Annotated in this window: 51 protein-coding genes (2 of these 51 cut by a window edge); 28 read left to right on the top strand and 23 right to left on the bottom strand. The window is 45.3% G+C overall.

The features are described 5' to 3' along the window. A protein-coding gene (locus AC27G9_RS03965; protein ID WP_487071249.1) for a D-amino acid aminotransferase crosses the window boundary here: on the top strand, positions 1–745 show its 3' portion. Its footprint begins 122 nt before the window's first position; the window shows 745 of its 867 coding nt (coding positions 123–867); the start codon falls outside the window, past its left edge; it ends in the stop codon at positions 743–745. A 28-nt stretch (positions 746–773) separates the two neighbouring features. Here AC27G9_RS03965 and fur read toward each other — a convergent pair whose 3' ends face one another. Next, entirely contained in the window at positions 774–1,199 is a 426-nt protein-coding gene (fur, locus tag AC27G9_RS03960) for a ferric iron uptake transcriptional regulator (RefSeq protein ID WP_487071247.1), read from the bottom strand. Positions 1,200–1,563: 364 nt separating this feature from the next. Between fur and AC27G9_RS03955 the strand changes: the two genes are divergently transcribed. After that, the gene (locus tag AC27G9_RS03955) at positions 1,564–3,570 is read left to right on the top strand and encodes a methyl-accepting chemotaxis protein (RefSeq protein WP_487071245.1); all 2,007 of its coding nucleotides are present in this window, start codon (positions 1,564–1,566) and stop codon (positions 3,568–3,570) included. A 64-nt stretch (positions 3,571–3,634) separates the two neighbouring features. On the opposite strand, the gene fldA is transcribed toward AC27G9_RS03955, so the two are convergent. From fldA to AC27G9_RS03930, 5 genes are all read right to left on the bottom strand, one after another. Then, positions 3,635–4,159, bottom strand: coding sequence for a flavodoxin FldA (gene fldA, locus AC27G9_RS03950; RefSeq protein ID WP_487071243.1), 525 nt, complete (start codon positions 4,157–4,159; stop codon positions 3,635–3,637). Positions 4,160–4,195: 36 nt separating this feature from the next. Beyond that, on the bottom strand, positions 4,196–4,417 hold the full coding sequence (locus tag AC27G9_RS03945) for a DUF2788 domain-containing protein (RefSeq protein WP_487071241.1): 222 nt from the start codon (positions 4,415–4,417) through the stop codon (positions 4,196–4,198). 137 nt (positions 4,418–4,554) lie between these two features. Next, complete coding sequence (locus AC27G9_RS03940) at positions 4,555–5,337, bottom strand: alpha/beta fold hydrolase (protein ID WP_487071239.1); 783 nt, start codon at positions 5,335–5,337, stop codon at positions 4,555–4,557. A gap of 52 nt (positions 5,338–5,389) precedes the next feature. Continuing rightward, positions 5,390–5,785 (bottom strand): H-NS histone family protein, encoded by a 396-nt coding sequence (locus tag AC27G9_RS03935; RefSeq protein WP_487071237.1) that lies wholly within the window; start codon positions 5,783–5,785, stop codon positions 5,390–5,392. 104 nt (positions 5,786–5,889) lie between these two features. Continuing rightward, complete coding sequence (locus AC27G9_RS03930; RefSeq protein WP_487071235.1) at positions 5,890–7,542, bottom strand: electron transfer flavoprotein-ubiquinone oxidoreductase; 1,653 nt, start codon at positions 7,540–7,542, stop codon at positions 5,890–5,892. A 356-nt stretch (positions 7,543–7,898) separates the two neighbouring features. Here AC27G9_RS03930 and AC27G9_RS03925 point away from each other — a divergent pair, with 356 nt between their 5' ends. Together AC27G9_RS03925 and AC27G9_RS03920 are read left to right on the top strand one after the other, a co-directional pair. Beyond that, positions 7,899–8,651, top strand: a complete 753-nt coding sequence (locus AC27G9_RS03925) for an electron transfer flavoprotein subunit beta/FixA family protein (protein WP_487071233.1) — start codon at positions 7,899–7,901, stop codon at positions 8,649–8,651. Beyond that, complete coding sequence (locus tag AC27G9_RS03920; RefSeq protein ID WP_487071231.1) at positions 8,648–9,574, top strand: electron transfer flavoprotein subunit alpha/FixB family protein; 927 nt, start codon at positions 8,648–8,650, stop codon at positions 9,572–9,574. The genes AC27G9_RS03925 and AC27G9_RS03920 overlap by 4 nt, the downstream gene beginning before the upstream one ends. 55 nt (positions 9,575–9,629) lie before the next feature. Here AC27G9_RS03920 and AC27G9_RS03915 read toward each other — a convergent pair whose 3' ends face one another. Next, positions 9,630–9,938 (bottom strand): isoamylase early set domain-containing protein, encoded by a 309-nt coding sequence (locus AC27G9_RS03915; protein WP_487071229.1) that lies wholly within the window; start codon positions 9,936–9,938, stop codon positions 9,630–9,632. 346 nt (positions 9,939–10,284) lie between these two features. On the opposite strand from AC27G9_RS03915, the gene AC27G9_RS03910 reads away from it, so the two are divergent. From AC27G9_RS03910 to AC27G9_RS03900, 3 genes are all read left to right on the top strand, one after another. Next, positions 10,285–11,514: an efflux RND transporter periplasmic adaptor subunit gene (locus AC27G9_RS03910; protein WP_487071227.1), complete on the top strand. Its 1,230-nt coding sequence runs from the start codon at positions 10,285–10,287 to the stop codon at positions 11,512–11,514. After that, positions 11,514–14,663, top strand: a complete 3,150-nt coding sequence (locus AC27G9_RS03905; protein ID WP_487071225.1) for an efflux RND transporter permease subunit — start codon at positions 11,514–11,516, stop codon at positions 14,661–14,663. The genes AC27G9_RS03910 and AC27G9_RS03905 overlap by 1 nt, the downstream gene beginning before the upstream one ends. Before the next feature lie 114 nt (positions 14,664–14,777). Next, on the top strand, positions 14,778–15,143 hold the full coding sequence (locus AC27G9_RS03900) for a hypothetical protein (protein WP_487071223.1): 366 nt from the start codon (positions 14,778–14,780) through the stop codon (positions 15,141–15,143). Positions 15,144–15,197: 54 nt separating this feature from the next. On the opposite strand, the gene AC27G9_RS03895 is transcribed toward AC27G9_RS03900, so the two are convergent. Both AC27G9_RS03895 and AC27G9_RS03890 read right to left on the bottom strand, forming a co-directional pair. After that, positions 15,198–17,516, bottom strand: a complete 2,319-nt coding sequence (locus tag AC27G9_RS03895; RefSeq protein WP_487071221.1) for a TonB-dependent receptor — start codon at positions 17,514–17,516, stop codon at positions 15,198–15,200. A 277-nt stretch (positions 17,517–17,793) separates the two neighbouring features. Beyond that, positions 17,794–18,786, bottom strand: coding sequence for a GlxA family transcriptional regulator (locus tag AC27G9_RS03890; RefSeq protein WP_487071219.1), 993 nt, complete (start codon positions 18,784–18,786; stop codon positions 17,794–17,796). 129 nt (positions 18,787–18,915) lie between these two features. Between AC27G9_RS03890 and AC27G9_RS03885 the strand changes: the two genes are divergently transcribed. The 6 genes from AC27G9_RS03885 to AC27G9_RS03860 all read left to right on the top strand — a co-directional run bounded on the left by AC27G9_RS03885 (position 18,916) and on the right by AC27G9_RS03860 (position 25,077). Further along, entirely contained in the window at positions 18,916–20,721 is a 1,806-nt protein-coding gene (locus tag AC27G9_RS03885) for an acyl-CoA dehydrogenase (protein ID WP_487071217.1), read from the top strand. A gap of 13 nt (positions 20,722–20,734) precedes the next feature. Next, positions 20,735–21,742 carry an NADP-dependent oxidoreductase gene (locus AC27G9_RS03880; RefSeq protein ID WP_487071215.1) on the top strand — a complete coding sequence of 336 codons (1,008 nt, stop codon included), beginning with the start codon at positions 20,735–20,737 and terminating at the stop codon, positions 21,740–21,742. Then, positions 21,715–22,503 carry an SDR family NAD(P)-dependent oxidoreductase gene (locus AC27G9_RS03875; RefSeq protein WP_487071213.1) on the top strand — a complete coding sequence of 263 codons (789 nt, stop codon included), beginning with the start codon at positions 21,715–21,717 and terminating at the stop codon, positions 22,501–22,503. The genes AC27G9_RS03880 and AC27G9_RS03875 overlap by 28 nt, the downstream gene beginning before the upstream one ends. Before the next feature lie 12 nt (positions 22,504–22,515). Continuing rightward, positions 22,516–23,277, top strand: a complete 762-nt coding sequence (locus AC27G9_RS03870) for an SDR family oxidoreductase (protein ID WP_487071211.1) — start codon at positions 22,516–22,518, stop codon at positions 23,275–23,277. 57 nt (positions 23,278–23,334) lie between these two features. Then, on the top strand, positions 23,335–23,778 hold the full coding sequence (locus AC27G9_RS03865) for a YaiI/YqxD family protein (RefSeq protein ID WP_487071209.1): 444 nt from the start codon (positions 23,335–23,337) through the stop codon (positions 23,776–23,778). 156 nt (positions 23,779–23,934) lie between these two features. Then, a complete protein-coding gene (locus tag AC27G9_RS03860; RefSeq protein WP_487071207.1) occupies positions 23,935–25,077 on the top strand; it encodes a response regulator in 1,143 nt (380 codons plus the stop codon). A gap of 75 nt (positions 25,078–25,152) precedes the next feature. On the opposite strand, the gene AC27G9_RS03855 is transcribed toward AC27G9_RS03860, so the two are convergent. Together AC27G9_RS03855 and AC27G9_RS03850 are read right to left on the bottom strand one after the other, a co-directional pair. Next, positions 25,153–26,343 carry an amino acid aminotransferase gene (locus tag AC27G9_RS03855; RefSeq protein WP_487071205.1) on the bottom strand — a complete coding sequence of 397 codons (1,191 nt, stop codon included), beginning with the start codon at positions 26,341–26,343 and terminating at the stop codon, positions 25,153–25,155. 261 nt (positions 26,344–26,604) lie between these two features. Further along, the gene (locus AC27G9_RS03850; protein ID WP_487071203.1) at positions 26,605–27,372 is read right to left on the bottom strand and encodes an NRDE family protein; all 768 of its coding nucleotides are present in this window, start codon (positions 27,370–27,372) and stop codon (positions 26,605–26,607) included. A 229-nt stretch (positions 27,373–27,601) separates the two neighbouring features. Here AC27G9_RS03850 and AC27G9_RS03845 point away from each other — a divergent pair, with 229 nt between their 5' ends. Then, positions 27,602–28,840: a cystathionine gamma-synthase family protein gene (locus tag AC27G9_RS03845; RefSeq protein ID WP_487071201.1), complete on the top strand. Its 1,239-nt coding sequence runs from the start codon at positions 27,602–27,604 to the stop codon at positions 28,838–28,840. Positions 28,841–29,000: 160 nt separating this feature from the next. After that, positions 29,001–29,606 (top strand): FMN-dependent NADH-azoreductase, encoded by a 606-nt coding sequence (locus AC27G9_RS03840; protein ID WP_487071199.1) that lies wholly within the window; start codon positions 29,001–29,003, stop codon positions 29,604–29,606. Positions 29,607–29,706: 100 nt separating this feature from the next. Here the strand turns inward: AC27G9_RS03840 and AC27G9_RS03835 are convergent, their stop codons facing one another. After that, the gene (locus AC27G9_RS03835; RefSeq protein WP_487071197.1) at positions 29,707–30,252 is read right to left on the bottom strand and encodes a glutathione peroxidase; all 546 of its coding nucleotides are present in this window, start codon (positions 30,250–30,252) and stop codon (positions 29,707–29,709) included. Positions 30,253–30,562: 310 nt separating this feature from the next. Here AC27G9_RS03835 and AC27G9_RS03830 point away from each other — a divergent pair, with 310 nt between their 5' ends. The 3 genes from AC27G9_RS03830 to AC27G9_RS03820 all read left to right on the top strand — a co-directional run bounded on the left by AC27G9_RS03830 (position 30,563) and on the right by AC27G9_RS03820 (position 36,275). Further along, positions 30,563–33,058 carry a S9 family peptidase gene (locus tag AC27G9_RS03830; protein WP_487071195.1) on the top strand — a complete coding sequence of 832 codons (2,496 nt, stop codon included), beginning with the start codon at positions 30,563–30,565 and terminating at the stop codon, positions 33,056–33,058. Between the two features lie 193 nt (positions 33,059–33,251). Continuing rightward, a complete protein-coding gene (locus AC27G9_RS03825) occupies positions 33,252–34,382 on the top strand; it encodes an FIST signal transduction protein (protein ID WP_487071193.1) in 1,131 nt (376 codons plus the stop codon). A 6-nt stretch (positions 34,383–34,388) separates the two neighbouring features. After that, a complete protein-coding gene (locus AC27G9_RS03820) occupies positions 34,389–36,275 on the top strand; it encodes a putative bifunctional diguanylate cyclase/phosphodiesterase (RefSeq protein WP_487071191.1) in 1,887 nt (628 codons plus the stop codon). Here the strand turns inward: AC27G9_RS03820 and rrtA are convergent. Next, positions 36,272–36,868 (bottom strand): rhombosortase, encoded by a 597-nt coding sequence (gene rrtA / locus AC27G9_RS03815; RefSeq protein ID WP_487071189.1) that lies wholly within the window; start codon positions 36,866–36,868, stop codon positions 36,272–36,274. The genes AC27G9_RS03820 and rrtA overlap by 4 nt on opposite strands. Positions 36,869–37,020: 152 nt before the next feature. Between rrtA and AC27G9_RS03810 the strand changes: the two genes are divergently transcribed. Both AC27G9_RS03810 and ggt read left to right on the top strand, forming a co-directional pair. Further along, on the top strand, positions 37,021–37,785 hold the full coding sequence (locus tag AC27G9_RS03810; protein ID WP_487071187.1) for an enoyl-CoA hydratase: 765 nt from the start codon (positions 37,021–37,023) through the stop codon (positions 37,783–37,785). A gap of 13 nt (positions 37,786–37,798) precedes the next feature. Continuing rightward, entirely contained in the window at positions 37,799–39,559 is a 1,761-nt protein-coding gene (ggt, locus tag AC27G9_RS03805; protein ID WP_487071185.1) for a gamma-glutamyltransferase, read from the top strand. 32 nt (positions 39,560–39,591) lie between these two features. Here the strand turns inward: ggt and AC27G9_RS03800 are convergent, their stop codons facing one another. Together AC27G9_RS03800 and cysK are read right to left on the bottom strand one after the other, a co-directional pair. Further along, entirely contained in the window at positions 39,592–40,056 is a 465-nt protein-coding gene (locus AC27G9_RS03800) for a nuclear transport factor 2 family protein (RefSeq protein ID WP_487071183.1), read from the bottom strand. Positions 40,057–40,223: 167 nt separating this feature from the next. Next, entirely contained in the window at positions 40,224–41,189 is a 966-nt protein-coding gene (cysK, locus tag AC27G9_RS03795; RefSeq protein WP_487071181.1) for a cysteine synthase A, read from the bottom strand. 195 nt (positions 41,190–41,384) lie between these two features. Between cysK and AC27G9_RS03790 the strand changes: the two genes are divergently transcribed. The 6 genes from AC27G9_RS03790 to AC27G9_RS03765 all read left to right on the top strand — a co-directional run bounded on the left by AC27G9_RS03790 (position 41,385) and on the right by AC27G9_RS03765 (position 47,185). Next, on the top strand, positions 41,385–42,221 hold the full coding sequence (locus AC27G9_RS03790) for an AAA family ATPase (protein ID WP_487071179.1): 837 nt from the start codon (positions 41,385–41,387) through the stop codon (positions 42,219–42,221). After that, on the top strand, positions 42,221–43,402 hold the full coding sequence (locus AC27G9_RS03785; RefSeq protein WP_487071177.1) for a vWA domain-containing protein: 1,182 nt from the start codon (positions 42,221–42,223) through the stop codon (positions 43,400–43,402). Before AC27G9_RS03790 ends, AC27G9_RS03785 begins: the two co-directional genes overlap by 1 nt. Before the next feature lie 271 nt (positions 43,403–43,673). Further along, positions 43,674–44,798, top strand: coding sequence for an RDD family protein (locus tag AC27G9_RS03780; RefSeq protein ID WP_487071175.1), 1,125 nt, complete (start codon positions 43,674–43,676; stop codon positions 44,796–44,798). A 25-nt stretch (positions 44,799–44,823) separates the two neighbouring features. Beyond that, positions 44,824–45,810, top strand: a complete 987-nt coding sequence (locus AC27G9_RS03775; RefSeq protein WP_487071173.1) for an XdhC family protein — start codon at positions 44,824–44,826, stop codon at positions 45,808–45,810. Positions 45,811–45,813: 3 nt separating this feature from the next. Continuing rightward, positions 45,814–46,425, top strand: a complete 612-nt coding sequence (locus AC27G9_RS03770; protein ID WP_487071171.1) for a nucleotidyltransferase family protein — start codon at positions 45,814–45,816, stop codon at positions 46,423–46,425. Positions 46,426–46,507: 82 nt separating this feature from the next. Beyond that, positions 46,508–47,185 (top strand): rhomboid family intramembrane serine protease, encoded by a 678-nt coding sequence (locus AC27G9_RS03765; protein WP_487071169.1) that lies wholly within the window; start codon positions 46,508–46,510, stop codon positions 47,183–47,185. On the opposite strand, the gene AC27G9_RS03760 is transcribed toward AC27G9_RS03765, so the two are convergent. The 8 genes from AC27G9_RS03760 to cmoA form a co-directional block, all read right to left on the bottom strand. Continuing rightward, complete coding sequence (locus AC27G9_RS03760) at positions 47,161–48,504, bottom strand: MATE family efflux transporter (protein ID WP_487072051.1); 1,344 nt, start codon at positions 48,502–48,504, stop codon at positions 47,161–47,163. The genes AC27G9_RS03765 and AC27G9_RS03760 overlap by 25 nt on opposite strands. A gap of 39 nt (positions 48,505–48,543) precedes the next feature. Next, a complete protein-coding gene (gene moeA / locus AC27G9_RS03755) occupies positions 48,544–49,773 on the bottom strand; it encodes a molybdopterin molybdotransferase MoeA (protein ID WP_487071167.1) in 1,230 nt (409 codons plus the stop codon). A gap of 134 nt (positions 49,774–49,907) precedes the next feature. Further along, positions 49,908–51,668 (bottom strand): sugar phosphorylase, encoded by a 1,761-nt coding sequence (locus AC27G9_RS03750; RefSeq protein ID WP_487071165.1) that lies wholly within the window; start codon positions 51,666–51,668, stop codon positions 49,908–49,910. Next, complete coding sequence (locus tag AC27G9_RS03745; protein ID WP_487071163.1) at positions 51,665–52,894, bottom strand: glycosyltransferase family protein; 1,230 nt, start codon at positions 52,892–52,894, stop codon at positions 51,665–51,667. Before AC27G9_RS03745 ends, AC27G9_RS03750 begins: the two co-directional genes overlap by 4 nt. Positions 52,895–52,902: 8 nt before the next feature. Next, a complete protein-coding gene (locus tag AC27G9_RS03740; RefSeq protein WP_487071161.1) occupies positions 52,903–53,721 on the bottom strand; it encodes an HAD-IIB family hydrolase in 819 nt (272 codons plus the stop codon). Then, complete coding sequence (locus AC27G9_RS03735) at positions 53,721–54,593, bottom strand: kinase (RefSeq protein WP_487071159.1); 873 nt, start codon at positions 54,591–54,593, stop codon at positions 53,721–53,723. The genes AC27G9_RS03740 and AC27G9_RS03735 overlap by 1 nt, the downstream gene beginning before the upstream one ends. 148 nt (positions 54,594–54,741) lie before the next feature. Continuing rightward, positions 54,742–55,737, bottom strand: coding sequence for a tRNA 5-methoxyuridine(34)/uridine 5-oxyacetic acid(34) synthase CmoB (cmoB, locus tag AC27G9_RS03730; protein WP_487071157.1), 996 nt, complete (start codon positions 55,735–55,737; stop codon positions 54,742–54,744). A gap of 9 nt (positions 55,738–55,746) precedes the next feature. Beyond that, positions 55,747–56,481, bottom strand: coding sequence for a carboxy-S-adenosyl-L-methionine synthase CmoA (gene cmoA, locus AC27G9_RS03725; protein ID WP_487071155.1), 735 nt, complete (start codon positions 56,479–56,481; stop codon positions 55,747–55,749). A 173-nt stretch (positions 56,482–56,654) separates the two neighbouring features. Between cmoA and AC27G9_RS03720 the strand changes: the two genes are divergently transcribed. Together AC27G9_RS03720 and add are read left to right on the top strand one after the other, a co-directional pair. Beyond that, the gene (locus AC27G9_RS03720; protein ID WP_487071153.1) at positions 56,655–57,290 is read left to right on the top strand and encodes a LuxR C-terminal-related transcriptional regulator; all 636 of its coding nucleotides are present in this window, start codon (positions 56,655–56,657) and stop codon (positions 57,288–57,290) included. A 23-nt stretch (positions 57,291–57,313) separates the two neighbouring features. After that, a protein-coding gene (gene add, locus AC27G9_RS03715) for an adenosine deaminase (RefSeq protein ID WP_487071151.1) crosses the window boundary here: on the top strand, positions 57,314–57,671 show its beginning. It continues 641 nt past the right edge of the window; only the first 358 of its 999 coding nucleotides appear in the window; it begins with the start codon at positions 57,314–57,316; its stop codon lies off the right edge, out of view.

Below are 57,671 nucleotides of genomic sequence, written 5' to 3'. Positions count from 1 at the left end.
GGCGGTCGGTCTGAAAGAGCACCTCGAGCGTTTAGAAAGTGGGTTGAACGCCATTGGTATACCAGTACCTTATTCAAACCAAGAGTGGTGTTCGATAATCGACGCATTAATTGAAAAAAATCGCGCGCTGACGGGTGCTGAAAACTTAGGAATTTATATTCAGATTAGTCGCGGTGCTGATACCAAGCGTAACCATGCGTTTCCCGATGGCGTAAAGCCAACATGTTTTTCTTACACCATGGATATTCCCAGTCCTCCGGTTGCGGATCGAACTCGCGCTAAGGGGTTTAAAGTCGCGTTGCAGCAGGACAAGCGATGGCAGCTATGCCACATCAAATCCACGTCTTTACTCGGTAATGTGATTCATTACCAAGAAGGGAAAGCAAGTGGATTGGATGAGACCATCTTGTTCAATGAAGATAAGTTGATCACAGAAGCCAGTTCTTCAAACGTCTTCATGGTAAAGAATGGTGAAGTCACGACGCCGCCACTCGACAATCAAATATTACCGGGTATCACAAGAAGGTTAGTTATCCGAAGCCTCGAGAAAGAGGGGATAGCTATCACTAAGCGGCATTTTACGATTGAAGAGTTACTCAGTGCTGATGAGGTATGGTTAACAAGCTCAAGCAAAGAAATAGCGCCAGTGGTGGAAATTGATGGGAATGTGATTGGTAATGGTGAAATAGGCGCTGTCTGGGAAAACGCGCTGACTATTTTTAATAAATATAAATTCGAGCACTAGGCATAGACTAGTGCTCGCTTAACAACGATTAGTTGTTGTTTTCACAGTCAGTATCGTTGCACTCACCATACAAATAGAGGCTATGGTGAGTTAGCTTCATATTGTTTTGCTTTGCAATTTCTTCCTGTCGGCGTTCAATAAGTTCGTCTTCAAACTCAATGACTTTGCCACACTTTAAGCATACCAAGTGGTCGTGATGTTGCTTGTGGCTGATTTCAAATACCGACTTACCACCTTCGAAGTGATGGCGATTAAGAATACCGGCATCATCGAACTGGTTGAGTACTCTGTATACCGTTGCCAAACCAATTTCTTCACCCTGATCGATCAGCAATTTGTAAACGTCTTCTGCGCTAATATGCTGGTTTTCAGGTTCTTGTAAGATTTCAAGAATCTTGAGGCGAGGCAGCGTGACTTTTAGTCCAGCTTTTTTAAGTTCTTTATTCTGATCCATGGATTACCAAGTGTTAGCGCAATTGTTAGTGACGTTATTATAGGTAACTTCTCGCAATTTGGAACCTATTGTTCCAATGAATAGGAATCGATTGAACAATTTATTGGCTAAATGACCTTGTTTATTCAATGGGTATTTAGATTTAGCTCAGCAAATTCCGATTTTGGGCGATACCTATTTAGGCGTGTTGTTCTTTAGTCTAAAGAAATGCGGTATTCATATGAATTACGACTAATATATAGCTTGGTGAATGGATTGTTATAAAATTGTTTATTCACATTACTGGTACGATTACTTAATATATTCAGTGAAAAGACAGAGATCTTGCGCTGTATAAATAAATAAAATAAGAGTGACAATCACAATGCCATCAAAAGTCGTTCATAAAATCATTTTGGGATTCAGTGCCTTCGGAGCACTACTAATACTTACCAGTGGATTTTCATTTTTTGGACTCAATGACATAAAAACGTCTGCTGTAGATGTTGTTGAGAATAAAATGCCGATTCAAACGGATATGATGGGGGTAAAAACACGAATCCTATCGCTCTCTACTATGACAGCAAATGGTTATTACAAAACTACATTGGACAGTCTTGAAGAAAACAAAGAAGAGTTTGATAGTGTATCTCTAGAATTTCAAAAACAGATTGAAGCGCTCGCTCGAAAGTTGGGCAGTGAGAAAGGGGCCAGCGATGCTGTGTCTCTGAGTTTGGCCTATATCAGCCACAGTCAAGCGATGTATGAAGCGTTGCAGTCTCGTTTACACGTCGAAAATCAAATACAAACGGCATCAGACGAGGCTTTGCTCTTTGCTGATGAGGCCAGTGCGCTGATGTTGGACCTTAGTTATCTGGAGTCGAATGATTCTCAGCTTGCGACATTGATTGGTGCTGGTAATGCCATTGACAACAAGCTGCTAACGCTGAGCAACACCATCAGAGAGCTAATCGAAGCAAAAGATGCCGATGCGAGTTTAGGTATATACGATGATTTGGAGTATCAACTCAGTAATATTTTAGTCGACAAAGACTACATCAACCGGCTTAGCCAAGATGTCGATGACGGGGGAATTGTCGCGAGCTTCAATGAACAACATCAGCTACTCGTAGAGAAACTTGATGCGGACGAAGGCTTGGTCAGTCTTCACAAAGAAAAATTGGCATTAATATCAGATACTGACAAGTTTAGAGATGAAGCCAATGTCGCGCTAAAAGGCGCACTATTAAACATCAACACCTTATTTGAATCTGTGACTAAATCTACCCTAGAAGGGCAAAATGCTATTTTAGATACGGTGGAGCGCAACCAGTATAAGAACGGAATCGTTTTAGTTATTGGCGTAGTAGCTGCCTTTATTTTGGCAACCTGGGTTACCAAAAGCATTGCCATACCGCTGGCAAGAATTAACAAAGGCTTGAGCAAACTGAGTCAAGGTGATTTATCACCGAAATTGAACGATACAGGCAAAGACGAGTTCTCTGCACTCGCTAGCAAGGTGAACTCTTTGACGGCGAGCCTCAGAGACTTGGTGGGCAATATTTTGCAACAAGAGCAGCATTTGGATGAAGCGACTAAAAATAGTATTGCGATGGGAGATAAGAGTTTGCAGCTCGTTGACGAACAGAGAGCGCAAATTGGCATTACGTCTGAACACACGCAATACATTCAACAAGCGAGTCAAAGCAACCTCGCCCAAATCAAAACGGCAATGCAATCGTTAAACGAAGTCGCCGAGCAAAGTCAGCAGATAACATCTTTGGTTGCTGCCAACCGCAAGCAAGTGCAGGGGCAAGCAGAACAAGCCGATGCATCGGCACAAGTGATACATCGCTTGGATGAAAATAGTCGCAACATTGGCAGCATATTAGATGTCATCAAGACGATAGCAGAACAGACTAATTTGTTGGCATTGAATGCCGCGATTGAAGCTGCAAGAGCGGGCGAGCAGGGGAGAGGCTTTGCCGTTGTTGCAGATGAAGTGAGAACCCTCGCCAACAGAACGCACAACTCTACTGAAGAGATTGAAGCGATGATTGGCAACTTGCAAAAAGATGCGGAGCAAGCCGTTAGCGCCATTAATGTAGGCCGAGAACAAGCGAAAGTCGGCGTGTCTTTGACTGAGCAAGTCAGCGAACAAGTTACCTCAATTAGTTTGATCATTGAGAAACTGACTAACATTAATTCTGAAATCGTCGCAGAGACGCAAAATCAAGATGATTTACTAAGAGATGTTGCTATCAACCTCAACAAAATTGTCGAATTGGCAGAGGCTAGCGCTCACAGTACACAAGCGTCCAATGATGCGACCGCAGATGTTGATAAGGGAATGGAACAACTGCATTTAGCGGTACAGCGGTTCAGTTTGTAAGGACTGCCAACCTCTACAAAAAAAGGCCCACTTATGGGCCTTTTTTTATCAGTAGCTTTTACTTTTATGCCAACTCGGCAAGAGATAGTTCTTCGTTAAGTTGTTGACACCAAGCTTTCACACGCTCTTCTGTAAGCTCGGGTTGGCGGTCTTCGTCGATACCTAAACCAACGAAGTGGTTGTCATCTGCCATGCCCTTAGAGGCTTCGAAGTCATACCCTTCTGTTGACCATTGGCCAACAAGAATCGCTCCTTTAGGTTCGACAATGTCTCGAACCATACCCATGGCGTCTAGGAAGTATTCCGCATAGTCTTCTTGGTCACCACAGCCAAAAATTGCGACAAGCTTGTCGTTAAAGTCAATCTCTTCCAGCTCGGGGAAGAAGTCGTCCCAATCGCACTGCGCTTCACCGTAGTACCAAGTTGGGATACCAAAAATCAAAAGATCGAATTCAGCAATGTCTTCCTTACTGCTTTTTGCAATATCTTTGACATCAATGAGTTGCTTACCTAACTCTTTCTGAATCATTTTTGCGACATGTTCTGTGTTACCAGTATCGCTGCCAAAAAATAGGCCAACAATCGCCATATTTAACCTCTAAATACTAAATTAAACTTTGTGGGCTTAGCCAACGCCGTTGCTTTGCCAGAATATTTGTATGATGCCCTTAGCCACAAAACCCGCCGCGCCGAGAAGCAGCACGCCGTAGGCTACAAACCGACCAATTTTTGGCACGTTGTTCTTACTAAGGACGTCGTGAATTGCATATCCCATCAAACCAAACAAGACCACTAGACCAAAATTGAGCATTACTGCTTCGATTAATTCGTAATTTTCCGCAAGCATAACAAATCGTTCAGGAAAAAAGTGGGCGCTACTATACCACACCTGTTGGCCCACGCGCATGAATTCAACGAAAATAACTTTAATTCAGATCAATGTTATCGTGGGTTGTTGTTATTTCGATTTTCGCGTACGCCAAATCAATTTTTAGACGCGACCGATAAGGCGTTTTCTACGATGCGGTTAAAAACCGTGGGCTTCTCTGCGTGGAGCCAATGTCCGGTACCATTGATAATTTTTGCTTTTGCGTTAGGAAACCATTTTGCTATCGCAGGCCTATGAGATTCAGTGATGTAATCCGAGTTTGCCCCTTTAATAAATAGACAGTCACCTTCATAGGTACCTTCTGGTGCTGGCCAAGAGATAATGGTTGGATAACTCTCTATCAATCCGCTTAAATTGAAGCGCCAGCCCCAGTGCCCGTCCTCTTGATATAGGCTTTTGAGAAGGAATTGTTTGGTACCAGGTTCAACGATATGTGCAGACATTTGTTGTTCTGCATCCTTTCTACTGGTCAGTGCGTGTAAATCTACGGCTGATAGCCCTGAAAATACGGCCTGATGGCGAGGCGTATAGTCGACAGGCGAGATGTCTGCAACGATAAGTGATCGCACACGTTGTGGCGCTCGCAGTGCTAATAACATTGCCACTTTTCCGCCCAGAGAGTGACCTAAGACAGAAGCTGATACGATGTTGTTTTCATCGAGAATGTTCAGCACACCTTGGGTGGCGTCTTCGAAACGAAATCCTTTAGACCAAGGCGAACGACCGTGATTCGGTAGATCCACGCTGATAATGTTATGTGTGCTGGCAAGATGCCTTTTGACTACTGCCAAGTTATCTAGGCTGCCAAATAAACCGTGAATCAGTACGAGCCAAGGTGCATCAGTATTGACGGTATCAAGTTGGTAAAACAAATTCATAAGTTTCTTTCTAGAGGGGAGTGAATGCGCAGTGAAAACTGCGCATGACTTGCTAAATTGCGAAGCTTTCCAGTGTTTTGCCATTTGCTAACGCATCGGCATACACTCTAGGCATACGGCCAATACCTGTCCAAGGGTGAACTTTACCATCACTGTCGGTGAGGTGGTATTTGACAGGTCTTTTCTGCCCCGTTTTCCGTTTTGGTTTATCGTCGCTTAGCTGTAAATCAGCTACGTCCAATCCTGCCTCTTCCATTTGCTTTCTTATTTCCGCAATTTTGGCATTTTTTTCTTCTTCAGCTTGTTGTTGTTCGAGAATACGTTGATTACGTTTCTCAATTATGCCTTCTAATTTTTCAACAACAGTGCCTAATTCTTCTATGCTTAAATCCTTTACCGCACCTTGCAAGCGTCTTCCATGAGTCAATATTTCAATAAAATCTGACATTTTAAACCTTACTGTGATTCGATAATTTCGTCCAAAGAATAGTAGTTGATTAATGGATAAAAAAAAAGCGACGATACCGCCGCTTTTTAAATTAAATCGTGTTTTTACATATTCGGGTAATTAGGCCCGCCAGCACCTTCAGGTACCATCCAACGAATATTTTGTGAAGGGTCTTTGATGTCGCATGTTTTGCAGTGGATACAATTTTGACCGTTAATTTGAAGTTGCTTGTTATTGTCATCATCTTCGACAATTTCATAAACCCCCGCAGGGCAATAACGCTGGGCGGGTTCGTCATACTTGGCTAAATTAACTTCAATTGGAATAGACTTATCCAAAATTTGCAGATGGCAAGGCTGATCTTCTTCATGATTCGTATTAGATAGAAATACGGATGACAATTTATCGAAGCTCAAATTTCCATCAGGTTTTGGATAGTCGATAGATTTAAATTCGCTGGCTAGTCCGATTTGCGCATAATCATAGTGATTATCGCTCAGGGTAAATCCTAAACTGCCACCAAAAAAGTTTTGTTCGAGGGTATTGAACGCGCCACCCCAAAAATTACCAAATTTATGGATTGCTGGCCCAAAGTTTCTTGAGCGATATAATTCATCGTACAGCCAAGAAGCTTTGTATTTCTCTGTAAATGACGTTAATTCTTTACCCGCTGATTCCGCATTGGCACTGAGTTCTTCGAATACAGCCTCAGCCGCGATCATGCCAGACTTCATTGCAGTGTGATTGCCTTTGATCTTTGCAAAGTTCAATGTGCCCGCATCACAACCAACCAGCAAACCGCCCGGGAACGTCATTTTTGGAACAGAATTGAATCCACCTTTTGCAATTGCCCTAGCACCGTAACTTACTCGTTTACCACCCTCGAGGTATTGCTTCATTACAGGATGGTGTTTAAGTCTCTGAAACTCATCAAATGGGCTTAAATGAGGATTTTCGTAATTGAGGTCAACAATTAGGCCGACAAACACTTGGTTATCTTCAGCGTGGTAAAGGTAGCTGCCACCTGTGGCATCATTTAATGGCCAACCCGCGGTGTGAACAACCAACCCAGGTTGATGTTTGGCAGGGTCGATATCCCAAATTTCTTTGAAACCGATGGCATAATGTTGAGGCGAAGCGTCTTTATCCAGCGAAAATTGCTTGATGAGTTCTTTGCCCAAATGGCCTCGGCAACCTTCGGCAAACACCGTGTATTTTGCACGAAGTTCCATACCCGGCATATAACTGTCTTTTTGCTCACCGTTTTCGCCAATACCCATATCACCCGTAATGACACCGCCGACACTGCCGTCGTCATTGTAGATAACTTCGGCAGCTGCAAAACCGGGGAATACTTCTACGCCAAGCTGTTCTGCTTGCTCTGCTAGCCAACGGCACATATTACCCATCGACGCAATATAATTACCTTCATTGTGCATGGTTTTGGGCGTGGCAAATGCGGGTAGTCTTTTGGCTTTATTTTCGCTATTGAGAAGATAAATGTGGTCTTCAGTGACAGGGGTGTTTAAAGGGGCCCCTTTCTCTTTCCAATCGGGAAAGAGTTCGTTCAATGCGCGAGGTTCGAAAACCGCGCCCGACAATATATGAGCACCGACTTCTGAACCTTTTTCTACGACACATATCATCAGCTCTTGTTCTTTTTCCTGAGCAAGTTGCATTAGACGACACGCTGTTGATAGGCCTGCTGGACCTGCGCCAACGATGACGACGTCAAACTCCATCGATTCACGTTCCACGGGCGGCTCCTTTTAAGTTGATTTTTATAGTGCACTATTGATTAAACAAATAATGCGTTACGTCAAAAAGATGTAAATTACATTGTGACCGAAAGGTAAAGCAGGTTGACGTTTACGTCAACAGTAAGTACATTTCGGTGTGTTTATAATAACTAAACTTTAACATTTCGGGTTTGAGGCCTACGCTTTATTAGCTGCTCAAGCGCCGTATTAAGTTAGTTTATTGTATTTACTTACAGGCAGTTCTTCGAATCACTATTAATTTGAAATGTCCATAAGTGAAAGCAACACATGTGTAAACCAAGTATATGTGCTTGGTCGGTTTACGCCATCAAAGCTCAACATTTGAGGTAACTATGAAAATACTCGTTCCGGTAAAACGAGCCATTGACTACAACGTAAAAGTTCGCGTGAAAGCGGATAACTCTGGTGTCGATCTTACCAATGCCAAAATGGCAATTAACCCTTTCTGTGAAATTGCGGTCGAAGAAGCTGTGCGACTGAAAGAAAAAGGTGTAGCAACAGAAATTGTTGTCGTATCTATCGGTGACAAAGCTTGCCAAGAGCAATTAAGAACAGCATTGGCACTGGGTGCAGACCGTGCAATTCAAATCGATACCGATCAAAATTTAGATTCACTACAAGTCGCAAAATTGCTTGCTAAAGTGGTGGAAGAAGAATCGCCTCAACTTGTTATTTTGGGCAAACAGGCGATTGATTCTGACAACAATCAAACGGGCCAAATGCTCGCAGCACTAACAGGTATGCCACAAGGCACATTTGCGTCAGAAGTTGTTGTAGAAGGTGATAGTGTTAACGTTACTCGCGAAATTGATGGCGGGCTACAAACGGTAGCGCTATCGTTACCAGCCGTTGTTACCACTGATTTGCGTCTCAATGAACCTCGTTACGCATCACTGCCAAATATTATGAAAGCGAAACGCAAACCGCTTGACGTCAAGCCTGCGGCTGACTTCGGCATTGACCTTGTATCAAAAGTCAGTGTGGTAAAAGTCACTCCTCCTCCACAGCGTGAAGGTGGAATCAAAGTTGAATCTGTGGCTGAACTCGTAGAAAAATTGAAAAACGAAGCGAAGGTGATTTCATGAGCGTACTAATTTATGCAGAGCACGATAATGCGCAATTGAAGCCAGAAACTGGCAAACTAGTTTTTGCAGCGCAACAAATGGGTGGAAGCATTCACGTGTTAGTTGCGGGCGAGGGCAGCCAAGCCGTAGCTGATGCAGCTGCACAGCTCGACGGTGTTGAAAAGGTCATCCATGCCGACAATGCCGTGTATAAAGATCAATTGGCTGAAAATGTTGCTGATCTTGTGTTGTCAATCGCAAGCGGTTACACCCACATTCTAGCCGCTGCCACTACAACAGGTAAGAATTTCATGCCTCGAGTAGCGGCCTTACTTGATGTCGCTCAAATCTCCGACATTATTGCAGTTGAAGGCGCCGATACATTCGTACGTCCAATTTACGCAGGCAACGCGATTGCCACGGTAAAAAGTGAAGATAGCGTGAAAGTGATTACTGTTCGTGCCGCATCATTTGACTCGGTTGCTAGTGGTAACAATGCAGCAGTCGAATCACTGGACAGTGCAATTGCCTCTGAAAAATCTTCTTTTGTATCTGCTGAGTTGACTGAATCAGAGCGCCCAGAACTGACCGCTGCGGAAGTGGTTATTTCAGGTGGTCGTGGTATGCAAAACGGTGACAACTTTGCATTACTCAACGGCATTGCTGACAAATTGGGTGCAGCTATCGGCGCTTCTCGTGCTGCCGTCGATGCGGGCTTTGTGCCAAATGATATGCAAGTTGGCCAGACCGGTAAGATTGTTGCTCCACAGCTTTACATCGCTGTTGGTATTTCAGGCGCAATACAACACCTTGCTGGTATGAAAGATTCAAAGGTTATCGTGGCAATCAACAAAGATGAAGAAGCACCGATTTTCCAAGTCGCAGACTACGGCTTGGTGGGTGATTTGTTTGAAGTGTTGCCAGAGCTAGAAGGGGCGTTGTAACGCTCTGTATTGACGAGAGTAAAAGGCTGCCTTGAAGCAGCCTTTTTTGATCGCCTTAAACCACAACGACAGAATTGTCGTCAAAGCTTACTGGAGAGGTCTTATATGCGTCCGCCTGCCAGTCATTTTCCCATGAAGCATCGTCAACTAAATAACGGAATTGGTATTCGTTATCCGCGTCAAGACTTACGGTTTGTGTAAAGTCACCATTTTTGAGTTTCTTCATTGGCGCTGCAGTTTTGTCCCAGGCATTGAAATCACCCACTAGTCTGACATTCTCTGCATTCCCTGCTTCGTTAGCCGCTAGTCGAAAAGTCACTTTGCACACCGGTTTAGATTTTAAGTACTGTTTCTTTAAGCTCATGCTCACTCTCTTCCAATATTAACGAATGTAATTTTATTACAGAATAAGGCGAAAAAAACATCTGATCAACCACTTAATCTACAGATTTTGTAAAATAATTACATTGCGTTGGCTACTAAAACTTTTTTCTCTCGATTGCGTAATAACAACTCAAAGTTAAAGACTAGATATGAGTGCTTGTAGTACTTTTTAACAAAGTACTACAAGCACTTGTCATAAAAACCCATTACACTATGAGTTGTATAATTAAAATAGTCATAAAAATGAGCAACGTAAAGCGACAAGTTATACTTTCGTATAGCGCATTTTCGTATGCTCAACACTAAGGCCTAATAAAGGGAAAGGAATGAAGAAGTCCGTATTTTTGAAGAGCGTTGTTCCTCTGATCATCATAATCGGTGCATTGATTATTGCCAAAGTTATGATTTCGTCGAAAAAGCCGCCAGAGCAGACTCCGATTGAGGAAAAAGCGTTTTTGGTTGATGCTCAACCAATCTACCGTCAAAGCGTTGAATTTACGGTGTCTTCACAAGGTAATGTGCAGCCGAAGCACAAAACCCAAATCAGCTCACAAGTGAGCGGCCGTATTGTGGCCATGTCTGACGCATTTGTTGTTGGTGGAATGTTCGAAAAAGGGGACGTGTTGCTGACAATTGAGCAGGATGATTTTATTACAGATGTGCAGCTTGCCGAAGCGGAACTCGCGAGGGCAGAAGCGGCGCTTCAAGAGGAAATTGCTAGAGGTAAAGTCGCGGAGCAAGAATGGCGTTCAGTTAATTCTGTTGTGCCGCCAGAACTAGGTTTAAGAAAACCTCAACTCGCACGAGAGCAGGCTAACGTGAAAGCAGCGAAAGCGTCGCTCGCTAGAGCACAGCGCAACCTCAATCGTACGCAAGTTATTGCCCCTTATAATGGAATCGTGACTCAACGTAATGTTGACCTCGGTCAATTCTTACCCGTTGGCAGTAATATTGGCGAAGTATTTTCAACGGATGAGGCGGAAGTCAGGCTGTCTATTCCAGACAGAGATTTGAGTTACATTAATCTTACTCAGGGTGTTCAAGCACAAAACAACGTGAGATTAAGTGCGGTTGTGGCAGGTAAGCAACGCTTTTGGGATGCAAAGCTCAAACGAACTGAAGGGGTGTTAGACCAAGGAAACCGAGTGGTCTACGTTGTAGCGGAAGTAACAGACCCATATCAACGTGAAAGCATTAACCCAGAAACTGACATTCTTCGCTTTGGGCAATTTGTGCAGGCTGAAATCAGTGGTACAGAATCTGACGATTTGTATGTTTTACCCCGTAACACACTGCGTTTAGACAACACCATAATTGTTGTGACTCAAGACCGAGAAATTCAAATCAAGCCCGTTTCCGTTGTTCGTTCTGACACGCGTGCTGTGTATATTGCCGAAGGGTTAGAGCCAGGTGATCTGGTTGCTCGAACGGCCGTACCCAACCCTTTCAATGGGATGAAAGTGAGATTGCCAGGTGACGAACCAGAAATTGAAGAACCATCTAAGAACGATAAGCCGGATGACGAAGAATCAATTGCTCAAAGCGAGGGTGAGTAATGAGTCGTATTGATACACAAAGTGGCGTCATAGCCTGGTTTGCTCGCAACAGTGTTGCGGCAAACTTATTGATGTGGATATTGGTTGTTGGCGGGCTTTTTGGCGCATTTGCGATTCAAAAACAAGTCTTTCCAACGTTTGAAATAAAAATCGTATCTGTCCGCGTACCGTACAATGGTGCTGCTCCTCAAGAGGTTGAAGAAGGTGTCATCCTCAAGGTAGAGGAAGCAGTAAAAGACATTGAAGGGATTAAAAAAATAACCTCAACGGCCGCAGAGGGAATGGGAACAGTCAGTATCGAGGTTGAAGAGGACTACGATGTTCAGATTGTGCTTGATGAAGTCAAAGCGCAAGTTGATGCTATCCCAAGTTTCCCTGCAAACACTGAGAACCCCGTTGTATATCGACAGAAATTTCCACAAGACGTGCTGTGGTTATCAGTTTTTGGTGATGCGAGTGAGCGTGAGTTAAAAGAGTTTGCAAAAGAAGTACGCGACGACATCGCAAACTTACCTGGCGTATCGGATGTTCAAGTGGTTGGCGATAGGGAGTACGAGATCTCTATCGAGCTCTCTGAACAGGCGTTGCAAAAATATGGTCTGACGTTCACGGAAGTCGTGAACATGGTGCGGGCGACTTCCATGGATATGCCTGGAGGTTCTATTCGGACTGAAAACGGCGACATTTTACTGCGCACAATCGGCCAAGCCTATAATGGTTGGGATTTTGAGCAAATAGTACTGCTAACGAATGCCGATGGCACCCGCTTGAAGCTCAGTGATATTGCAACAGTGAACGATGGTTTTGTCGAAGTTAATCAGTTTTCATTGTTCGATGGTAAGCCCGCAATGAGTATTCGCGTGCGTGCGGTGGGTGACCAAAATGCCTTAGAAATATCAAAAGTTGTTAACCAATACATTGCGGATAATGTGGATGATTTCCCCGCCCATATTACGGCCGCGACATGGGGAGACAGTTCATTTTACCTAGCCGATCGTTTGAACATGATGATAGAAAACATGTTCTTCGGGGCTTTATTGGTGTTCATCGTTCTCTCTTTGTTTCTGAAAATAAAACTGGCGTTTTGGGTTATCGTTGGGTTGCCGGTTTGTTTCCTTGGCACCTTGCTGTTCATGCCGTTGGACATGTTTGGTGTGTCGATAAACATGCTGAGCCTTTTCGCTTTTATTTTGGTGCTGGGTATTGTTGTTGATGATGCCATTATCATGGGCGAATCAGCGTATTCAGAGATCGATAAAAAAGGGCACAGCCCCGAGAATGTCATTGTTGGTGTGAAGAAAGTCGCAATGCCTGCGACATTTGGGGTACTGACCACAATAGCGGCGTTCTCCCCGATGTTGATGGTGTCTGGGCCGTTCGGTGTGATATGGAAAACAATAGGCTTGGTTGTCATCATTTGCTTGGCGTTCTCCTTGGTTGAATCCAAGCTTATCTTGCCTGCCCATTTGGTCCATATGAAACTAAAACCTTATGAGCCTGAGAAGGCAAACGCGTTTCAGCGATTCCGAGACATCTTCAGCGAGGGAATTAAATCCTTTATTCAAAACAAATATGCGCCGTTTTTGAAAAAGGCTATTGAATATCGGTACACCACACTCGCTGCGTTTTTGGCCATGCTAGTTCTCACCATTGGGCTATTTGGTGGCGGTATCGTTCGCTTTGTATTTTTCCCGAATATACCTAGCGACTTTATGTTGGCTAGTTTTGAGCTGGAGCCAGGTTCATCAACTGCGCAGCGCGATGAAACCATGAAAGTACTGCTTGATGGTATGAACCGAATGAATGACAAGCTTACCGCAGAGACGGGAGAATCTGTTATTAGCCATTCCATTGCTTATGACAACGGTAACCTATCTGGCGAGGTTTTTGTCGAACTAACAAAAGGCGAAACCCGTGAGTTAACTGACTTCGAAATTCACCAAGCATGGCGGGATGAGCTGCCAGAAATCCCGGGTGTTAAAACCTTCAGTGTTGGTTCGCCAGGTGGTCCCGGCGGTGGTGCTGACTTGAGTTTTGAATTCAGCTCAACGGATATCAATGCATTGCGAGCGATCAGCGACGACCTTAAAGATGCGTTGTTAGCTTATGAAGGGGTAACGGATATCAATGATACGTTTGCGGGCGGAAGCGACGAAATTCAGTTATCAATAAAACCCCAAGCCGAGGCGTCGGGCATAACACTACAGCAACTTGGGCTGCAAGTGAGATACGGGTTTTACGGGGCGGAAGTACAACGCATTCAGCGCGATGACGAAGAAGTCAGAGTAATGGTACGCTACCCTAAAGATGAGCGTACCTCAGTTGGACATTTAGAAACCATGCGAGTTCGTGCTCCCAATGGAGATGATATACCTTTCGATCAAGTTGCAGATATTACCTTGGGTCAAGGATACGATTCGATTGTTCGTGTAGACAGTAGGCGCTCTGTGACGGTCTCTGCTGTTGTGGATAAAGGCGCCTTGGATCCTGGCGAGATTACTGGTGATGTTGTTGAGAATGTAATGCCAGATCTTTTGGAGAGGTATCCTGCTGTTGAATTCCAATTACAAGGAAACTCAAAAGAAGAGCAAGAGGCGATGCTGTCTTTGCTTAAAGGCATGGCGTTTGCCCTATTTGCAATTTATGCACTGTTAGCGATTCCTCTGAAGTCTTATTCGCAACCGCTAATTATTATGTCGGTTATCCCGTTTGGTATTGTCGGGGCGATAATAGGCCATCTGGTTTTGGATCAAGCGGTTAGTGTACTGTCTATATGCGGTATTATCGCGTTGTCTGGTGTTGTCGTTAATGACAGTCTAATCATGGTGGACTTTGTAAACCGCGCGAGACAAGAAGGGCATCGTTTGTTTGATGCTGCGATTAGCGCGGGGACCCAGCGTTTTAGAGCGATTATTTTGACATCGCTAACGACATTCATGGGGTTGATGCCAATCGTGTTTGAACGAAGCTTACAGGCACAAATTGTGATACCAATGGCGATTTCGCTGGCGTTTGGTATTTTGTTTGCCACGGTTATTACCTTGCTATTGGTGCCAGCGCTCTACATTATCCTTGATGACATTAAAAATCTATTTAGGCGTAAGAAGCCACAGGTAACGACCTTAGAGCGGGATGTTGTAATGAAATAGTTGTCCCTGTACCTACGAATAGAAAGCCAGCATTATGCTGGCTTTTTTGTTTAAAAAGTTTGCAAAGTTTTATTTTCTCTAGTACTGTTTATTTATACAGTATAGGGGGTGGGTATGAACTCAGGTCTAAAAGCTATCGATACGTTAATTGAAAAATATGGTTTTTTAACCCAAGAGGGAAAGACGCCATTTCAAAATGTGATTACCTTATTTGGTCAAGACGATAGGCTGATGCGGATAAAGCTACCTTATTGCTTTTTTCGTATTCTCAGTGACGCAAAAGAAACCGAGCGATTTAGTTTGCACCATTTGTATTTACCGCATAGGAAGGCAAGACTTGCCAGTTTCTTAGTGACCGCGAGTGGGCAAATATGTGAACAAGTTTATTATGTTCGTGATGCGAAGGGAGTAAAAGCGTGTAAGAAAGTACAGCAGTTGCTAGCTCAACATTACGACGAGAAAGACTTACTTGCCGCTTAATGCAAAGCAAATGTAAAAAAGGCGCCGATAGGCGCCTTGTTCAGTATTGGGGAGTTATTCCCACATGATCTTGAAGTCAACACCCCAAATCGCAGGGTCGTTAACGAAGCCTGTGTTGTTACTGAAATCGATGAAGCCTTTTACATTGTCTTCGTCAGTAATATTTCGGCCAAACAAGGCAACGGTGTAACCGTGTTCAAAGTCTTCGTAACCGATTCTTAGACCCAGTTCAAATTGATCATCTGTCATGAACTCAACTGACTCATATAGCGCCATGTTGGTTTCGCCCTGATAGATGTAGTCAACGAAAGCGAATACTTCACCTGATGCAACTTCGTAGCTATAACGCGCAGTGAAGTTGAATGTCGTCTCTGGAGCTGACTGGAATGGGTTGCCATCGATCATAGCTAAACCGTTTTCATCCAAAGGATCTAACACAGTACACATACCTGAACCACATGGAGCAGTGGTGAGGTCGCTGTCCTGAATCTCAGTGTCCGCGTAGCTAAAGCCAGCTGTTAAAAGTAGGTCTGGAATAGGTAAGAATTCGATATCAGCTTCAAAACCTTGACCACGACCCTTGTCAGCATTCAACAACTGGTTACTATTGGTAGCGCCACCGATTGCCGATAATTGTAAATCGTCAACTTCGTAGTAGAAAATACCAACATTCAGTCTCAAGCGGTCATCAAGTAAGTCTGATTTGTAACCAATTTCATAAGAACGAATGGTTTCTGAATCTGCTGTTGTTGGGCCTAGTAAGAATGCCACGTCACGGCCTTGAATCGACTGTGCACGGAAGCCATCAGAAACACGACCATAAAGAATCGCATCATCGTTCAGCTTGTAGTTTGCGCTTAGTTCCCAACTGAGTTGAGAATCTGACAAATTAATAGGCGCAACAACAGGGATACCACTGTCTAGCCATAATTGACCGTACTGTTGTACAAAGAAGTCTTTCTCATCGTCAGTGTAACGAAGACCAAGCGTTGCTTGGAACTTGTCTGTAAAGTCATACGTGGTCTGGCCGAAGATTGCCCACGTTGTATTTTCTTGAGTCACAATCGTATTTTGCGGCGGGTTACCTAAGAAACCAAACGAAGCAAATGATTCAGTTTCAACATCAAGCGTTGAGTCGAAGTAGAATGCGCCAAATTGCCACTGTAGTGGACCACTGGTTGTGCTCGCGAAACGAATTTCTTGAGTGGTTTGTTCTACGTCTGCATTATCCTGTGTAACTGAAGAAACATTGATGCGGCCTGGGAACGTAAGAACTGGCGTTTCTGGTACGCCGTCAAAGTTAGCATCCGCTAGGAATTGTGCTGAAGTAATGCCCGCTGGGACCGTAAGGCTTGTGTCAAATGAATAAACACCACCGTCGATGTCGCCGCGGCTAAAACCGTCTGCTTCTTCAATAGCGCTGATAGAGGTCACAGTAAAACCATCAAAATCATACTCTAGCTTTAATGAAGCCCCTGAACCTTCGTAACCTTGAGGGTTATTATCGCCACCATCGTAATAGACCACATCGCGGTCATAATTTTGGTTTAGATTGTTGCTGCCAGTGGTGAAGATATTCGCACGGAAAACCGATGCTGTGCCGTCGAGATCACGACCGTGGACGTTGAGTAGTGCACGGAACTTACCACCGTCATCGTAGGCCAATTGCGCACGCCATGCTTTTTCGTCAAAGCCACCTAATACATCATTTTCACCGGTGAAACCGTTAGAAATCCAATCATCTCTGTCTTGAGAATAAACGGACAAACGTCCAGAGATAGCGTCGGTAAGACCACCAGAGATCGCACTTTCAACCGTTACAGTATTTAATGAGGCGTAAGAAACGTTAGCGTAAGCCTCGAAGTAATCAGTTGGTTTAGCGGTATCAAACTTAACAATACCGGCAGTAGTGTTTCGACCAAATAAAGTACCTTGAGGGCCGCGAATCACTTCCACTTGAGAAACGTCGAAAAGTGGGAAGCTTTTTAGTACCACATTTTCCTGTACCACTTCGTCCATGATAACGGATACGGGTTGTGATGCGGCTAAATCGAAGTCTACATTACCTAATCCTCGAATATAGAAACGAGGTGCCGCGCGACCGTTTGATGACTCGGCATACAAGCCGGGTACACGCATAGCTAAGGTTAGGATGTCTTCGCCACCAGCAAAAAGGGCATCAAATTCGTCGCCAGCAAGAGTGGCGATCGAAATCGGCACTTCTTGAATATTTTGCGTACGCTTTTGTGCGGTAACGGTTATTTGTTCTAGTTTTGAATCATCAACTTCTGCCGTTTGCTCTTGTGCAGAAAGCTGCCCACTGATTGCCGTAGCAATCGCAAGTGAAAGATAAGCGATTTTGTGTGTTTTCATGTGTCCACCAAGTACAGTTAATGGATTTATCGTTGTTGAAATTGCTAATTTCTCAACGAGGTTTTAAACGTGTGCGGCGCTGAGTATACATAAAAAATTGAAAAGTTAAGTAACGATAATGTAAAAAAATTGACCAAATGGACAGAAAAATATACAAAATGGGTGTTGCAGCCCAATAAAATTGTTATTTTTATGTTTCAATGTTACTTTCGAAAAAAAGCAGTTCTCAGGTGTAAATACGATGGATCTGCACAAAATATAGACTTATACGAGCTGCTTATCGAATAAATTTTGAGCGATATTGCGAAGGGGAAACGCCACATTCTCTTTTGAACAAACGTGAGAAAGAACTCAAATCATCGTAGCCGACTTGTTGAACAATGTTGTCCAGCGAAAGGGTACTCGATTCAAGTAATTTACGAGCTTGTTCTAACCTTATCGCTTGAAGATATTGGCCAGGAGACAGGTCGGTGGCGCGTTTAAAACGCCGCGAGAAAGTCCGCTCTGTCATATTTGCGATTCGGGCCAGCTCTGTGACTGTTATTGTGTGTGGGTAATTTTCTTCGATGTAATCTTGTGCCGATAAAATAATGGCGTCTTGATGGAATTTCTTGCGGCGAGTACTGGCGTAAACACTTTGGTGTGTTCTGCCTAAATCCATCACGTGGGCTTTTGCCGTGTCTGTGGCAACTTGGTGTCCACAATAGCGCTCTATCAACAATATCGCCAAATCAAACCAGGCCACGCCGCCACCTGCGCAAAATACATTGTCTTTGTTTGTGATCATTCTGTCTTCATGGAGCGTGACGTGAGGGAACCTTTCTCGAAACTGCTCAGCATAGCCCCAATGAGTTGTTGCCGTCATGTCATCAAGTAGCCCAGCCTCCGCCAGCAAAAAGTTTCCCGTACAATTACCAGCGATGTCTGCGCCGAGTTTGTGGAGTTTACGCATATAAATGAACAAGTGTTGGTTGTCATTAATGACCGATGAAATGTCGCCGCCGATGGTTGGGATCAAGAGTAAATCCGTTTCACGGACATCTTCAATGGCAACATGTGGTGTCACTATCAACTGATTGGTACAGGTAATAGGAAGGCCATTAAATGAAGCGAGCTGAACATGAAACCGAGGTTGAGCTGTTTGGCCGTGAATTCGCTGCCAACTCACACCTGCAAGTGCAAAAATATCAAGGGCTCCTGTCAATGCTGAAGAGAGCGCGTGATTAAAACCTAAAATAGTAACGGTATGGGGGCGCGAAAAGCTTTGCATAAGCGAGTTAAACTCAAGTTAATAAATCAAGATGATAGTTGGCCGAAATCACCATAATTGTGTCATATATGACAATAAAGGCAAGGTTTCGATTGTGCCACAATGCATTATCAACCTAGGAGGTGTGTGATGGCCGACATATTGGTACCGCGCAAAGAAATAGAATTTCAATTATACGAAGTGCTTAACGTCGAAACCCTTTGTCAATTCGAACGTTTTGAAGAGCACAGTAAAGAGACGTTTAACGCCACATTAGATACGGCTGAGAAAATAGCTGAAGAGCTATTTTTGCCCCACAACGCAGTTGCAGATAAAGACGAACCAAAGTTTGACGGTGAGAAGGTATCGATGATCCCTGAAGTCAAAACGGCTTTTGACGCGTTTTGTGAGGCTGGGTTTATCGCAGGGCGTTACGATTTTGAAGATGGAGGTATGCAGTTACCTGAGTCGGTAATGCAGGCTTGCTCTGGCTATTTTCTGGCAGCCAATCCATCGTCAACAGCCTATCCATTTTTGACGACAGCAGCGGCGCGAGTCATCAAGCACTTCGCGGCGCCCGAAATTCAAGAACAGTTTATGCCCCGTATGCTGACGGGTGAGTTTACCGGCACCATGGCGTTAACCGAGCCTCATGCTGGTTCCTCGTTAACAGATATTCACACCACTGCTGTGTTGCAAGACGATGGAACATATCGACTCAAAGGTAGCAAGATTTACATTTCAGGCGGTGAGCATGAACTGTCTGATAACATCGTACATTTAGTATTAGCGAAAATCCCTGGTGGCCCTGCTGGCGTCAAAGGTATTTCCTTATTTGTCGTCCCTAAATATCGACTTGACGAGTCCGGTCAACCTGGCCCGAGAAATGACGTAACGCTTGCCGGGTTAATCCACAAAATGGGATACCGAGGCACGACTTCCACCGCACTCACGTTTGGTGAGAATGGTGATTGTCACGGGTACCTAGTCGGAGAGCCACACAAAGGACTGAGCTATATGTTCATGATGATGAACGAAGCGCGGATTGGAGTGGGGTATGGTGCAGCGATGATCGGCTATCGCGGCTATCGTTATTCTCTTGAATATGCAAAAGAGCGATTACAAGGCCGAGCGGCGCCCAATCTAGCACCAACAGACGAGCCAAGCGCCATTATTAAACACGGTGATGTGAGACGCATGTTGTTAGCACAAAAAGCCTACACGGAAGGTGGTATGGCGCTGTGTTTATATGGTAGTTACCTAATGGACGTCGAAAGAGTGACCCAAGACGAAGGCGAAAAAGCGTCTCTTAATCAACTTATCGATTTGCTTACCCCTGTTTTTAAAGCATGGCCTTCAGAATATGGTCCTAAAGCGAATGATCTAGCAATCCAAGTGTTGGGTGGCGCGGGATATACAAGAGAATACCCCGTTGAACAATGCTGGCGTGACAATCGCCTAAACCCCATTCACGAGGGAACTAACGGTATTCAAGCGCTGGATTTACTGGGTAGAAAACTGTGGCAAGCGAAGAGCCAAGGCCTAGCTGTTTTGCAGCAAGAAATTACCAAAACCCTACAAAGCGCGACTGGCGCCCAAACGGGAAAAATGGCCAAAACACTCAGCGGTTACCTAACGAGAATGGCAGGCTTAGTGCCAGAAATGGGGGCTGCGCTCAATTCTGACAAACAAGCTATCGCATTGACCAACGCCCAGTGCTTTATGAATATTTTCTCATCGTGTGTGATGAGTTGGATGTGGTTGCGTCAGGCGATTGTGGCAGAGAACGCACTTGAGGACCAAGCCTTAGCAGAAGACCATCAACATTTCTATAAAGGCAAGTTGGCAGCGGCTCAATATTTCTTGCAATGGGAGCTGCCCCTCGTCAATCGCGACTTTGACCTACTTAATAATATGGATGCGACTTGTGAAAATGTCGCACCTGAATACCTATAAAAAAGGAATCCCTATGCTGAACAAACAATGGCTTTTAGCGTCTCGTCCATTTGGTGAACCCACAGTAGACAACTGGACTTATACCGAAACAGAAGTGCCAGCACCAAGTGAAGGCCAAATCGTAGTAAAGGTGAAATACATATCGTTAGACCCAGCGATGCGCGGTTGGATGAATGACGGAAAATCGTACATTGAACCGGTCGGCATTGGTGACGTAATGCGCGCCGGTACTGTAGGTGAAGTTGTGGAATCGAATGCAGAAGGGTTTGCCAAAGGCGACCATGTGTATGGGCATTTCGGTGTGCAGTCTTATGCAGTTGTCGATACTGCGGGAGTGCATAAAGTCGATCCCGCTTTGGCACCACTTGAGCGCTATCTTGGCGTGCTGGGTATGCCGGGAATGACAGCCTACTTTGGAATTCTTGATACTGGCGCACCTAAAGAAGGTGAAACCGTAGTGGTTTCCGGTGCGGCAGGTGCAGTCGGCACCATCGTCGGTCAGATCGCAAAAATTAAAGGGTGCCGCGTCGTAGGGATCGCTGGTGGTAAAGAAAAGTGTGAATACCTTGTCAACGAGCTGGGTTTTGACGGCGCTATTGACTACAAAAATGAAGACGTGAAAAAAGGGTTAAAAACACAATGTCCTAACGGGGTTGATGTGTACTTTGACAATGTAGGTGGTGATATTCTTGATGATGTATTAACGCGAATAAACCTCAGAGCGCGCATCGTTATTTGTGGTGCAATCAGCCAGTACAACAACACTGTTCCAGTAAAAGGGCCGTCAAATTACCTGTCTTTGTTGGTGAATCGCGCGAAAATGGAAGGGATTGTAGTGTTTGACAATGCCAAGCGTTATGGCCATGCAGCCCAAGAGATGGCGGGTTGGATAGCAGAAGGTAAGCTCAAAGCCAAAGAGCATGTAGTTGAGGGTATTGAAAACTTCCCAGACACCTTAATGATGCTTTTCCGTGGCGAAAACTTCGGTAAGTTATGTCTAAAAGTGGAGCATGCAGAGTGAAACCCGTAGACGTAAGTGAAAAGCACATACTGATTACGGGGGCGGGTTCTGGAATCGGTGCTGCTGCCGCCACATTGTTGGGGGCTAGAGGGGCGACGATCGGTGTTGCAGATATCAATGAGAGTAACGCCCAAAGCGTGGTAGACCACATTATTGCAGACGGCGGAAATGCTTATGCATTAACCGTTGATGTGAGAGATCCCGCGAGTATTACGAGTATGTTTAGCGACGCGATCAGTAATGTTGGCGCCATCCAAACTATCATTAATAATGCAGGTATCGACCATAAACCCGCCCCTATGCTAGCAGTGTCTGAAGAAACCTTAGCCGCCAATATTGCGGTCAATTTGACAGGCGTTTGGTTATGCATGAAAGGAGCAATTGCTCACATGCTAGAAAACGGCGGGGGTCAAGTTATCAATATTGCTTCGGTAGCGGGTTTGAAAGCATCGCCCACACTTTCAGCATACAGTGCTACCAAACACGCGGTTGTTGGTTTGTCTAAAACGGCAGCTGTTGAATATGCGCGTGCTAATATTCGAGTTAACGCGGTATGCCCAAGTTTTGTTGACACCCCTATGGTGCAATCCGTACTGGCGAGCTTAGATGAGCGAGGACAGCGTGCGATTGTTGGTGCTAACCCGATGAAACGCTTGGGTAAAGCACAAGAGATTGCCAGCGCTATCGCATGGCTATGTTCTGATGAGTCATCGTTTATGACGGGACAGTCTGTCGTGCTAGATGGCGGATTGACGTCATAATTGGAGAAACGAATGGAAAATTTATTTGATTTAACAGGTAAAGTCGCACTTGTGACAGGTGCTAGCCGAGGTATCGGCGAGTCGATTGCAAAGCTCCTCGCTCAGTATGGTGCGCATGTAATTGTATCAAGCCGCAAACTGGACGGTTGTGAAGCCGTAGCGCAAGCAATTCGAGAGCAGGGCGGCAAAGCTTCCGCATTGGCATGTCACGTAGGTGATATGGAACAGATCGAAGCGACATTTGCCGCGATCAAAAGTGATTTTGGCAAATTGGATATCCTTGTCAATAACGCGGCGGCGAATCCCTATTTTGGTCACATCCTCGATACCGACCTTGGTGCGTTTAACAAAACCGTAGATGTTAATTTGCGTGGCTACTTTTTCATGTCTGTGGCGGCAGGTAATTTGATGAAAGAGCAGGGTGGTGGTGTGATACTCAATACCGCCTCTGTGAATGGTGTGAGGCCTGGTGATATGCAAGGGATTTATTCGATCACTAAAGCCGCGGTGATCAGTATGACACAGTCATTTGCCAAAGAATGTGGGCCGCTCAATATCAGGGTAAACGCTTTATTACCAGGTTTAACTGATACCAAGTTTGCATCTGCATTGACGACAAACGATAAGATTTTGAAGATGGCGCTTACCCAAATTCCATTGGGCAGAGTTGCCCAGCCTGATGAGATGGCGGGTACCGTGCTTTATTTGGTGTCTGATGCATCCAGCTACACTACAGGTACTACCGTAGTGGTAGATGGCGGCATGCTAGCCTGATAAAATAACTCTACCATGCGCCAGCATTATGCTGGCGCTTTATTTTTGGAGAGAGTTATGCATATTTGGGTTGATGCGGATGCCTGCCCAGCTGTGATTCGTGAAATTTTAGTAAAAGCTGCACGGCGAACCCAAGTGCCGCTGACATTTGTGGCGAATCAACACATTCCTGTACCCCCTGATAAACACATTCAAAGTCTGCGCGTTGCCGCAGGTTTCGATGTCGCGGATGACGAGATAGTCGAACGAGTACAATCAGGTGATATCGTTATCACGTCTGATATTCCTCTCGCTTCTGACGTGCTACAAAAAAATGCCAATGCTATGACGACGAGGGGCGACCTTTTTGACAAGAGCTCTATTAAATCAAGGCTTATCATGCGTGACTTCATGGACACGATGCGAGCCAGTGGAGAACACACCGGGGGCCCCAAGGCTTTCTCTCAAAGAGACAAACAGAATTTTGCAAATCAATTAGATAGACTTCTTGCACAGCGTTAGTTCGGTGAATTGTCTATAAATGCCGTCAAATACCCATAGATTTAGTGGAAATCCCCTTATTCTGATATAGACTAAAGTATTAATCTTACACGGCGTAAGACAATTCAGCTTCACCGATAACACAGCGTAATGGTTGCTCATAGCAAGGAGAGGGGCATGCTTAATGTACTGTTAGTGGACAATGACGACACACAGCTAGAAATTTATTCACTGGCGCTAAATTCGTATTTTAACGTCCAAGCGTGCCATAACTTCATTGATGCACAGTCCATAATCGAACAGGAAGACATACACATAGTGTTGTGTGAATGGTCTATCAACGGAATCAACGCTGGGCAACTCCAGCCGCTGTTGAAGCGCGAAAAAAATTACACTTTTCCCGTCGTCGTTGTGGTTTCCGAAGACAACTCAGAGTCCAGTATGGTTGCAGCGTTCAACAGTGGCGCGACGTTCTACTTCACCAAGCCATACATGGTAGTGCAATTCACCGAAAATTTACTGACGCTAAAAAATCAAATTGAAACCTATCGTACGTTCGAGTCTCAGGTGAAGTCTTCTGAGGCCCAAACACGCTCTGCCATGTCCGAAAAGTCGGTATATGAAATGGGGATGGGACTGTTGGCTTCATTAACTGAAGATGAGCAGGTAGACGATGTCGCGCGACGGATTCTAAGAGGCTTGAGACTCCATGGAATACACGGTGCGATTCAGTTTCGAGTGCAACAGAAAGTGTTCACTTTTGACACGGACATGACAGAAGGCGATGAGAACCTTCAAGGCGTATTCTCCGTGTTACAAAAACAAGGTGCGGTGTATTGTTTTGGCCAGCGGGTGATGTTCAACAATGGCAATGTGAGCTTGCTAATTAAACACATCGCGAACGAATTTGAGCAGAAACGGGAATCTGTCATCAGTATGTTATCAACCATGATGCCCATCGTTGCGAATATCGTCGATAAAATCACGCAGCATTCCGCGCTATATACTACTTATTCTGATTTTTCCCATGTACAGCAGCGGCTTAACAGTAGTGTTAACCGCAGTCATGTTAACAAAGAAGATATCATGGTAGAGGTGAGAGAAAAGCTTCAGGACGCCATGATTGATCTGGATTTATCCGCTACTCAAGAACAGTGGATTGCTGAGCTTGTAGAACAAACGCTCAATGATGCAATGGGCAATACCGAACAACTCGGCGATGTCGGCGCATTAATGCTGGGAGTAAGCGAGAGATTACAGAAGCGTTTACGCGACAGTGGGGAATTGAGTTGGACAGTGAGAAAACGCCACCTCAGTTAATACAATTGCGTTGTTCGATGTTAAAACCAAAAAAAGGAAGCGATAGCTTCCTTTTTTAATGTGAGGTAATACGGGTTACAGTACAGATACCAAGGCTTTGGCTAGTGTATCTACATTGGCTTGGCTGATACCAGCAATGTTCACACGGCTGGAATCTACAAAGTAAACACTGTGCTGCTCTCTAACCGCTCGAACTTGTTCTGGAGTAATACACAAGAATGAGAACATGCCTTTTTGCTGGTTAACAAAACTGAAGTCTTTTTGCGCACCATTTTCGGCCAATTTCGTGACGAGCATATCGCGCAGCGATTGCATACGTGTACGCATTTCGTCAACTTCATTGATCCACTCTTGTTTCAGCGCAGCATCACTAAGAATGATATCGACCAAAGCGCCGCCATAGCTTGGTGGCATTGAGTAAATTCCACGAGCGACTGATTGAATTTGAGATTGCGCCACTTTTCGAGTTGCTGAGGTCTCAGTGATGATAGCAGCTAGACCAACACGCTCTCGATAAAGTCCAAAGTTTTTGCTACAAGACGCCGCAATGATGACCTCTGGTAAGTTCTCAGCAAGCAAGCGAATACCATAAGCGTCTTCTTCGAGTCCATCTCCGAACCCTTGATATGCAATATCGACAAATGGTAAAAATTTGCGCTCTTTAGCCACTTCTAGTACTTGGTCCCACTGAGCGTTAGTCAAATCAGCACCCGTCGGGTTGTGGCAACAACCGTGTAGTAACACAATGTCACCTTTCTCGGTTTGACGAAGGGTTTCCATCATTGCATCGAAACGAATCGATGCGGTTGCTTTGTCAAAATAGGGGTACGTTTTTATCTCTAACCCAGCATCACCAATTAGCGGGATGTGGTTGGCCCAAGTTGGATCGCTGACCCAGACTTTAGCATTATCATTACAACGTTTGAGTAGCTCAGCGAGGATGCGTAGCGCACCACAGCCACCGGGCGCTTGTACTGCAGCCACGCGATCCGCTAGCACAACAGGGCTATTGTCGCCTAAGATCAATGACAGCATGCCGTCAATAAAACCTTGAACACCTTGTGGCGTGATGTAGGTTTTTGACGTTTCGTTCTCAAGTAGAACCTTCTGTGCTTTGGCTACCGCGTTTAAAATCGGGGTGTTGCCGTTTTCGTCTTTGTAAACACCCACACCCAAATCAATTTTATTTGGGTTGCTATCTTGTTTGTAAGCAGCTGAAAGTCCAAGGATTGGATCTGGCGCGAGTTGGGGTAAGACTTCAAACACAATATGTCCTCAATAGTTGCAATAAAAAGATGATAATTTGCGGCTACCCCAGTATTTGTCCTCTGCCAAATCGATGTGGTATTCAGTGCAGAGGGTGGGGTGCTGTGCATTATTAACACATCGATGGCCGCATTATGCCACCGATGTATTAAAATTCGAGCCTTTGTTGCGCTAATTAAGCACTTTTATTGGTCTGATAAGTGAATATGTCTTATTTGCTAGATGGGGCGTTTAATAATTAACCGAATTGAAACATCTATCCTATTCAATGATGAAATCGAAATGCTTTTGACCTATGACCTCGCCAGCAGGGGAAAAACTTCTCTCAGTCCAGCTTACTTTTCGTTGTTTGTCGACCAACAGTAACGTGGAGCAGCGAGTGCCATAGTCTTCGCCCTGAATGAAAATGGAGGAAAGTTGCTTTTCCCATTCATATGGCACACCGGTATTGGGTAATGAGTGGTCTTCTGCTTTTTTATCGCACGCCAAAATAGAGAAAAGCGCCTCTTCTTCGATGTCATGACCGTTTTGGCAATACTCAGTTAACTCTTGCATACCCTGTGTGACTTTTGGCCAAGGCGCATTGAGAGAGGCGTTTGATAAACCATGGACGCCATCAGACAAATGTCTGGTTTCGTTTAAATGGTTATTGTAGACGTGCAAATTATGCCAGTCTCCGTAGAGAAAATTGTAGCCATTGTAGTCAGCTTTACTCGCTTGAAGACGCGCAGCCACAGCAAAGTGATCGTCGTTACCGAGCAAAAACTGGGTGGCGAGTTCTCCGCGTGAACGGGCATCGTCCCTGAGTGTTTTGGGGTCTCTGACATTGGTAAGTGCTGCGACTTTGCCGTTACGCGTTACGCCCATCCAAGTCCCGCCAGCCTTTAAGTCTTTACCTGCCAACAGTTCTGGTTGGGTTTGCCAATATTCAGACGAGGCAGTTGGCCTAGCGTGAAATTCATCCCGATTGGCCGCTATGATTAATGGGTAATCGTCGTGTTGATTGACAGCGATAAACAAAATACACATCGCGAATTCCGTAAAGTCCTTGATTAAACGTCAAATAGTAACTGATTCAAAGAAAGGGAAACAGCGCAATTGCTTTCAATTATTTTTTCAATTGAGCGTGAACTATCCGCCTATTGGAAAAATTTGGCTATATGTTACTGCTAAAAAATCCTACATTTTGGCTACAAGGAAACGCTTTTATGCTAACGTTGCTAGCCTCAACGTCAATTTCATTAGTGGGAGATTTTCAGTGCCCAAGCAAGGCTTTACAACGCGTCAGGTGCATGCTGACAGATTATTAAATCAACCAGAAAGCGGTGCGGTTCACACTGCGAGTACGAATTCTGTTTTGTTTGAATTTAAAGATGCACAAGGCATTATCGATGTTTTTCAAGGCAAAAAAGCTGGCCATGTCTATTCTCGGTCTTCGTCGCCATCGGTTGTATCCCTTCAAAATATGATTAATCAATTGGAGCAGGGCGTCGGCGCCGTTTGCTTTGCAACGGGGATGGCAGCGATAAGTGCCATGCTTTTGGCCTTGTTCAAGAAGGGCGATCATTTAGTTGTGAGCCAGTTTCTGTTTGGAAACACAAGAAGCTTCATGGACACGGTTCAAGATCTAGGTATCGAGGTCTCTTTTGTGGATGTCACCGATATACAAGTGGTTTCAGATGCGATAAAGCCCAATACCAAAGCTGTATTCGCAGAGACGGTTGCGAATCCCGTTACTCAGGTGGCGGATATCAATGGGCTAGCTGAATTGTGTAAACAGCAGAATGCACTATTGATTGTTGACACAACAATGACTCCTGCGCCCTTGTTTGATGCTAAGAAAGCCGGCGCTGACCTCGTTGTTACTTCGTTAACTAAGTACATCGGTGGGCATGGTAATGTTCTGGGCGGTGCTATCGTCGATACCGGAAATTTTGATTGGTCGTCTTTCTCGAATATAAAAGCGTTTTACCGCGGCCCTGATCAAGGGCAATGGGGGCTGACGCAAATACGCAAGAAAGGGTTGCGCGATATGGGAGCGACGTTATCGCCTGAATCAGCAGCAGCGATTTCTGTGGGAATGGAAACGCTGGATATGCGTATGCAGCGAAACTGTGCAAATGCCATGGCACTAGCGACCTATCTTCAAGCTCACGAAAAAGTAAAAAGTGTCTACTATCCTGGCCTGACCGATCACCCTCAGCATGATGTAGCCAGTGATCAGTTCAGTCATTTTGGTGCTATTTTATCTTTGGATTTGGATGAAAGTATTGACCCTGTTGAGTTTCTCAATGCATTGGAACTGGTTATCTGTGCGACGCATTTAGGTGACAACCGCACTTTAGCTCTACCTGTCGCTCCGACTATCTTTTTTGAGAATGGTCCAGAGGAACGCGCAAAGATGGGAATCAGTGAGACTATGATCCGAGTATCTGTAGGGATTGAAAATACCCAAGATATAATCGATGACTTTGAACAAGCTTTGGCGCAAATGTAATATGCGTTGAGAGCGGCTTGCCCCGCATTAGATAATGCAGTCTAACGTTATAATAGGCCTTTCGTTCTATGTTTTTGGATGAAATGGCCTATTTTCACTAATTTCTTTCTATTTATTTGCTCGCTACACTGACTTTAGTTATTCAATTGGAGCGTAAGCAATGAAACAAGTACTAGCAATTTACTCAAGCCTGAACGGCGTCAGCGGCAATTCATCTAAATTGGTTGATACCTACCTTTCGGAACTTGGCGATGGGGTCACTGTGACCAAGGTCGTACTGTCGGATACGGATATTGGTCACCTCACTTCGCAAGAAATGGGAGCGTGGATGACATCGCCAGAGGACAGAACTGAAGCTCAGGTTTCTCTCGCAGCGATTTCTGACAACTTTGTTGAGCAGGTTCAAAAGGCGGATGAAATTATCATAGGTACGCCTATGTACAATTTTGGTATTCCGTCTACTTTAAAAGCGTGGATCGACCGTATCGCTCGAGCAGGTGTGACGTTTAAATACACGGAGACTGGCCCTGTGGGCTTGCTTTCAAACAAACGAGTTGTGGTACTTGCGGCGAGAGGTGGCATGTATCAAGGCACACCGATGGACACGCAAACCGATTATTTGACCCATTTCTTTAACTTTGTGGGTTTGTCAGATATCCAATTTGCTTATGCAGAAGGTTTAGCAATGGGTGAAGATTCCGCCGAGAAGGCATTTTCAGCCGCAAATGAAAAAATTATTGAACTTTCGTCTAACTTGCTGGACTAACTCTATGCAGTTAGCAAAATTCTACAGTGCGTAGGTTTTGCAAATAGTGTGTTCCAAGTTGAGTGTGCTTGATTGCCCCGCCGTTGAGCGGGGCTTTTTTTTACATTGCGATCGCTGCTTCTACATCTTTTACTAATGCGTCATCTGAAGGCTTCACGCCGCTTTTGTAGTATTTCACAACATCACCATTCTTGTTGACCAAATACTTGTTGAAATTCCACTTTGGCGATTTGCCAGTTTGCTTGGTTAGCATGCGGTAAAGCGGGTCTTGGTCGTCGCCCTGTTTCACATGCGTCGGTTCAAACATTGGGAATTTCACGCCATAAGTCAACTCACAGAGTTCTGCCGTCTTTCCTTCGTCATTGTCTTCCTGATTAAAATCGTGAGAAGGGAAACCAAGAATCACAAAGTCCTGATCTTTGTAGTTGTCGTACATGGCTTCAAGGCCTTCGAACTGTGGAGTGTAACCGCAGTAGCTGGCAGTGTTGACGATTAACAGGGTTTTATCTTTGTATTCTTTACACAAGTTTACGGTTTCTTGTGAGTTCAGTTTGCGCTTCATGAATTTCAGCACGTCAGGGCAAGAGTCTGCATATGCATGAGACGCTCCCATTGTTAATAGCAATGCGGCGGCGAGTTTTTTCATATTTAATCCTAGGTGATATTGTCAGTCGCATGTTGTGTTGATGTTATCAAGTAATAGTGACAAATTCGTACAAAGGATCATTAACAATGAGATAACTGGTTGACTAGAAAAGATGAATTCGTCAGTGTTAACGTGTTTAGATACTTATAATTAAATACGTTTGTTGATGTGTGGCGGAGAAATATTCGATTCCTGTCACAGCATGCCAAGAACAACGCTGGGAATACAGTGTCTCTCGACAACACAGTACGGCTGATTTCACATTGCTGCATCGACAAAACCTCTGTAACCCAATCTGTAACGGTTTTTTATGATTAATCATTTTCGACTTTTAGTGGTGTGTTCCAGCGTTGTTGCTGCGCTAACGGGATGTGCTAGCACGACAACTTCGACAAATACGCCTGCATTGGCTACGCCATCGGCGGCGACTCAGACATCAGCTAGTCAACCGGTAAGCCAGTCTTTGCTGCCCTCGATGACGCAATCGGCGCTAACACTTGAAAAAATAATGCGAGACCAAGAGTGGCTCGGCCGACAACCGACCAATGCTGGTTGGACAACAAGAGGCGAAATTGTCTTCGAGCAAAAAGAGCAGGGCAGCAGGCTTAAACGTGTGTTTAGCATACTACCGGGCCAACGTGACGCGCAGGCCGTTCCATTCGAACAATTACATTTATACAAACCAAATGAGAGCGCAACGAATGCAGATGGTTCTGTGAGTGTAATGCGGTACGACGAAAGTGTTTACGTCACATATGCCGATGGAAAGGTTAAACAGCTAACAAAAGGGGGCTCGCCGCTGCGGAACTTTTCTTTCCTCATCGACGGACGCATTGTCGCGCAAGAGTACGATACGATTGTTGCGATCGACCCGGAAACAGGCATGAAAGAAGCGTTGTTCGAGTGGCAATTTTCAAATGCACCAGTCGCGGTGAAACCGTCGAGCGACTTTATCGCGAAAGAGCAGGTTGACTTGATTCAGTACGTCGCACAAAAACGAGACGACCGACAGGCTTATAGTGATCGACAACATGAGATTAGAAACGCGAATATGTCGATGAAGCGCTCACCGTTCTACTTCAATCCCAATTTAGAAATGGTCGCGGTGGAAACGTCCCCGAATGGCAAATATGCTGTGTTTGTAACGACAGAAAAAAGCGAGTCTCGCAGTCAATCAGACATTATGCCCCATTACATTCAAGAAAATGGGCGGATCGCGACCAAAAATGTTCGTCGTAGAGTCGCCGATGCTGAACCTGAAAACGAAACCATTTGGCTGTTAGACTTGGTCTCTCATCGAGCTACTAAGATTGGCTATGAGTCGTTGCCGGGCTTTAACGATGATGTATTGGCAAGCGTAAAACAAGAAGTTGCCGAAGCAAACGGAGAGACGTACACGCCCAATAGGTTACCCAGATCTATCCGCCTCATTGACAGTTGGAACTGGACTGAACCGTCTATTGAGTGGCATGACAATGGTGAGCAAGTCGCCCTAATGCTTGAAGCTTGGGATAACAAAGACCGCTGGATTGCGACAATTGACTTAGACGAAAAACGTTTGGTTAACCAACACCGATTACATGACGATGCTTGGGTTAACTACCGTTATAATGACTTCGGCTGGTTGCACAATAATGAAACGCTTTATTATCTGTCGGAGCACAGCGGCTACAGTCATCTATATACTCAACAGCTCGGCAAGGCACCTAGGGCCCTTACGTCTGGCGATTATGTTGTTGATTCACCTGTATTAACGCGTAACGATACCTTCATATATTTTAAAGCGAACCAGAAACATCCTGGGGTTTATGAAATCTATCGCGTAAATACCCAGACGGGTGAGCAACTGGCCATGACAGACCTCAATGGTATGACGGATTTCACGCTTAGCCCTGATGAAAGTCAATTGCTATTGACCCACAGCACAACAATAACCCCACCAGAACTCTATCTTAAAAACGTAGATGGCACGGGCGAAGTTACGCCATTGACACACACTGTCAGTGAGGAGTTTTTGAACTATGCGTGGACCGCACCACAGATTGTCGCGATTCCTTCGTCGCATACGGATAAACCCATCTATGCGCGACTTTACTTACCAAAAGGCTATGAATCTGGAGAAAAACGAAAGGCCGTTGTTTTCAACCATGGTGCAGGTTATTTGCAAAATGCTCACCTCGGATGGTCAGGGTATCAGCGTGAATTCATGTTTCACTCTATGCTTGCGCAGCAAGGATATGTTGTGCTTGATATGGATTACCGCGCTTCAGCTGGCTATGGACGAGACTGGCGCACTGCTATTTACCGCCAAATGGGAACACCTGAAGTACAAGATTTACGAGACGGCGTAAATTGGCTTGTTGCCAATGCGAATGTAGATCGCGAACGCATTGGTACATACGGTGGCTCTTATGGTGGGTTTCTTACTTTCATGTCGATGTTTAACGCACCGGATTTGTTTCAAGCTGGAGCGGCCTTGCGCCCGGTAAGCGATTGGGCGCATTACAATATCGGTTATACATCCAATATTTTAAACACGCCAGATGTTGATCCTATTGCGTATCGACGCAGTTCACCCATCTACTTCGCCGAGGGTTTGGAAAAACCACTTTTGATCAATGCGCCAATGGTTGATGACAATGTCTTTTTCGTCGACGTTGTGCGTTTGGTGCAGCGTTTGATAGAACTGGAAAAGCAAGATTTCGAGACGGCCATTTATCCTGTGGAACCTCATGGGTTTGTTCAGCCTAGTTCCTGGCTCGATGAATATCGACGCATCTACAAGTTGTTTGAAACCCATTTGTAATTAATGGAAAGGGGGGCGAGAGCCTCCCTTTTTGTTATTGATTTGGCTGATTGAAGCCACCTTTTTAGCCAAAAGAGTGATGGTGTCTTGCACTGATTGGTATATTATCTAGAGGTAATAACAATAAGAAATTAACGCGCTTTTACTGGACAACGTCCTTCGCTCTCCAGTCGTGTAGTATGGATAAGGCAGCATGAAAGTTTTTCAATCAGTGTACAACAGCCACACTTGGTCTCAGGCATTACCGATAAATGCGTCGGCGGAATTAGTTTTGCTATTTGGCAATGAAGCACTGATTGAAGACGCCGAATTGTTCACTGAAATTCAATTAGCCTTTCCAAAGGCACATGTTGTGGGATGCACAACCAGTGGCGAGATACAGGCTGACACCCTGCTCGACGATAGTCTGGTGCTCTCGGCGATTCACGTTGATCAAGCGTGTATATACGTTGAAAGCGAACACATTTCTCATTTTGATGATGCAGAGGCACTTGGTGAATCACTCATCAAAGGCATTCCAAAGCATGTGCTACGTCACGTATTTCTGATTTCCGATGGTCAGCAAATTAACGGATCCGACCTTGTCAGTGGTGTACAACGTGCGTTACCAGAAGGGGTGTCGTTTACCGGCGGCTTGGCTGGAGATAAAAGCAACTTTAGCAAAACTAAAGTTCGTCACAATAAACAGGTTGATGAGGGGCTTGTCGCAGCCATTTGTTTTTATGGTGAGTCGTTAGAAATTGCAACGGGATGCTATGGTGGTTGGCGAGCTTTTGGTCCAGAGCGCGAGATAACTAAAGCGGACAAAAATGTCGTTTATGAAATCGACGGAAAGCCAGCGTTAACTCTTTACAAATCGTTTTTGGGCGAGTACGCCCAAGATTTACCAGGTTCAGCGTTGCTTTATCCATTGTCGCTTACGGAAGAAGATGGCGCCGGTACCGTCGTAAGAACAATATTATCAATCGACGAAGAACAAAACAGTATGCGGTTCGCGGGTAATATGCCCGTGGGCTCGACGTGCCAGCTGATGCACGCAAGCACGGAACAACTGCTCGATGGTGCGGAACTGGCAGCAAAGTCGGCACTATTACCGACCCCATTGCCAAACAATACATTGGCCTTGTTGGTGAGTTGTGTCGGTAGACGACTGGTCATGTCAAAGCGAGCGGTGGAAGAAATTGAGCTGATACATGACGTTATGCCAGAAAACGCAGTGCTAACGGGCTTTTATTCATATGGAGAGATATCTCCCCTAAGTGGGACACAGGAGTGTACGTTACATAATCAAACAATGACGATTACAGTAATTGGTGAGCGGTAGTAACTTATGCATAAATTGTTAAAGCGGCAATTAAAACGCTTGAAAGTCGATATCGATGGCAACCCCATTAGTAAAGACGTACTGCCAGTGGTGTCTGATACTTATAGCCAGCACGAACGCACCATTAAAATGCTGGAACGTTCGCTGTTCATGACGTCCAACGAGCTCAATGAACGCAACCAGGCTCTCAAACTGCAATTGAGTTCGGTCGAACAAGTTCAGTCTAAGTTAAAAGACTCGTTGGCATTGCTCAATGCCACGTTTGACGCCACGGGAGAGATTATTCTGGTCTACGATCTCAAAGGCGAGATTGTTACGCTCAACAAAATGGCTCATGAGTTTTTGGCTCACTTCGGTGTCGATGTGAGTTATGCCAAAATGGCAAAGTTCGCGACCTTACTTAAAGATCCAACATCGCTTTCGGCGTACGACAGTCAGCTAAAAGAAAACCCGCTACTCGATATTCACAGCACGGTAGAGACTGTCAGTGGCAGTTTTTATGATGTTCGGTCACTGCCTCAATTACAAGACGACACACTATGCGGTCGCGTATGGTGTTTGAGAGATGTCACTCAGTCAAAGCGCAACGCCGCTATGGTTCAATATCAGGCATATCACGATTCGTTGACTGGCCTGCCCAATAGAGCGTTATTGCGAGATAGGGTCAGGCATGCTCTGTCATTGGCCAAACGCGAACAGCAACAGCTGGCGATTTTGTTTATCGATCTGGATAACTTTAAAAAGGTTAACGATACAGAAGGACACGACGCTGGTGACAATTTACTGGTTGAGGTAGTGCAGCGTTTGCAAAATCGACTGAGAGAACAGGATACGTTGTCTCGACAAGGCGGTGACGAGTTTGTCATCTTGCTTGAGAATGTCAAAGACGAAGAGTCGGTGTCTAAGGTATGCCAGGCTTTGATTACGGAATTACAGCGTCCTTTTGAGATAAAGGGGCGTACTTACTTTGTTACCTCGAGCATGGGGGTATCAATTTACCCCAACGACGGCATTTCTGCCGATGAGTTAATCAGAAAAGCTGACATGGCCATGTACGAATCGAAAGCATGTGGCAAAAATGCCTTCCGCTTTTACAACCACGATATCGAGGCCCAGGCGCTGGAGCAGCTGACAATTGAGCAATCTTTGCGCAATGTACTCAATCGAGAAGGTTTGTCGGTCGCGTTTCAACCGAAGCTCGATCTCAGTACGATGAAAATTTCGAGTGTCGAAGCGTTAGCTAGGTGGTACAAGAGCGATGGTTCCGCCGTGCCGCCGGATGTGTTCATCAATACAGCAGAGCAGACCGGCCTGATTGAAGATGTTGGCCGTCAAATTATCTCCTTGTCGTTAGAACATCTGCGTCATTGGCGCGAGACTGGCGAGGTCGACGTTACGATGTCAATTAATCTCAGCAGTTTAGAGTTTCAAAACCCCAATATTATTCAACACCTGTTGCAAACGCTTGAGCTCAAAAACGTGCCCGGTAGTGCCGTGATTATCGAACTGACTGAATCCATATTTATGGAGGATAAGGCGAAGGTGACTGACACCATGAAGATGTTAAATCAACATGGTATTACGTTTGCGTTAGACGATTTCGGGAAAGGTTATTCGAGCTTCAGCTACTTGCACTCGTTACCGTTACAGTATTTAAAAATCGATAAGGCGTTTTTGCGCGACGTTGAAACCAATCCTCAGTCTGCCACGATTACAAAAACCATCATCGATATTGGGCATAACCTAGGTCTACAGGTTATTGCTGAGGGTATCGAGAATGACTATATGCTTGAATACGTGCGTCAACACCACTGCGATATTGGCCAAGGGTTTCACCTGCACAAACCGATGACCCCCGAGGATTTTGAAAGCTTGCTGCGACGCCAGCATTAGCGTCGTGGCTGTAGCTGTTTGGCAATAAGTTGGTTTCCAGAGACAATAGCGAAAAACACCAAACCACTGACTGCGCCATATAAGTGAGCATCGACAGCAACGGATGCATCAATAAGTGATGCCAAGCTTTCACTACTTCCTTCAACTTGCTCGTAGCCTATTTTGATACCGACACCGAGTAACAAAAGCCAGCCGCTTTTGAGCCCTCTGGCAATATCTTTACACGCCCCCCAAAAAAACAGTCCATGTAAGGCGCCGGACATACCTGCATACCAGATCATGTTAGGTGAGAAAAAGTAGATACCGATGGCGGTGCCTATGGCACACCACAAAAACAACTTGGTAAAAAAGATCCCGCGGTACAGCTCACCATGGAGCGCCCATAATAACAACAGCCCACCGAGATTCAGTAATAAGTGAAAGCCATTGGTGTGGACTAAGCTGGATGTCGCTAATCGCCAGGTCTCATAGGAATCGATGGCATAACGATCGAAAGCCAATAGCTCTCCAGAACTGGGTTCTAAGAAAAACAACACGCTACTGATAAGCGCAAGGGCAAGCGGGCCTGCAATGTGAGTAAAGGAAACAGGCATTGTATTTATCATTGATACTTATTGTTGTTGTCAAAAATGGCCAGCTATCATAACTAAAATAGTCGCAAAACTAGATAGCCAACTTAAGAAAAATTACCAGTTTTTGGTGAATTGCGACGAACTACTATTTTTTACGCCACAAGGAGTCACTCATGACCAATGTCGTTGCTCAATTTTCAGATGGTTTATTATCACTAACCCTAAGTCGTCCCGACAAGAAAAATGCCCTGACTCGGCAGATGTATCAATCCCTTGCAGATAATATCAATTTGGCCAATGAAGACGAATCGATCAAAGTTGTATTGATCAAGGGGGAAGGGGACAGTTTCACGGCGGGTAATGACATCGGTGATTTTGCGGCTCAAGGTGAAGGGGAGAGCGTTGCGGAAACTGGCGCGTTCATGACGGCGTTGTTGAACTGTAAGAAAGTTGTCGTGGCTCAGGTTCAAGGAATGGCCGTCGGCATTGGTACGACTTTATTACTCCATTGTGATTTGGTGTACTGTACGCCAAATGCAAAATTCGTTTTACCTTTTATCAATCTCGGTTTAGTCCCAGAATATGCGTCGAGTTATCTGTTACCCAAGCTCGTTGGTCACAGAAAAGCGAGCGAATGGTTGATGTTGGGTGAACCTTTTTCTAGTGACGAAGCGTTGCAATTTGGTATAGTAAACAAAGTGATTACCCCCGATTTAATCGATCATTTTGTTAATGATGTTTGCGGGAAGTTGATCGCTAAGCCCTCTTTTGCACTATCGCATACTAAGTCTTTGCTGATAAACGAGTCATCTGAAATTAAGCAGCAAATGAATGAAGAAATGGATATTTTTATTGAGGCACTCAGTACCGCCGCCGCAAAAGAAGCGTTCGATGCCTTTTTAAACAAGCGACCTATTAATCCAGATATATTTAAGTAGGAGAAAGCACACCTTGAAGTTACATGCCCGTTTTACTCAATCATGCACTGCAGTCGCGTTGTCGGCGCTACTTACGTTTTCCGTTGGTGCACAAACGGCAAAAAGAGAGGTTGGCGAACCAGAAGCGGCGACGGGTTACATCCAAAAAGAAGCTTTAGTTTCCGACGACTATATGGTTGTCGCCGCAAACCCTTATGCATCATGGGCTGGTAAAAATGTGATTGAAAAAGGCGGTAGCGCGATTGATGCTGCCGTAGCGATTCAAGCAATGTTGTCACTTGTAGAACCTCAGTCTTCTGGCATCGGAGGTGGTGCTTTTATTCTGTATTGGGACAACAAAACGAAAACGCTTCACACATTCGACGGTCGTGAAACCGCGCCAAAAGCCGTTGACCCGTTTTGGTTCATGCAAGCTAATCGCCCTCAGAAATGGCTCGATGCCGTCGTAGGTGGCAAGTCTGTTGGCGTACCTGGAGCCATGAAAGCGCTCGAGATGGCACAAAGCGAATTTGGAAAGCTGCCTTGGAACCAATTGTTTGACGACGCGATAACAACTGCTGAAGACGGTTTTAAAGTATCGCCTCGTTTAGAGAAGTTAATTTCTCTAGATTACCACCCTGGTTTGAGAGAGTTTCCTGCAAGCGCCACCTATTTTTTCCCAGCGGGTAAAGCGTTAAAAGCCGGTGATATCAAGAAAAACCCTAAATTGGCAAACACCTTATCGCATATCGCACAAGAAGGTGCCGACTACCTTCACAAAGGCGACTTTGCTAAAAAGATTGCGAAGATTGTGCAATCGGCATCAATTAACCCGGGGAAGTTAACTGAGGAAGATTTAGCGGGTTACGAGCCGAAAAAACGTCAAGCCGTCTGTGCGGATTATCGTTCGAAAAGAATTTGTGGCATGGCGCCTCCTAGTTCGGGCGGCATCAATGTTTATCAAATTCTAAAAATGCTTGAGCCCGTCGATTTCGACAAAGTGAAACCTGGCTCGGTTGAATTCGCTCATTTGTATGCGAAGGCGAGTGCTAGAGCCTATGCCGATCGCGATGCATACATCGCCGACAGCGATTTTACCAAATTGCCGTTTGCTGCGATGATCAACCCTGCGTATTTGGATCGCAGGGGAGAGGACGTGACGTTAGAGGGAAATTGGCGCAAGGTTCGCGCGGGAAAACCCTACGCAGAAGCGCAATTGGCGATGGGGAGGTCACTTGAATTGCCCAACACCAGCCATGTTTCAATTGTCGACAAAGACGGCAATGCCGTGTCAATGACAACAAGTATCGAATTTATGTTTGGTTCGGGTTTGATGGTTGGCGGATTCTTGCTGAACAATCAAATGACTGACTTCTCGTTCGTACCCGCTAAAAATGGCTACCCTACCGCGAATCGTATTGAGCCCTACAAACGCCCAAGAAGTGCGATGAGCCCAACAATGGTGTTTGATGAAAAGGGTGAGCTGGAGCTCGTTGTTGGCTCGCCTGGCGGCAGTCGCATTATCAGTTATGTTGCACAAACTATTATTGGCGTGTTGGATTGGGGCCTTGACGTGCAACAAGCGATCAACTTGCCCAAAATAACGAATCGGAATGATTATACCGCGTTGGAGAAAGGTACGCCTGTTGTTGAACTGCAGGCATCACTGGAGGCCCTTGGGCATAAGGTCAGAACCGTTGACTTGAATAGCGGGTTGCACGGCGTCCAAATAAAAGACGGAAAACTGATTGGTGGGGCAGACCCCCGACGAGAAGGCATTGCCGTTGGTAAATAACAAAAAAGCCCGGGTGACCGGGCTTTTTTAGGTTATAAGAACCTATCTGCGTGGACCTTACTGACTCGCCAGTCACCGTCCACTTTGACTAAGTCGATTTGGCGCAAATCTTCAATTTTGTCATCTCTGTGCATGCCGCTAAAAAATAGCGTGATCGTCGCTTTTTCAGAGTACTCGGAGCGACCCACACTGTCAGAACCTTCTGGTGTAATCGCTACAGTGTCGTACTGTAGGTTGAGCACATGTCGCTGAACGTTACGGTTGGTATGATAACGCTTCAATACTCGAGCAAGTCTCTCAGTACTGAGCGACACCGCAGTATCGATGTTATTGTCCAAATAAATGCTTTTCATGAATTCCACGGCAGCATACTCAGGAGCATTTTTATCTAGCATGCCGTATCGACCGAGACGTTCATCGGATTTAGGCTCGCCTGAACAAGCTATTAATACAAAGCTTAAAAGCACATACCAAAATAAATAAAAACGCTGAGACACTTCCTACTCCTGTATATTGGAATTTCGCACAGTTCAATTGTGTTAATACTAGCATGGCTATTTTTAGCAAAGCAAAAGCCATCTATCACAGAAGCATTAGGGTGTTAAATACTACAAACAAAAACACCGGCAGATGCCGGTGTTTTTAGAAAATCAAAAGTGAGGCTTTATTGCACTTCTTCAGCATCGCTGAACTGACCAGCGAACAGTGGGCTACTTAGGTAACGCTCAGTACCGCTTGCTAGCAAAACAACGACGTTTTTATCTGCGTTTTCTGGGCGCTCAGCGAAGCGTTTGGCTGCAACTACCGCGGCACCAGAAGAAATTCCCGCAAGGATACCTTCTTCACGCATCAGGCGATGAGTCATTTCCATTGCTTCTTCATTCGTTACTTGCTCAACTTCGTCGACCAAGTCCAAGTCTAAGTTGCCTGGGATGAAACCCGCACCAATTCCCTGGATCTTATGTGGCCCAGGAGTGAGCTCTTCGCCCGCTTTTGCTTGAGTAATGACAGGTGAATCTGTTGGTTCTACCGCAACACTAACAATGGCACGGCCTTTTTCGTTTTTCAGGTAACGGCTAACGCCAGTGATAGTACCACCAGTTCCCACGCCCGCGACAAAAGCATCAACTTCACCGTCAGTGGCTTCCCAAATTTCTGGGCCAGTTGTTTTTTCGTGAATAGCAGGGTTTGCAGGGTTATCAAATTGCTGTAGCAAAATGTATTTCTCTGGATCAGAATCTACAATTTCTTGCGCTGCTGCTACGGCGCCTTTCATACCTTTTGGTGCTTCGGTTAGTACCAAGTTGGCACCTAGGGCTTTAAGCAACTTACGACGCTCAAGACTCATGCTGCTTGGCATAGTCAAAGTGAGTTTGTAGCCACGAGATGCGGCGACGAATGCTAATGCGATACCGGTATTACCACTTGTTGGTTCTACGATTTCTTTGCCTTCTGTTAACACGCCACGCTGTTCTGCGTCCCAGATCATGTTTGCACCGATTCGGCACTTAACACTGAAACTTGGATTACGCGATTCAATTTTTGCGAATACGTTACCGCCTGTAACGCGTTTTAGCTTGACCAAAGGCGTATTGCCAATAGAAAGTGTATTATCTTCGAAAACTTGCATTATTCTGTCCTATAGCTGTTATTAAGCAATCCCGTGAGCGTCACCACTGTTACTGATTCTAATAATACATAATTAATAACAGTAATTGGGGTATGCCAAGTTACCCTTATATCATTGGTATCCTATAAGAAAAAGCAAAGTGATTTTTGCTATATGTTATGGTTATTTATTTAATATCGAAAAGAAAGGCGCATTATGTCATTTAGCGGAACTTCAAATTATATCGCCACCAAAGAACTACAGTTGGCGGTCAACGCAGCAATTACTCTAGAGCGACCTTTGCTGATTAAGGGCGAGCCGGGCACCGGTAAAACAATGCTCGCCGAGGAACTAGCGCAAAGCTTGGGTACAGATTTAATCCAATGGCATATTAAATCAACGACGAAAGCACAGCAGGGGTTATATGAGTACGACGCGGTTTCCCGTTTAAGAGACTCGCAATTGGGCGACGACAAAGTTCACGATATCAAAAACTACATCGTCAAAGGTAAACTATGGGACGCGTTTACCGCGGGCCAGCGTCCGGTACTCTTGATTGACGAAATTGACAAAGCCGATATTGAGTTTCCCAATGACCTATTACTAGAGCTCGATAAAATGGAATTTTTCGTTTACGAAACCCAAGAGCGAGTTGTAGCAAAACAGCGACCGGTTGTGATCATTACTTCCAATAACGAAAAAGAATTGCCTGATGCTTTCTTGCGCCGCTGTTTCTTCCATTACATTCAGTTCCCAACGGCTGAAGAAATGCGCGACATCGTGAATGTGCATTTCCCCAATTTGAAAAAGCAACTGCTCGATGATGCGTTATCTGCCTTTTTCCGCGTTAGGGATGTTCCCGGCTTAAAGAAAAAGCCATCGACATCAGAATTGATAGACTGGTTAAAATTACTGGTTGCCGAAGACATTCCACCAGAAGCGTTACACGAGAAAGATGGAAAGAGTGCGCTGCCACCTTTGTATGGTGCGTTATTAAAAAATGAACAAGACATTCACTTGTTCGAAAAATTGATGTTTATGGCACGTCGCTAATGCTAATTGATTTCTTTTTCACACTTAGAAAGTACCGAGTGAAATCGAGCTTAAGGGAGTTGCTCGATTTACTGGGGGCGTTACAGAAACACGTTATTCACGGCGACGTGGAAGCGTTCTATTTTTTGTCTCGCACTGTACTCGTGAAAGATGAGAGCCAATACGACAAGTTCGATCGCGCCTTTGCAGAATACTTTGATGGCGTAGCTTCTGTGGATTTATTTGGTTCTGACATTCCCGAGGACTGGCTAACCAAAAACTTCGAACGTGTGCTAACCGAAGAAGAAAGGGAGCAACTCAAAGCACTGGGTGGCTTGGAAGAGCTGATGAAAACGCTGAAGGAGCGGCTGGCAGAGCAAGAAGAGCGGCATGAGGGAGGAAACAAATGGATTGGCACTGGTGGCACCTCGCCGTTCGGTGCATATGGTGAAAACCCAGAAGGTATCCGAATTGGACAAAAAAGTAACCGAAACTTTTCTGCGGTAAAAGTATGGGATAAGCGAGATTTCAAAAACCTGTCTGGTGATGTTGAGCTGGGGACGCGCAATATCAAGCTCGCGTTGAGAAAGCTGCGCAAATTCGCGCGAACCGGAGCGAGTGAAGAACTAGACGTCAACACAACGATTGGCGAAACCGCGAAGAATGGTGGCTTGCTTGATATTCACATGACGCCAGAACGACACAATGCGGTCAAAATACTGATGTTCTTTGATGTTGGTGGCTCTATGGATCCCCATATCAAAGAGGTGGAGGAACTTTTTTCTGCCGTTCAAACGGAGTTCAAGTATTTAGAATATTTTTATTTTCACAATTGTGTGTATGAAGACGTTTGGAAAGATAACGCCCGTCGAGATGCAGAGCGAATTCCAATTTGGGAAATCATTCACCGTTATGGCAGGGATTACAAAGTCATTTTTGTTGGCGATGCTACTATGGGACCTTACGAAATTACCTACCCCGGAGGAAGCATCGAGCATTGGAACGAAGAACCCGGTGCGGTGTGGTTAAAGCGTTTGACTGAACATTTCACTCAAACTATTTGGCTAAACCCTCAAGCTGAGACCTACTGGCGTTACTATGCCTCAATACAAGTGATACATGAGTTGATGGAAGAACATATGTATCCACTGACCTTAGAGGGGTTGTCCAATGGCATCAAAGCGCTGAGTACAAAGCGCTAGTTGGAGTATGCATTAAGTATCACCGATTACGCTTTTCTCCATAGCTGTGTATAGCAATACTTGCTACGATGTGTTTTGGGCGCGTTGTTGTTAGCTTTGCAAACACGTTGTTAGGTGTGTGGCCAAGCGACACTGAGTCGTAGATGTAAATGACAAGCCGTTACTAGCGGTGTCCCATCTCACACGGCCCACCAGCTGCTGCGCTGTATCTCAGCCATTTGACAGGTCAGGATATGGCGCACGTTAACTGATTACACACAGCGGATGTTTTATGTCTCAGCAAATTGATAGTGCGAAATCTCCTAAACAGAGCGACTCAAGTAGCGCCCAAGTTACGACAAATCACGACGATTTCGTTGAACAACGCGAAACTGTACAATCCGCTCAAAAAGGCCAAGTCGAAACTAAAGACATAGTGACGCCATATGCCTTTGGTGTGGCTGATGACTTGTTGGGACAGCGTTTGGCGACGCCTTTTCAACGAGGTATTGCACAGCTAATAGATTTAACTTGTGTTGCGGTCCTTAGCTCGCTGAGTGCACTGTTTCTGGCGTTAATTGCCGCAGTGACCTTTTTCAAAGCCAGTCGCAATTTAGCGCATAAGTCGCAAAGAGGTAGAACTCGAACGCTGCTGAGGATTGGCGGCGCCATCATGCTATTTTGGTCTACGCTATTAATTATGGAAGTGGCTCTTGACTCTGGTGAGCCGGTAAAACCTGACACAACCGCAAATAATGCTAGCGCAGCTGCACCGATATTGTACGGCGCGAATTGGTTGGCGTGGTCACAGTGTGAAAATGACATGGAATGTTTGCTAAATCTCGCAGGTGAGATGGGGGATGCGTTTGGCAGGGAGATCGTTGACGAAGCGACTTTTCAACAAGGGCTCGATGACTTTGTTGCTAAATCTGAACTGACTGACGCCCAGCAAAGCGAAATTAAGGCAGCCTACATGGAGGCCTTCAAAAATGCCGAAATAGAACCGATTCCCGAAGAGGTAGATAATGGTACTCGTAGTGAATCAGCGCCACAGACAACCCCTTTAGCTGACGCAACGAGTCCGCAAACACCCCCTTCAACAACATACAGTGTAGTGGAGTGGGTGAAAGGCATAATTGCTGACTTGGGCTTGGGTTTCGGTTGGGCAGCCTTATATTACAGCGTATTCACAGCGTGGTTCCACGGCAAAACGCCGGGCAAGAGGCTGATGAATATTCGAGTATTAAAGCTTGATGGCAGCGAATTGTCGCTTTGGGATAGTTTTGGGCGTTACGGCGGTTATGGTGCGGGTTTGGCGACTGGCTTGCTCGGCTTTGTTCAGATTTATTGGGACCCCAATCGACAGGCTATTCAAGATAAAATTTCTGAAACCTTAGTTATTAGCGCGACCCGCTAGCGTATCACGGGTCATTAGGAATAATATGAATCATCACATCTTTCATGTCTTAAAACATTGGTGGCCTCAACGCGATAGCGGGCAATGGTTGCTTGCTACGGTTATCAATACGCAGGGCTCTTCTTACCGCAAAGTCGGCGCAATGATGATGTTTAATGATGCGGGTTTTCAGCAAGGTGTTATAAGCGGTGGATGTTTGGAGAGCGATGTACTGCAGCAGGCGCAACGTTGTTGGCTGAGAAATGAAGCAAGAGTTATCACCTATGACATGGAAGAAGAGGGAGATGTTGCGTGGCGCTTGGGTATTGGCTGTGGCGGTGTGATCACCTTGTTGTTACAACCAGTCAGCGCCCAAAATCAGTATTTGCAACTCGGGCAGGTTTTAACGGAACTGGAAGCGGGGCGAGCGGTGCACTACCGTCAATTAGCCAAAAATGGCGAATGCTGGGCAGAATGTGCGTCACAGGCCAATGAGATCGTAGATACCGGTTCGTCCTATTTCTCTCATGACATATCAGTGCCGCCAAGGTTAGCGGTGTTAGGCGGTGGGGTTGATGCTCAACCATTGGTGAGTATGGCGTCTCAGTTAGGCTGGCGGACGACCATCAATGACAGCCGGGCTCGTTACGCGCGTCAGAACGATTTTCCAAGTGCAAGTGAACACAGCAAACATGAAGCTGCTGATTATGTAAACAGCGAAGCCATCAACTGTGCAGATGCGATAGTGTTGATGCATCATCAAGTTGGTATGGATGCAAAAGCGCTTAGGTATATTGCAAATCACTCACTGCCTAATTTGAAATATTTGGCATTGTTGGGGCCTGGTCATCGGTGCGACAGAGTGCTCGACGAGGCGGCGATTACCTCAAACGATTTGCCCGTTGAATTGCAAGCACCTGCAGGATTAAGCCTCGGAGGGGATTTACCAGAATCCATTGCATTATCAATATTGGCTCAAGCTCACGCAACTATGCATGGTGGTGATGGCAGAAGTTTACTAGGAAGGTTTTAACAAATGGCGTATCAACTTTGCTCGATCGTTTTAGCCGGCGGACGGAGTCAAAGGTTCGGTGGCAACAAACTGTTTGCGACGCATCCCGTATTTGATGATCAAACGCTATTATCGTTTACCGTTGACCAACACCAACAACTCAATGGTAATGATGTGTGGATGATTGGTGGGGCTTATCACGATTTACTTCGCCCGTTAGCGACCCAATTGAATGTGAACTATCTGCACGCAAGACAGTGGCAACTTGGGCAGTCAGAGTCGATCAAGGTCGGTGTGAGTGAGATTTTTCGTTATCACAATTACACGCATGGTTTGATAGGCTTGAGCGATCAGCCGTTTGTCTCTGCAGGTCATCTGCTGAGGTTAAAATCGGCGTCACTGTCATCCCCTAATAATGTGATTGTATCAAGAGACAATACCTTACTGAGCGCGCCGGCGATTTTTCCATCTGCTTATTTTCCGGCGCTAATGGCGCTGACAGGAGACAAAGGCGCGGGTGGTCTGATTCGAGAATTGGCACAAACACACCCACAAGCAATCACGACCGTGGACGCCTCTGGCCTGCTATCGGATATCGATACAAAAGCGCAATGGGTTGACATTCAAAAAGCATAAATTATGCAAATCCGTGACTTTGGTTTTTCCACTAGTTACCCCATTTAATGATCTATGACAGAAAACATTGATAGGTGGGACCATGAGTCATTCAACCTTTGATAACAATATGCGCAAAGCAATAAAGATCAGTGTTTTCTTTATTGCGATTTTGTGGGTAATACAATCGGCTGGGGTGCTATTTAACCTGCCACTGCGTACGCTAGGTGTCATTCCGGGTGATTGGACGCGTTTCTATGGTGTGTTTACATCCGCGTGGGTTCACGGTTCCTACGAGCATCTCACACACAATACTCTTGCGATTTTGATTCTATTGACGGGATTGTATTACGGTTACCCTAAAGTCGCCTCCAAAGTTTTCCTATTGTCTTGGTTAGGCAGTGGGCTCGGCGTATGGATCTTTGCCAGAGATTCGGTTCATTTGGGAGCGAGTGGCATTACCCATGGTTTATTCTTTTTTTTGTTTATTGCAGGAATTGTTCGCAGAGACAAGCGTTCAGTTGTATTACTGATGATCGCGTTTTTCTTGTATGGCGGCATGATCATGACAATTTTTCCACGTGAGCCACACATCTCTTTTGAAGCCCATTTCTTTGGCGGGGTAGCAGGCGTTATCGCTGCCGCATTTTTCGCACGAAAAGACGAAAAGCTCGCGGAGAAGCATTACAGTTGGGAAGACGAAGATGAGGACGACCCCATCATAGGTGATGACTGGCGTACCTCATCTTCAGAAGACTATACCGTTGATGGCAAAGACTGAGCCCGTTGTTGAACAAAATACAGGCGAATTCCGAGCATAACTGCAGCGCTGCTTAAACCTACAATAAATCCAATCCAGAAACCTGCGGCTTCCATCGGTTGGTGAGTAAGCCAATCGGTGCGTCCCAGTATCACGCCAGTGGGCAAGCCTATAAGCCAGTATGCACAAAACGTGATCACTGACATCGCGGTAGTATCCTTGTAGCCTCGCAATGCGTTGGCGGAAATAACCTGTATAGCATCGGAGAATTGAAAGATTGCCGCGTAAACAAGTAGGGCACTTGCTAACGCATAAACGGCCGCTTCACTAGTATAGAGAGATATGATGTACGACTTAGCTAGAACAGTAAACGAGGCGGTAAAAAAAGCAACGCTCAAACCAACAAGCAATGCGGCTTTGACTGCGACTGAGGCTAATTGGGGTTTTGCCTGTCCGATGCGATAACCCACTCGGATAGATACCGCCATGCCTGTACTCATGGGAAACATAAACATTAGCGCTGAAAAATTCAGTGCGACCTGATGTGCCGCTACAGTTGTGGCCCCAAACGGTGCCAATAACAAGGCAACAACCGCAAACAAGGTAACCTCGAACAAAATCGTCATCGCGATGGGTAAACCGAGTTTAAACGTCGATAGCATTTCGCTTGCGTTTGGACGGTAAGCCTTGTCAAACAAACCAAAACGTTTGAGGCTAGGTGCTTTGAATGTATAGATGAATGTGGCAAAAAACATAATGTAGATTACACAAGCCGTTGCAAGACCACAGCCCGCGCCACCCATCTCATCGAATGGTCCGATACCATAGATGAATAGGTAGTTGCCGACAATATTCACGAGTAATCCGACAACAGTAATCGCCATGGTAGGCTTGGTTTTACCTAACCCTTCACAATAATTTCTTAGCCATTGGTAGAGTGCAAAACCTGGCATCGCTATCAGCACGAAAAATACGTAATCCTTGGTAATGTCTGCCAAAGCCGCTTCCATTGGAAACAAACTGATAATCGACGGAACCATGGGGAGAAGCAATAAGGTCAGGGCGCTCACAATGAGCAACAAAAAACCTGCCTGTTGGGTTGCATTCGCTACCCTGTGAATGCTTTGACTGCCGTTCAACCTCGATATGATAGGTGGCAGTGCGAGTGCAATGCCTTGTATAAAGCTCATGATCGGAATCGTGATACTAAAACCCAAGGCAACTGCTGCCATATCTGTGGCACTGTAGCGACCAGCCATTATGGTGTCGCTAACGCCCATCAACATTTGTGTTATTTGCGCGACAAGTAAAGGCCAAGCCAAGGAAATTAGGCGTGCCATTTCATGTTTAAGTTCTTTTTTTGACTGCACTTCAGACCCTTAAAGCAGCATGGTAAAAGGCTGAATGTCAACCGTATCACCTGGGGCAATAACGCTGGTTTCCGCTTCTAAGATCAGGTAACAGTTAGCCTGAGTGACAGTACTCATGACGCCTGAGCTCTGCTTTTTGAACGGGGTAACCCACAGTTTTCCTTCGTCATCACGGTGCCACAAGGCTCTCAAAAACTCTTTGCGACCTGGTCGGCGCTTAAATGTTTTTGTGACGGTAGCATTGAGTGTCATTCGATGGCTATCGGGGTCGATTGTTTCACCTTGCAAGTGCCTTAAAAGCGGCATAACAATTTGCTCAGTCGTAACATAGGCAGATACCGGATTACCGGGCAACCCACAAAAATAGGTATTGCCAACTATGCCAAATGCGAAAGGTTTACCCGGCTTAATAGCGACTTTCCAAAATTCGATTTCACCTAAGTCTTGCAACACGTCTTTTACAAAGTCGGCGTCGCCTACGGATACGCCACCACTGCTGATCAGCATATCTACTTCACGGGTCGCCTTTTGGAATAACTCGCGAATCACTTGAGGGTCATCTTTAGCGATACCATAATCATGGACATCAACTGCCAATGGCGCGAGTAGGGCGGAAACACCAGTTCGGTTCGCTTCGTATATTTGCTCTGGTGCAGCTTGAGTACCGGGGGCTGCCAGTTCGTCACCTGTGGCCAAAACGCCTATTTTTAGCTTTTTGTAGACTTCAACCTCGGCCAAACCCAACGAGGAAATCAACATCAGGTGTGAGGCAGTTAAGCGAGTGCCCGCCTCAACAACAATGCTGTCTTTGGAAATATCGGCGCCGCACACACGGATATTTTCACCTTCTGTTGCAGCCTGTTTGATGACGACTTTTGAACCACTGATCTCCGTATTTTCTTGCATGATTACAGCATTAGCACCTGTGGGGATTTGTGCACCTGTCATGATTCTCGCCGCTGAGTTAGGCGACAAAGGCGTATCAGCAGCCATACCCGCCGTTAGTGTTTGAGAGACTGGCAATACCGCACCGAGTAATGCCTGTTCTGTATTCACTGCATAGCCATCCATCGCTGAGTTGTCCCACGGCGGAACAGAGACAGGGGCAACGATAGCTTTACTGACAATACGGCCGAGCGCTACACGGGTGTTCACCATTTCACTTTCTGTGTTGGCAACAACGGCGTCGATTGCTTTTTGCAAAGCAGCACTAAGGGCTAGCCAAGGAGATTGAGGCATGTTCAGAACCTGAAAGCTGGAAGAAAATAGGCCACGATTATGGACTAAAAAAGCCATCGATGCCAATGAGATAGTGGGATTTAATGCAGGAGTGGAAAACAAAGAACGCACCGTCCATAGTGCGTTTTATTGCATCATTCGAAATCGACGTTACTGATCCAAACCGTTTGGTATGGCGCTAACTTGAGGTAGCCACCAACATCGTGTATTTCATCTCTGCTGATAAGGTCTACCCAACAATCAGTGCCGATCAAATTGATATCAGACAACAGTATCGACTGTTCCGAATCACTGATATTACTGATGCAGAAAATACTTTGTCTGCGATCTAGGCTTTGGCGCCAAAAACCGAAGAGCTGATTACCCAGCTGGAGAGTAAATTGAGTTGCATTGGGGTGAAACGCCGGTTGCGCTTTGCGTATGCGTATTAGCTGCGACATCCTGGTAAGCACTTTGTGATGCTGTGAATAGGTCGAATCGAGTAGAGAGGCCAATTCACGATATTGCCATCGGTGTCGGTTGATGGAGCGGTTTTGCCCAGTGTTTTCGACTTTTTCATAATCATTGGAAGTACCCAATAAACTGTGAATATAGATACCGGGAATACCCTCCATGCCAAGCATGATGGCGTGCGCACAAACAAAGCGATCGATTTGCCACTTGTCAGGGCCTTTGGAAGTCCCTTGCAGCGCGTCGAATAGTGCAATATTGATTTCATAAGGCTTTTGTTGCCCATGGTCAGATGCTCGCCAGGATATTTTGCCACCAAATGACTGCATGGTATGCACGAGTGTCGAGAGCTCCTCGTCATTCAATAATCCCTCTGCTGGACGCAACCCAATGCCGTCGTGAGAGGCAATAAAGTTGAAATACGTCGTGCCATTTTGAGCCGGTGGCATGGACATCATCCAACTCTTGAGATAGCGGCAATCCCCAGTCACTAAGGTATTAACTAAAAGTGGTGGTAGCGAGAAATTATAGATGGCATGCGCTTCGTTGGCGTTACCAAAATAAGTAAGATTTTCTCGATTGGGAATGTTGGTTTCAGTAATAATGATAACTTCTGGATTGACGTGTTCAATCAGCGTTCGCATTAGCCGAACCGTTTCATGGGTTTGCTCCAAGTTTATGCTTGAAGAACCAATGATCTTCCACAAAAAGGCGACTGCATCTAAGCGGAATAATGTTGCGCCATTATCGAGGTATTGCTTGATAATCTCGATAAAGGTCAACAGCACTTGGGGGTTTCTAAAGTCAAAATCAACTTGGTCGTGACTAAATGTGCACCAAACGTGTTTTGTCCCTTCAGCCGTTTCGACTTCTTTCAGCAATGGTGATGTTCTTGGCCGCGTTACTTGACTCAAGTCATCCTCTGGTGACGCAGTAAAAAAGAAGTCGCTGCCTGTTCCCTTGCATTTTATGAAATTGTCAAACCAAACAGAACGAGCGGAGCAATGGTTGATCACCAAATCAAACATTAATCCGTATTCTTGTGCCAATAGATGAATATCTTCCCATCCGCCCAGAGATTCATTCACACTGGAGTAGTCGATAACAGAAAAACCGTCATCAGAACTGTAGGGATAAAACGGTAAAATATGTACCTTGTTAATGGTGTTTTTACAGTAGGTTTGTAAAAACTGTTTAAGCGTCGAAAGCGGCACAGTATTGTCTTCAATCACGCTATCGCCATAAGTGATCATGACGATATCTTCTTGATCCCATTGATTGGTGTGAGGCTGGGGAACATTGATCGTCTGTTCATCGACTAAACCAATGGTATTCATACATTGTGTTGCCAGCTCACTGCACGCCATAGGTAACTCGACATCAGCGTAGATAAATTCTAGATGTCGAGTGACTTTGTCGTGCAACATTTTTATGGTCGCACTCATAGTTGGCCTTTGAATTCTTTAGTGTCTTCTTCTACTGCCTCTTTGATCCTATCTAAGATGTCAGGTATCGCGCTTGTAACTCGGTTCCAACTCGGAATGAAAGGCGTTTCCATTGGGTTATCTAAAAAGCTTTGTCCCGCTTTCATTATGTTGCTCGCAAACATTTCTACGGCTTTTTCTTCACTGTGAATATCGAGCTTTAAGCCGTTCATAACAGCGTCATTGTGATAGGTTTCAATGAAGTCGAGTGCAATACGGAAATACGTCGCTTTGATTGAACGGAACATCTCAGTACTGAAGGTTGTTCCCTGGGTTGCCAGTTTTCTGAACACGGCCTTTGTGATATCGATGGACATTTTTGATAGGCCACCCTGATCATTGTTAAGTGACAAGTCTTGGTGTTTGTGGTCGTAAACGTCGGCGATATCGGCTTGGCACAATCTATTGTGAGAATAGTTTCTGTGCATTTCCGACAAGACACCGATCTCTAGTCCCCAATCTGAAGGGATGCGGATGTCGTTGAGTACGTCTCTTCTGAATGAGAACTCACCTGCCAATGGGTAACGGAAGCTATCCATAAATTCGATGTATTCATTATCACCCAGTGTGCGTTTCAACGCTCTGAGCAATGGCGTAACGAGTAGCCTAGACACTCGCCCATTGATTTTCCCATCTGCAACACGGGCATAGTAGCCTTTGCAGAACTCGTAGTTGAACATAGGATTGGCGACGGGATAGATGAGCTTGGCAAGCAGGTCTCGCTTGTAAGTCACGATGTCACAATCGTGCAGAGCAACGGATTCCGCTTTGTTCGACGCGATAATGTAACCCATACAATACCAAACGTTTCTACCTTTACCCATTTCTCGAGGCGCAAGGCCTAGTTCGCTTAGCTCTCGGTCGATGGCACGCAGCCTTGGTCCATCGTTCCACAATACTCGGTGGTGTTGGGGAAGCTTGTCGAAGAAGTCGAGCGCGTGACGATACTGCTTCTCATCGGCCCTATCAAGGCCGATAACGATTTCGGTTAAATAGGGAACGCTAGTGAGTTCATTTACGATATGGGGTAGAGCATCCCCTTGTAACTCTGAAAATAGCGAAGGCAAAATTAGCGCCATGGGTCGTTTTTTTGAAAACTCTACTAACTCCGCTTCCAACGCCTCGGTAGGACGTTGGGACAAGTTGTGCAACGTTGTTACGACGCCATTTTGATAAAAGTCGGCCATGTGTCCTCCTAAAGATTCAATTCTAGTAATTGGTTGATCATCTCGGCCCATCCTGAAGGGCCTTGCAAGGTACTCGTATAAACGTTTTCTTGTTTTTGTAATTCCGGTGGTGGGTGGCTTGGCGAGGCAATCCTTATCGCGATGTCCGCTTCATCCATCATGGCAATATCGTTTTTACCATCCCCTAAAGCGATTGAAGTCACATTTTGCGCGTGTTGGCGTTGATATTCTTCAACAAACCATTGCAATGCAGTGCCTTTGTTACAGTCACCACTGACGTGGACAAATCTTCCACCTTCAAGTGGCGTGGCCCCGCGCTGTGCTACGGCTTTAATAAATTGTTGTTTCCGAGATTCTGTTCCCATCCAAAGGACGGGTTCTCCGTACTGTCGCTTCGATGCCAATGTCGCATCGTCTTCCGATAAGCCTGTGGCGTCTTGGATATCTGCGATACTCATTTTACTGAACTGTTTAAATTCGCCGTCAAATTCATCGGCGATGACATCTAGCAAATTGATCCAATAGTTTTTGTTGTAGCTAAAGGACTTACACCAATAGTTGTCTTGCCAAACCGTGCCTGCCGGTTTTTGTTTAAAAAAACCATGGGGTATACACACAGCTGCGCCATTCTCGATGATAAAAGGGCCATCTAAACCAATTCGGGAACGCAGCACCTGTAGCTCTGCAAATGTTTTACTCGTGGTTGGAATGACGGGAATGTCTTTTTGCTTGAGTGTCTCGAGAACGCCTTCCACTGGCGCGAAATCGTAGGTGTAATGGTCGAGCAGTGTGCCATCCATGTCAGTAAATATGATTGGATAGAGCATTACGCTGTCGCCTTTTTTTGTACGTGACTAATTTGACGATTTTCATCAAGTTCGAATACCGTGTCGCATTTATCTGGCAAACTTTCCAAGCAATGTTCAGTTAGTCTTTGATAATGCTGAATGAAAGATGCGATTTGGTCATCCGACATCACAGCAGCGCCGTTAGATTGTTTGGCTAATTTGTGCTCTTGTTCACAACGCCATTTGTACACATGTTCAAATGAGGGGCCTTTTAACATTGCCCAATAATCCATCCGATCAAATAGGCTTTGGTAGTGCTCTTTGATTTGACGGTTAACGTATCGACGCCACGTACCCAAGCTGTCTTGTTCTGATTCCAAATCGTTGACTGGCTCGTTCAAGGCATTGTCGAGTTGGGCTGAAACGCCCCAACACCACCCTTCGACAATAACGACGTCAACCGGTCCATTGGTGATAGGCCATTGACTTACAGGGAAGGGGTTATCTGTCGATTTATCGAACCGGGGAATAGAGACGGTGCCGAAAGAGGCCAACTTGTCGAAAGTTTGATTCGCCAAGGCGACGTCATGGGTACCCGGAACACCACGTGTCTTGAGTAAAGGGTGCACTTTAATGGCTAACGCATTTCTTGCGGATTGATCTAAATAAAAATCATCAAGTGACAAGGAAATACAGTTGAGGTTGTGCTCTTGAATAAGGTAGTCAACCAAGTAATCGCATAATGTACTCTTACCAGAGCCTTGGCAGCCATTAACGCCGACAAAAAATGTTTGCTTTGCACTTTTTTGGTGCGATGCAATTTCTTCGCCCAATGGCATGAACCATTGTTGTGCAATGGTCGCATAATGCTCTGGCAAAGCGTGTCTTCGTAAAAAGCCTTTCATGTCCATGTTGTTGCCTTCTTAACTGCGAATAAGGGGAAACACTATGGCTTGGGTGTTACAACATTTGTGCCAATAACAAAAATAGGTGTGGTGAATGTTGAGCGCGTACGGGAAGCTGAAATGAAACAAGCCCGCAAGAGAGCGGGCTAGTTGGTTATTTTTTAGTTGCGATAATCACTGCCCGTTTGGGCGCGGGGTAACCTTCAATGGTTAAAGAGGAGTCATTGGGGTCAAGAAAGTCCGATAGTGATTGATTGGTCATCCACTCAGTCGCACGTTGTTCTTGTGTCGTTGTGGTGTTGACATCAACCACTTTGCAGTCGACAAATCCGAGTCGTTCTAACCACACCGTAAGCGCTTTAACACTGGGTAGATACCAAACATTTCGCATTTGCGCATAGCGCTCTCCGGCCATCAATACCGTCGTTTCATCTCCGTCGACGACCAAGGTTTCAAGTACCAATTCACCGCCGCTGCGAAGTTGATCTTTCAGTTGTGTCAAAAACGACATCGGGTCTTTGCGGTGATACAAAACGCCCATCGAAAAAACGGTATCAAAGGCTTTTAGGGGTTGAAGTTGCTCGATACCCAACGGAAAAAAATGCACATTCATGTTACCGATGAAATGCTTGATAGCGTGAAATTGAATAAAAAACAATTGTGTGGGATCAATTCCAATCACCTGCTTTGCACCAACTCCAGCCATTCGCCAAAGGTGATAACCGCTGCCACAACCTACGTCTAGCACATGGCGATTTTTTAAATCGGAAATATGGGGCGCAACACGGTCCCATTTCCAGTCCGAACGCCACTCAGTATCGATGTGGATACCATGCAAATGAAATGGGCCTTTGCGCCAAGGCATAAATTGTTTTAACAGCCCAGCAATGACTTTTTGCTCGTAGTCATTGATATCGCCAGCTTGGCCGATTGTCACTGAATCAGACAACTCAATTTGACTTGGCGTGGTCGTGGGGAGTTTACCTAGTAACTTAACCCACTTGTCTAGGTCTCCGTGTTTTGCACTGGCTTGCCAATTGGCCATTTGCGCTGGCAGTGTTTGTAGCCAATGAGAGAGCGCTGAATTAAGAATCGCCTCATAACCTTGAGATAGCTGGTTATCGAGCCAGGAAGTCGTTGTTTTACTCACAGAAAACGCCTAGTTTTTTATCGCAATTAAAGAAGTGAAATTGTAACACTGAAACCAACGTACAACAGTAGAAAAGCCCGCGGATGCTAAGCGAGCTTGATGGGTTTCAAAGGTGTCAGTTAGCATTACATTTTCTAGCGCTGCACGCTTTTGACTGACTTCAAGTTCACTGTAGCCATTGTCTCGTTTAAATTGATGATGTAAGTCGATGAGCAATTCATTCCCAGCCTCAGCGTCATGGCGAATTTTTTCTGACAGGACAAGAACTGCGCCGGGTAACAGGCCTTGGTAAATGTTTTCCAATATGCCTTGCCTGTCCTCTGGTGGAATAAACTGCAGAGTGAAATTCATGATAACCATAGACGCATTGCTAATCCGGGTATCTTGGGCTAATTCACATTTTACATCGACAGGGTTGCTCAGGGTAAAATGGCTGATTTTCTTTCGGCAGCGCTCGACCATCGCCTCAGAGCTGTCTATTGCGATAATTTTACATGGCGTATCGGCTGTTGCTCTGGCGACAGACATACTCGCGGCACCTAATGAGCAGCCTAGGTCGTATACATTACTTGAAGGGGTGACATATTTACTCGCTAATTCGCCAATGGTGTGAATAATCGTTTGATAGCCCGGCACCGATCTTTGAATCATATCTGGAAAGACATCTGCTACGGTGTCATCGAATCGGAAATCATTAACCGAGTTCATCGGTTTCGAATAAATATTGTCTGCGCCTTTCTTCATTGAGTCTTGCCTGTGTTAATGGGAGGGCAATTTTACTCTTTAATCACCGCTTGCCAACGCCAAAACGCGATAATTATGAAAAATATTGTATTTGTTCGGTGGTTTTACTTCACCTTATTATTCTAAAGTATTACTCTATAAGAATAATAAAGGAAGAGGATTCAAAACGCTGTATGAAAAGGTTTTTAGTTGCAGACGATCACCCACTTTTTCGAGAAGCGCTAAGCGGGGCGTTGGAACCTTATTTCGCTGATACCGAAATTCTCGAAGCTGGTGGTTTAGAACCCCTTCAGGATATTCTGAATTCCGACACTCAAATTGACCTGATTCTTCTCGACCTCAACATGCCAGGCGGTGAATATTTCAATGGCTTGATCACGGTAAAAGAAATGAAGCCGGATGTACCTGTTGCCGTTGTTTCTGCCAGTGAAGGTATTGAAATTGTCGCGCAAGTGATGTCGCTTGGCGCCAATGGTTATATACCAAAATCACTTCCCACCAAGCAGGTGGCTGAAGGCATCATGAAAATCATGCAGGGTGAAAATTGGGTTCCTGATGAAATGCGTGAACAACTAGATCAAGTTGATGACGAATTCAGCCAGCTACTCACTCGTTTTAGAGAGTTGACGCCTAAACAAATTCAGGTGCTCACTTATTTGCGTTCTGGCTTGATGAATAAACAGATCGCTCATGAGATGAATGTGACTGAAGCCACTATCAAAGCGCATATCAGTGCCATTTTGCGCAAACTTGAAATCAATACGCGAACTCAAGCTGTACTGCTTATGGATAAACTGCATCTCGGATAACCTGAGTTGCAGTTTTCTCTTCTATGATTGACCCCTCTGTTCCTCTTGTCGATTTGCATCGTCATCTCGACGGCAATATCAAAGCGCCCACCATCTGGGCATTGGCGAATAAATTTGGTATCGATATGCCTGCACAGTCGCTTGATGATGTTAAAGCGCTTTGCGAAATTCAGGGTAAAACGTCTGATTTGATGGCGTTTTTATCAAAGCTAGACTTTGGTATTTCCATGCTGATCAATCAAGAAGCCGTGTATGATATTGCTTATCAGAATATGCAAGACGCTATGGATGAAGGCATCGACTATCTCGAATTGCGATTCTCTCCGATGTACATGGCCAGTGCTCATCAACTCGATTTACACCAAACCATTGAAGCTGTCA

The sequence above is a fragment of the Alteromonas sp. 5NS40-0096 genome (assembly GCF_057544385.1).
This window is presented reverse-complemented; position numbering and strand designations above follow the sequence as displayed.

Bases quoted from the DNA above. Each gene is read 5' to 3' on its own strand.
- AC27G9_RS03820 (WP_487071191.1), top strand. From the start codon at position 34,389: ATGCATAAATTGTTAAAGCGGCAATTAAAACGCTTGAAAGTCGATATC.
- AC27G9_RS03900 (WP_487071223.1), top strand. From the start codon at position 14,778: ATGAACTCAGGTCTAAAAGCTATCGATACGTTAATTGAAAAATATGGT.
- AC27G9_RS03810 (WP_487071187.1), top strand. From the start codon at position 37,021: ATGACCAATGTCGTTGCTCAATTTTCAGATGGTTTATTATCACTAACC.
- AC27G9_RS03865 (WP_487071209.1), top strand. From the start codon at position 23,335: ATGCATATTTGGGTTGATGCGGATGCCTGCCCAGCTGTGATTCGTGAA.
- AC27G9_RS03765 (WP_487071169.1), top strand. From the start codon at position 46,508: ATGAGTCATTCAACCTTTGATAACAATATGCGCAAAGCAATAAAGATC.
- AC27G9_RS03925 (WP_487071233.1), top strand. From the start codon at position 7,899: ATGAAAATACTCGTTCCGGTAAAACGAGCCATTGACTACAACGTAAAA.
- AC27G9_RS03835 (WP_487071197.1), bottom strand. From the start codon at position 30,252: ATGAAAAAACTCGCCGCCGCATTGCTATTAACAATGGGAGCGTCTCAT.
- AC27G9_RS03825 (WP_487071193.1), top strand. From the start codon at position 33,252: ATGAAAGTTTTTCAATCAGTGTACAACAGCCACACTTGGTCTCAGGCA.
- AC27G9_RS03785 (WP_487071177.1), top strand. From the start codon at position 42,221: ATGCTAATTGATTTCTTTTTCACACTTAGAAAGTACCGAGTGAAATCG.
- AC27G9_RS03895 (WP_487071221.1), bottom strand. From the start codon at position 17,516: ATGAAAACACACAAAATCGCTTATCTTTCACTTGCGATTGCTACGGCA.
- AC27G9_RS03780 (WP_487071175.1), top strand. From the start codon at position 43,674: ATGTCTCAGCAAATTGATAGTGCGAAATCTCCTAAACAGAGCGACTCA.
- AC27G9_RS03905 (WP_487071225.1), top strand. From the start codon at position 11,514: ATGAGTCGTATTGATACACAAAGTGGCGTCATAGCCTGGTTTGCTCGC.
- AC27G9_RS03750 (WP_487071165.1), bottom strand. From the start codon at position 51,668: ATGAGTGCGACCATAAAAATGTTGCACGACAAAGTCACTCGACATCTA.
- AC27G9_RS03920 (WP_487071231.1), top strand. From the start codon at position 8,648: ATGAGCGTACTAATTTATGCAGAGCACGATAATGCGCAATTGAAGCCA.
- AC27G9_RS03735 (WP_487071159.1), bottom strand. From the start codon at position 54,593: ATGGACATGAAAGGCTTTTTACGAAGACACGCTTTGCCAGAGCATTAT.
- rrtA (WP_487071189.1), bottom strand. From the start codon at position 36,868: ATGCCTGTTTCCTTTACTCACATTGCAGGCCCGCTTGCCCTTGCGCTT.
- AC27G9_RS03850 (WP_487071203.1), bottom strand. From the start codon at position 27,372: ATGTGTATTTTGTTTATCGCTGTCAATCAACACGACGATTACCCATTA.
- AC27G9_RS03870 (WP_487071211.1), top strand. From the start codon at position 22,516: ATGGAAAATTTATTTGATTTAACAGGTAAAGTCGCACTTGTGACAGGT.
- AC27G9_RS03775 (WP_487071173.1), top strand. From the start codon at position 44,824: ATGAATCATCACATCTTTCATGTCTTAAAACATTGGTGGCCTCAACGC.
- AC27G9_RS03915 (WP_487071229.1), bottom strand. From the start codon at position 9,938: ATGAGCTTAAAGAAACAGTACTTAAAATCTAAACCGGTGTGCAAAGTG.
- AC27G9_RS03770 (WP_487071171.1), top strand. From the start codon at position 45,814: ATGGCGTATCAACTTTGCTCGATCGTTTTAGCCGGCGGACGGAGTCAA.
- AC27G9_RS03910 (WP_487071227.1), top strand. From the start codon at position 10,285: ATGAAGAAGTCCGTATTTTTGAAGAGCGTTGTTCCTCTGATCATCATA.
- AC27G9_RS03840 (WP_487071199.1), top strand. From the start codon at position 29,001: ATGAAACAAGTACTAGCAATTTACTCAAGCCTGAACGGCGTCAGCGGC.
- AC27G9_RS03885 (WP_487071217.1), top strand. From the start codon at position 18,916: ATGGCCGACATATTGGTACCGCGCAAAGAAATAGAATTTCAATTATAC.
- AC27G9_RS03955 (WP_487071245.1), top strand. From the start codon at position 1,564: ATGCCATCAAAAGTCGTTCATAAAATCATTTTGGGATTCAGTGCCTTC.
- AC27G9_RS03945 (WP_487071241.1), bottom strand. From the start codon at position 4,417: ATGCTTGCGGAAAATTACGAATTAATCGAAGCAGTAATGCTCAATTTT.
- fur (WP_487071247.1), bottom strand. From the start codon at position 1,199: ATGGATCAGAATAAAGAACTTAAAAAAGCTGGACTAAAAGTCACGCTG.
- AC27G9_RS03935 (WP_487071237.1), bottom strand. From the start codon at position 5,785: ATGTCAGATTTTATTGAAATATTGACTCATGGAAGACGCTTGCAAGGT.
- cysK (WP_487071181.1), bottom strand. From the start codon at position 41,189: ATGCAAGTTTTCGAAGATAATACACTTTCTATTGGCAATACGCCTTTG.
- AC27G9_RS03890 (WP_487071219.1), bottom strand. From the start codon at position 18,786: ATGCAAAGCTTTTCGCGCCCCCATACCGTTACTATTTTAGGTTTTAAT.
- moeA (WP_487071167.1), bottom strand. From the start codon at position 49,773: ATGCCTCAATCTCCTTGGCTAGCCCTTAGTGCTGCTTTGCAAAAAGCA.
- AC27G9_RS03790 (WP_487071179.1), top strand. From the start codon at position 41,385: ATGTCATTTAGCGGAACTTCAAATTATATCGCCACCAAAGAACTACAG.
- cmoA (WP_487071155.1), bottom strand. From the start codon at position 56,481: ATGAAGAAAGGCGCAGACAATATTTATTCGAAACCGATGAACTCGGTT.
- AC27G9_RS03880 (WP_487071215.1), top strand. From the start codon at position 20,735: ATGCTGAACAAACAATGGCTTTTAGCGTCTCGTCCATTTGGTGAACCC.
- AC27G9_RS03720 (WP_487071153.1), top strand. From the start codon at position 56,655: ATGAAAAGGTTTTTAGTTGCAGACGATCACCCACTTTTTCGAGAAGCG.
- AC27G9_RS03740 (WP_487071161.1), bottom strand. From the start codon at position 53,721: ATGCTCTATCCAATCATATTTACTGACATGGATGGCACACTGCTCGAC.
- AC27G9_RS03760 (WP_487072051.1), bottom strand. From the start codon at position 48,504: ATGGCACGCCTAATTTCCTTGGCTTGGCCTTTACTTGTCGCGCAAATA.
- AC27G9_RS03830 (WP_487071195.1), top strand. From the start codon at position 30,563: ATGATTAATCATTTTCGACTTTTAGTGGTGTGTTCCAGCGTTGTTGCT.
- AC27G9_RS03940 (WP_487071239.1), bottom strand. From the start codon at position 5,337: ATGAATTTGTTTTACCAACTTGATACCGTCAATACTGATGCACCTTGG.
- AC27G9_RS03745 (WP_487071163.1), bottom strand. From the start codon at position 52,894: ATGGCCGACTTTTATCAAAATGGCGTCGTAACAACGTTGCACAACTTG.
- fldA (WP_487071243.1), bottom strand. From the start codon at position 4,159: ATGGCGATTGTTGGCCTATTTTTTGGCAGCGATACTGGTAACACAGAA.
- AC27G9_RS03860 (WP_487071207.1), top strand. From the start codon at position 23,935: ATGCTTAATGTACTGTTAGTGGACAATGACGACACACAGCTAGAAATT.
- AC27G9_RS03875 (WP_487071213.1), top strand. From the start codon at position 21,715: ATGTCTAAAAGTGGAGCATGCAGAGTGAAACCCGTAGACGTAAGTGAA.